Here is a 57671-nt window from a genome sequence, read left to right as displayed (position 1 = left end):
TTTTAAATAGTTCCGATGTCTCGATTACGTTTTCTTTGTCTTCCGTGGACAACCTCCAGTTGATCTCAGCGAGTGGCAAGCCGAAGCGGTCGCAGCACGTATCGCTGAGAGTGATACGATTGTTGGGAGACGGAAGCTGCTCGACCACCGCATGGACAATCAGGCGCGAGTGGGCGGGAAACAGTAGACGTTTGTTCACGAGCCTCCACCACATGGCGCGCGCAAGCCAGGGGGTATTCGCAATCAAATCGAAGATTACTCGTGGCGGCGGTGACTTACGACGCTGTACATTCCGGAATATCTCCCGTAGCACATCAAAGCCACCGGGTTTCTCAACCTTGAACCCGATGTGGCAGAAACCTGGCGGCAGATGCCGCCGCGCCTCCGCTTGTGGCGCTAGCTCGAAACGAATATTGCGCATTGAACCGGCGGCGCCGAATCGAAAGCCGACGATCTTATTTAGCAAAGCGCTTTCGGAGGCGACGATTTCCGCTACTTCTGCGGAAATATGATCCGTGAAGTTATGACCGAGCGCAGACGTAAGGGCGGAGACGGCTCCATTGTTCTGACGGTCGATTAGCAATGCAAGACGGGTTGTTTCGATCGCGCCAGCGGCGACGATGAGCTTCTTCCCCGAAATAGCTAGCCTGTCACCATTTTGCGATACCGCTTCCAGTCGGACGCCTTCAGGCTGAGTTTTGATTTTGACGACATGGGCATTCAACCAGACCTGAAGGTTGGCTGCCGCAGCGACGTCAGCGTCCAACAACGCCGCTACATTGCGCTTCCGGAATTCTGGCCACTTGGCGAGACGATTGACATGGGTCCCACCGAGCTCGAACGGAAAGGAGACGTCGGAATACGGGCCCGGTTCCAGGGAGAATAGCCGCTCGACGTCACCGATGAAAGGGGTTAGTTCATCGAGTGAGATCGGCCAGTGGGCATTGCAGAGATCAGAGTTTTGGAAGGGAATGAGGGCACCGCCCCATCGCATCGAGGTACCGCCCAGGCATCGGAATCGTCCGTGCGAGGCACCCTTGTAGCACATCCCCTGCTGAACGACTTCATTGAGCGGATGCGTGTCCTCTTCCTGGCGCAATCCGCCGGTTTCCAGGCAGATGACGGTTGCGCCTGTCTTCCGCGCCAGTAGTACGCTGATCGGTAGGCCGACGGTTCCCGCGCCGATGACTATGAAATCGGCTGCCCGCGAAATCGCGCCCTGCCCGCCCAGGTCATTGAGCATCGGCCGTTTCCTCCACGAGCCGGGCATATTGCTGCAGTCTGGCCAACTGCTTCGTGCTCACGATGATTGCGCCATTGGTATTGCGAAGTAGTGCCCGACGCAGAACCTCTGTCACGGACAGCGGCGACCCCTCCTTGCGGGACGCGGAGACATAACCGTAAGTGATCTGGAAGGGCTTGCGGTAGCAGGTCAGTACGTCAGCCTCGCGACCGGTGAGACTGTCGTGGACCTGAATGAAACGGGTCAGTTCGGAGCCGGCAGCGAGGAACGGCTCGACCTTATCCGTAGTTAGCGCGAGGCCGAAAGTACGGACCGTTCCGTCGCGTAGGAGACTCTCGAGCCATTTCAACCATTCATCAGTATTGAGCAGGGAAAGTTCAGGCTCGTGCAGCGCGTAGATGTCGATAGAGTCACGCTTCAGACGACGCAAACTGCCCTCGAGTGTTCTCTTCGCTCGGGCGACTGAAAAGTCCACCGTTGGACCCGAGATGGCCTTTATGAAGCGCCCTGTCGCCTTGCGAACAAAAACAGCGGCCCCGCTTTGCTCCTCGCCGCCGGGCGAATAGATACCGACTTTGGTGGTGACAGTGACCTCCGGTCGTGCTTTGAGAACGTTGCCAAGATCGCGCTCGGCCAAGCCAAAGCCATAGTAGGGGGCCGTGTCGAAATGGGTGAACCCGGCGTCCACCGCAGAGAATAATAGTCGTCGTCTCGCTTTTTCGGAGCCACTGTTGAAAAGACTGGCGGTGCCGAATATGAATCTCGAAAGTACGATGGGAGTCCCGGTCAACTGAACGCTTTGCACGATTAACTCCCGCTAAATGCTCGTCAAGCCCGCGCCTTGAATTGAATGACGAGAATGTTCTACCGACGATCAGCGTTACCGCGGCGATAAGACGTCAGTTTCTTAGTAAGGTCTGTGCGTAGTCCGCCAGAATAACCGTGTCAGTATCCATGGCATGGTTGTATGAGGTCTCCGTCAAAGCCGCTGTATATCGAGCACTGGATGGGTTAGCACAGCGTGTTCACGCTATCGCATGTGGCGAACTTGAATCTCGTCGACGTGAAAGGAATATAAGCGCCGCGCCCCTGATGCCCCCGGTCAAGACGGAAATTGGCAAGAAGTTGTCGGCTTTCGCCCACCGCGAGTGGAAAGAGACCGGCACCAGGCCTCCTGCGCCCACACGGCTTGCGATCATATGTCCTGGCTGGCGAAGCCCATCTAGGCGAGGCACGACAAGCATTTGTCCGACCGGGCAATTGGATATCTGCGATCTTCGAATCAGGAAGGCGAACGCGCAGCTTTGACACAACGCGAATACGAATGCGACTGCGAGCAAGCCACGGAACGATAGCCTCCATCAGAGTCCGAACGCATGGGTCGTACATTCCCGTGCCCAACGCAGACTTGATCTTCTTTTTCCCAAGATGTGGATTACTCAATGAAAGTGCTGATAATCTCGCTCAACTATGCCCCAGAGGTGACAGGGGTGGGAAAATACTCCGCGGAGCTTGCGGAGTGGCTCGCATTACAGGGGCACACGATACGCGTGATAACCGCGTCTCCATACTATCCTGAGTGGCGCATCAAGGCTGGCTATAACGCGTTGACGTACTCGACTGAGCAAATCAACAACGTTTCCGTCATACGCGTTCCCTTCTGGTGCCCCAAGCGCCCGTCGGGTCTGAAGCGCGTGCTACATCTGATGAGCTTCGCGGTCTTCGCGAGTCCGGCCGCCCTATGGCAGATCGCGTGGCGTCCGCACGCCGTGTGGCTCGTAGAGCCACCTTTGTTCGCGTCTCCCGTCGCGTTGTTCGCCGCCCGCGTCGCCAGCGCCTCATGTTGGCTTCATGTACAGGACTACGAAGTCGACGCAGCGTTTCGACTGGGCATACTGAAAGGCCATGTCGCAAGAAAGCTGGCTTTGCGCGTGGAAAGATGGTTGATGTCACGCGCCGACGTCGTCTCGACACCCTCCGCAGCGATGACACGGCTCGCCGTGCAGAAGGGGGTCTCCTCGGAAAAAGCTTTCACCTTTCCCAACTGGGTCGATACTCAACACGCGCATCCAAACAGCACGGACAACCCCTATCGCGCGCAGCTCACCATCGGCCACGGAGCGCTGGTCGTCCTCTACTCAGGCAATCTCGGACTTAAGCAAGGTCTGGAAATCATTGTCGACGCTGCAAAGCTTCTCACGTGGCGCGCGGACATCATGTTCCTGATCTGTGGCGCTGGACCAGCAAAAGATGTTCTGCTCGAAAAGGCCCGTGACGTACCGAACGTCAAGTTTCTCGGGCTGCAACCTAAAGAGCGGTTCAATGAATTGCTATCGCTTGCGGACATACACGTCCTTCCACAGCTTGCAGGCGCCGCGGATCTCGTCATGCCTTCGAAGCTTGGCCCGATGCTGTCGAGCAGCCGACCGGTAATTGCGACTGCGAATGAAGGTACCGAGTTATGGAGCGTCATCAACTCGGTTGGCGTCGCAGTCGAGCCCGGCTCTTTCACGGCGTTGTCACACGCCATCCTTCGTCTCGCCGACGACCCGTCGCTTCGTGCGCGCCTTGGCACTCTCGGACGGCAATACGCCGCATCCAATTTCTCGAAAGAAACGATTCTTCTCCAGTTTGAGGCACGGCTTCGCAGCTCAGTTCTCGGCAAACGAGACCTCGGAGACCGCGCGACGACGTAGGCTAGCGCAAATGAGCGAGATCCAGCTTGCTTCGTGGGCCTCACAAGGAATTCTAAGGAGGCAGGGATGAATTCAGAAGGGCTTAGTGCTGACCTTCCCGTAGACTGGACGGATGAGGAGTCGGAGTTCTTTATGCGTGCAGTGGAGGCGATCGCACTGGCCTACAAAGAACAGACCATCACGCTTGAAGAGGCCGGCGACCGGATTTGTATGGTTGCGGTCGCGAGACTCGGTGAAGCCATGGGCATGAATGATTCAATCAGATGTATTAGCCGGGACTAGATCTGAAGCGGCTTCGCCTTGTAGCGCTTTTTGTCCACCCAGACGTCAACACCAGCACTTTTGCAGACCTTCCCTACTAATTCACCAAGGTATGCGGCCAGTTGGACGCGCCGTAGTTTCATTAAGTCAAAACTTAGCCCTGTCCGGCCGATAAAGCCTGAAAGTAATTGGTGGGATTTTTTTTCACGCGGTAAGTTACGGCATGTAACGATATTTACGCGGCGCAACTCCTCATTCTTTCGTTAGTTTATCTTCGAAATCTACGATATGAAGAATATCCTCGAACCAGGAATGCCGATATATGAAAATCTCGCTGACTCGCATCAGGCGGAGACTCCCGATATCGCTACACGAAACGGGAAGGCGATGCTTGTTATTACTATTTTTTTCTGATTATCGGGGTTGCCTATATTGCAGTGACGCCTCCGCTATTTTGAAGCGGACACCTTGCGTCTCGACATTGAGGCAAGGCCGCTGCATTTTCCGCTGACAGTCGTTTTTATCGCGCGCCGCGACCTGGATGCCAGGCTTGCATCACCGCCCTTCGGCAACGTATTTTTCTCGCCTGAAACCTTGTCGATTAAAACGGCAAGGACAAATCTGAAAACGAGAGAATCGAAGTCCGACGACACATGGAAATCCTGTCTTCTTTCCGTGTGACGAATAGAAACCTGCCGAATTGGAGGCCGCATGACGCCGATCTTATCTGAGGCGCTAGCACCGCTTGATTGTCCGAGACAGGACATTCGGTCTGTTCAGTGTTCGACAATCGTGAAGCACGTCGCGATTATTTTGTATGACGGATTTTCGTTGCTGGACGCCGGTACGCTCGCCGAAGCTCTGCATGTTGCCAATGAATTACAATCTCAAAGTTCGAATCATTCCGTGACATATCGCGTGAACCTCATCTCGGCTGGCGGTGGAGGGGTTGCGTGCTCGTCATCGATGATGGTTTGGACAGAGCATTTTTCCACGCGCGATTTCGATCGCCTCGACAACCTCTTCATTCCCAGCGGAAGTGGTGTCGCGCACGCCTCCGTCGACGACAACCTCATTGATCTGTTGCGACTGGTTTGTGCAAGAGGCGTCCGTGTCACCGCGATCGGGAATGGGCACATGGTTTTGTCGGCTGCCGGCGTGGCGCGGTGCGATTGGCCTTCGATGAAGCATGATATCCGTCTCCGATCGTTATCCGCGAGCGCTGCGGAGCATGATCGCGATCAGGCTTTGGTGACCTCGCTCGCACTGCTCAAGATGGATCTGGGAGCGGACTTGGCCGCGCGCGTGGCGGACCGTCTCGGCGCGGATGGCGGGCGTACATTGGCCCCCGCGTTCGAAGATATGGATGGAAAGACGCTCCCCGAGAAAGCACGTGCGTCGGCGCGTTGGATCGTCCAGAACTGCGCGAAGCCCATATCGGTGGGCGATGCGGCGCGCACGTCTTCGATGAGTGAGCGCAATTTCCTGCGTCTGTTCAAACGGGAGCTCGGTGTTACGCCTTCAAAGTACCTTCTTGGTGCGCGGCTCGATCTTACGTGCAAGCTGCTCGCCAACAGCGATCTTCCGGTGGACAAGATCGCTCGTAGAACGGGTCTCAGCAACGGAGAGAGACTGTCGAAGCTTTTCCGTAAAGAGCTCTCGATGTCGCCTACTGAGTTCCGGACGCAGAGTCGACGAAAGAGTTGACGTACGAACAGCAATCCAGATGCGCAAGTGGGGAGTCACGTCAAGCGCACCGGTGAACCGCCCCGGGAATCGTGGAGGCTGGTTGGTTTAAGTTAATGCGAGTTCGGCGACCGTTGTTTCAAGTTGCCGATAGTAGTTTGTATATGAACGTCTCCCGTTTGAGCAAGCTCTCTTGTGCGTAGCCGGACAGGATGGGTTGCAGCTGTATATCCGGCCTTGCTGCAGCTGGTTCTTCCGCTGCGGGCCACTATGGAATCCGCTGACCCGCACCTCATTTTTCTCACGAGCTCGGAGCTCCTGGAGCCATTCAGGTTTAGCGAATCACGGTCCGACCTGTGTTGCCATCACTCTCGATTCCCAACGCAACCTTCTCCTTGCTTGAGTTTACCTGCTCAGCAAGGGATTCGTTTTTCGGGGGCAAGCTCAAACCTGTTCAACCACAAGAAGGCTCGCTACCGGGGCCTGGCTAAAACGGTGCGCAGTACGATACCTTGTTTGCGCTGGGCAATCTGGTGATTGCAAAGAAAGCGTTGTTGCAATCAATGGAGAACTCCGTCTGCGGGGCGGCATAAAGCGCAAAAACAGTGGTGAAAGCCCTGCAGAAATGAATATTCGCACTGGCTAGTGGGCAAATCCGCTGGCGGTTCGCGACAGAATCCGCATCGTGCGAACAGCGCTGCACGATCCTTCTTTGTTCAGCGTTTCCTTAACGTCTTTAGCGTTTTACGCCAATCATTTGGCGGAAATGGTTCATCTGGTCTTGTAGTATCGAAGCGAGATGACACGTATGATCGGTGATGCCTTCCAGGCCTTCTAGGCCATGCAGTTATACATAAATGTCGGCATCACCCTTAACGCGTAACCCACGCCGTGTTTAGACAGCAACATGAACCTCTTTGACTCCAAGTCAGATTGTTTTGACGCCAGGTTTTCCATTGCTGTTGCCGCCGAGGAATCCGCCGGGTTGGACTGCCAATCGTTCCGCAAGCATGCTCATTCGCGTGTCCAGACGCGCATCGCTGAGGCTCGTTGCTTGAATTCCGTCTCTGTCCAGTGCGTCGATGCTGGTTCCAATGCATCACCCAGAACGAGAGTAAAAGTCAAATGCCAAATTATTCAAGCGCCGCACTATGTCGCTGAATGTAAATACCTGTTCTCAAACCGAGCGTCGGCGGGAGAGATTTCGTATAACTGATATGCTGGAGGGCATATGCATCAAATTCTGAGTCCGATTGGCACTAAAATTGAAATTCCGGAAGTTGAGGCCGAGAACGGGACTACCTTCCAATTGACGGATCTGGTCGGCGCCAAGCGCTATTACGAAGAAAACGGCTACGTTGTTGTGCGCAACGTGGTCGATCCGGATATCTGCGATTCCATTCGCGGGGCTTTCGACCACACGGTCAAGCGCTATCCGGGATACATCTACCGTCAGGCCACCGCGAATCCAGAAAAGAACAGGATCAACGAGCACGGCTTCGTGATGAATCCGTTGCTCAATCTTCAGTCACTGAGTGACGCGGACTTCGCGCCGCTAAAGCGACTCGCTGTAAGTGTGTTTGCGAGCGCGCCCATTAAGTCCGTCAACCGGGAACTCTTTTCGGAAGAGGGGACGCTCGTTCAGAGCATGTATTTCGAGGGCAACTCGGAAACCTGGCCCCATCAGGACACGTATTACCTCGACAGCGAGAGCATCGGCACGATGGCTGCCTGCTGGTACGCCCTCGAGGACATTGATGCGGGCGCGGGCCGGTTCTTCGTGGTGCCGAAGAGTCATCGCATCGACATGGCGAAGAACGGGAAGAATTTTGATGTGGCGTTCAATCACGATCGCTACAAGCAACTGGTCAAGAAAATCCTGACGGAACATCGGCTTGAGTTTCGTGCGCCGTTCCTGCAAAAGGGCGACGTCCTGTTCTGGAACGCCAAGACGATTCACGGCAGTTTGCGCACGACGCGCCCGCAGTTTTCCCGCAGCTCACTGACATCGCACTTCATCCCAGCGTCTCATCGGTTCCTGCAGTTTCAGTCGAAAATCAAGCCTTTGCAGCTGCGAGAGTTCGACGGCATGGCATTTCATTGTCCCAAGGACATGGATCGTTTTTCCAGCAGAGTGGTCATGGGAGTGGAAACCACCTTTCCGAAGACGTTCCAGATGACCAAGAGATTGGCCATCAAGGTGTTGGTGAAGTGATGCACTCGGGGACGCTCGCGGGAAAAGGGAACTATGACCTTGCCCCCGTTTGACGAATCCCATAGCTGGAGGAATTACGCGGCTTCGCCTCGCTGAGTTGCGAACCAGTTCTTCTCGAATGTCATGGGGCTGACGTAGTCGAGTGTCGAGTGTAACCGGCGCGCATTGTAAAAGCCGAGCCAATCAATCACCTCATCCATTGCAGAACGCCGCGTGGCGAAGTGTCGTCCATGCATGCGTGCTACTTTCAGCGAACCCCACAGACTCTCGGTCGGCGCATTGACGCTCCTATGTCAAGCGACACGCGTCGAATCGGCCAGATCTGCCAGGATGAGCGGGTACAGCTCCCGGACGATATAGCGCTTCAGGCAGCGGTGGATTTCCTTGTTCGACATGCCTTCCTTTGTCCGGCAAGAAACGATTCTTCTCCAGTTTGAGGCACGGCTTCGCAGCTCAGTTCTCGGCAAACGAGACCTCGGAGACCGCGCGACGACGTAGGCCCACTTAACAGTCTTCCGGATCCGGTGCTAGCGCAAAGGAGCGAGATCCAGCTTGCTTCGTGGGCCTCACAAGGAATTCTAAGGAGGCAGGGATGAATTCAGAAGGGCTTAGTGCTGACCTTCCCGTAGACTGGACGGATGAGGAGTCGGAGTTCTTTATGCGTGCAGTGGAGGCGATCGCACTGGCCTACAAAGAACAGACCATCACGCTTGAAGAGGCCGGAGACCGGATTTGTATGGTTGCGGTCGCGAGACTCGGTGAAGCCATGGGCATGAATGATTCAATCAGATGTATTAGCCGGGACTAGATCTGAAGCGGCTTCGCCTTGTAGCGCTTTTTGTCCACCCAGACGTCAACACCAGCACTTTTGCAGACCTTCCCTACTAATTCACCAAGGTATGCGGCCAGTTGGACGCGCCGTAGTTTCATTAAGTCAAAACTTAGCCCTGTCCGGCCGATAAAGCCTGAAAGTAATTGGTGGGATTTTTTTTCACGCGGTAAGTTACGGCATGTAACGATATTTACGCGGCGCAACTCCTCATTCTTTCGTTAGTTTATCTTCGAAATCTACGATATGAAGAATACGCTCGAACCAGGAATACCGATATATGAAAATCTCGCTGACTCGCATCAGGCGCAGACTCCCGATATCGTTATACGAAACCGGAAACGGGAAGTCGATGCTTGTTATTACTATTTTATTTCTGATTACCGGGGTTGCTGCCCATATTGCAGTGACGCCTCCGCTATTTTGAAGCGGACACCTTGCATCTCGACATTGAGGCAAGGCCGCTGCATTTTCCGCTGACAGTCGTTTTTATCGCGCGCCGCGACCTGGATGCCAGGCTTGCATCACCGCCCTTCGGCAACGTATTTTTCTCGCCTGAAACCTTGTCGATTAAAACGGCAAGGATAAATCTGAAAACGCGAGAATCGAAGTCCGATGACACATGGAAATCCTGTCTTCTTTCCGTGTGACGAATAGAAACCTGCCGAATCGGAGGCCGCATGACGCCAATCTTATCTGACGCGCTAGCACCGCTTGATTGTCCGAGACAGGACATTCGGTCTGTTCAGTGTTCGACAATCGTGAAGCACGTGGCGATTATTTTGTATGACGGATTTTCGTTGCTGGACGCCGGTACGCTCGCCGAAGCTCTGCATGTCGCTAATGAATTACAATCTCAAGGTTCGAATCATTCCGTGACATATCGCGTGAACCTCATCTCGGCTGGCGGTGGAGGGGTTGCGTGCTCGTCATCGATGATGGTTTGGACAGAGCATTTTTCCACGCGCGATTTCGATCGTCTCGACAACCTCTTCATTCCCAGCGGAAGTGGTGTCGCGCACGCCTCCGTCGACGACAACCTCATTGATCTGTTGCGACTGGTTTGTGCAAGAGGGGTCAGTGTCACCGCGATCGGGAATGGGCACATGGTTTTGTCGGCTGCCGGCGTGGCGCGGTGCGATTGGCCTTCGGTGAAGCATGATATCAGTCTTCGATCGTTATCCGCGAGCGCTGCGGAGCATGATCGCGATCAGGCTTTGGTGACCTCGCTCGCACTGCTCAAGATGGATCTGGGAGCGGAGTTGGCCGCGCGCGTGGCGGACCGTCTCGGCTCGGATGGCGGGCGTACATTGGCCCCCGCGTTCGAAGAGATGGATGCAGGGACGCTCGCCGACAAAGCACGTGCGTCGGCGCGTTGGATCGTCCAGAACTGCGCGAAGTCCATATCGGTGGGCGATGCGGCGCGCACGTCTTCGATGAGTGAGCGCAATTTCCTGCGTCTGTTCAAACGGGAACTCGGTGTTACGCCTTCAAAGTACCTTCTTGGTGCGCGGCTCGATCTTACGTGCAAGCTGCTCGCCAACAGCGATCTTCCGGTGGACAAGATCGCTCGTAGAACCGGTCTTAGCAACGGAGAGAGACTGTCGAAGCTTTTCCGTAAAGAGCTCTCGATGTCGCCTACTGAGTTCCGGACGCAGAGTCGACGGAAGAGTTGACGTACGAACAGCAATCCAGATGCGCAAGTGTGGAGTCACGTCAAGCGCACCGGCATCGCGCGATGCCCTCTCCAAAAGGGCGAAAAGCTGCGCTCTAGAATTTACGAGAAGCTGTGGATCCGCAGCATGCGCTCCAGACCGATCGGCGGGCGGCCATTGCCGCGCTTCGGATAATGCGGCTCGATCACCGCGCACAGTTGCGCCCATGGCACGATCGCGTTCATCGTGTCGAGAAACTCGTCGCGCCGCGTGCGTTTTCGGTGCGTCTCGAAACCCGCTCCTTGATCAGCTGCCATCGCCAGCATCTGCTGCTTCATCCTGTTTCGCCTTCCTCGTTCGATCCGATCTCTGACGCTTGACGTACCGGTTCGGTGGACTTAATTAGCGTTGCCCCACACGGGGTCTGGCTTGGGTAGTCCCACATAGCATCTCTGCCTTGGCCAACGGACGGACAGCAGCGCGAGGAAGTTCTCGTGCTGCTCGCAGTTACGATGAAGCGTCTGGATGGGCGGGCACCGTGAATTGAAAGATCGCGCCGCGCGGCACGTTCGCGCTTGCCCACAATCGGCCGCCGTGTGCCTCGACGATCGAACGGCAGATCGGCAGCCCCATCCCCAAACCGGTCGGCTTCGTGGTGTAGAAAGGAGCGAAAAGGCGCTCGGCACTGTCCGCGGCAAAGCCAGGCCCCGAATCGAGCACCGTCACGAGTACACAGCCCGAGTCGGCTCTTGCCGTGCTGATGAGCAATTCCCGCACGCCATCGCTGACACCGCTCATAACCTCCATCGCGTTGATGAGCAAGTTAAGGAGCACTTGTTGCAACTGGACCCGATCTCCTTCAATTAGCGGTAATCGGTCCGCGAGATGCGTCTGCACCGAGGCGCCGTGCTTCCACGCTTCGCCACGGGTGAGCTCAATCACCTCGCGGATTGCCGTGTTGATGTCCACCGGTTCCTTCCGTGGCGGCGTCTTCCTGATCAGTTCATGGATGCGGCCGATTACGGCTTCCGCCCGATTGGCGTCGTTGACGATACGGCCGAGCGCCTGCCGGGCCTTCTCGACTTCAGGAGGCTGGCCGGCGAGCCATCGCAGCGCCGCCTGGGCGTTGGTGACCGTCGCGGCGATCGGCTGGTTGACTTCATGAGCGATCGAGGCCGTGAGTTGGCCCATGGTTGCGACACGGTTCGCGTGCGCCAGCTCCCTTTGCACCTCCCGGTAACGCCGCTCGCTCTCGCGGGCTTCGGTTTCGGCGCGCTTGCGCTCGGTCAGATCAAGCACGAATGCAACACCTTCCGTCCCGCTTGCGTCAAACGTGGCCAAACCGACCATAACGGGCACACGGCTACCGTCCCTCCTGATGTACTCCTTCTCGTAAGGCTGGGCGCGCCCCGTCTGCCCGGCCTCCACCAGGGCCCGTTCGCTGCCCGGGAGCCATTCCTGCGGCGTCAGATCCCTCCAGCCTACGCGACCGGGGCCTATATCTTCACGCTCGTATCCCACGATGCGCAGAAATGCGTCATTGGCCTCGAGAATCTCACCATCGAAATTCCAGACGATGATCCCGATGATGTTGGCATCCACGAGGCGCCGGATCTTCGACTCGCGTTCGAGCAGTGTTTGTTCGGTGCGTTTGCGCTCGGTGATATCCATGACCGCGCCCACGAAACGGAAGCGATCCGGATCAGAGCCGCTCACGCCATGCGCCACAGCTCGAACATACTTGATAGAACCATCAGCCATCAGCAGACGATGCTCGGCCGTAAATGCAATCCTTTCGTTTGCGGCGCGGTCAATGATTTGCTGCAGACGGATACGATCGTCCGGATGCGTCCGGTCGATGACGGTCTGCACGGTGGGCTTGATCGCGGCGTCGAGCTCGAATATTCGATAAGTCTCATCTGACCAATAGATCTCGCCGCTCGACAGGTTCCAGCCAAAACTCCCTGTGTGGCTCAGTCGTTGGGCTTCCGCCAGATACATCTCGCTCCGGCGTAGCGCCTGCTCGACACTTTTGCGCTCGGCTCGCTCACTTGCTTCGCGCAGCGCGCGCCGCACTGCGGGCTCGAGCCTCGACAACCGCGTCTTCAGAACAAAATCGGTAGCGCCACTCTTTAGCGCCTCTACCGCCAGTTCTTCGCCAAGCGTGCCGGAAACCAGGATGAAGGGCACCTCGGGACGTTCGCTTTGAGCGATCTCCAATGCCGAGAGACCGTCGAACGCCGGAAGTTGGTAATCCGCGAGAATCAGGTCGATTCCAACGGTTTTCAACGCAGCCTCGAAGTCCGCACGCGATTGCACGCGAACGATTTCGCAGCAGAGATGATCGGCTTGAAGGAGCTCTTGAATGAGTTCGGCGTCATTCGCGTTATCTTCCAGCAACACAATGCGAAGCCCCGACATTATTGCCCCTTCCGCATGCTGCCCGGCGGTGGCTCATTGATCAGTGCCCAGAATACGCCTAGCTCCTTGATGGCATTTATAAATTCATGAAAGTCGACCGGCTTTACTACGTACGCGTTTACCCCGAGTTTATAGCTTCGCATCATGTCTTTCTCTTCGTGCGACGATGTGAGCACCACCACGGGAATGAGCTTCAAACGTTCGTCCGACTTCACTGTGTCCAGGACTTCCAGGCCATCGACCTTGGGGAGTTTCAGATCCAGTAACATAACTGAAGGGTTCTCGTCGTAGCGATCGACAAATTCCTCCCTGCAATAGAGGTAATCCAAGGCTTGCTGTCCGTCTCTGGCAACCACTACCTCGTTTGCCAAGTTACAGTCTGACAGCGCGGCCAGAGTGAGTTCGACGTCTCTCGGGTCATCCTCGACGAGCAGAATGCGTCCTAGTTGGTCCATGGTGTCCTCGCAGTCTTTGCCGTTGCACCGTGTGCCTTAGGCACTGAGAAATAGAAAGTAGCGCCCTGATCCACCCCCCCCTCTGCACGGACCTTGCCTCCGTGGCGGACGATGATGCGTTGAACGATAGCTAGTCCGATGCCAGTACCTTCAAACTGCTCCGGGAGATGCAGACGTTGAAAAACACCGAACAGTTTATGCGCATACCGCATGTCAAAGCCTGCACCATTATCTTTCACAAACACCTCCACCACGTCTTTATTCGGGTCCACGCAACCAATCTCGATTTCGGCCCGCGTTCGCATGCGTGTGAATTTGACCGCATTGGCGACGAGATTGGCGATAACCAGTCGGAGCATGGGACGATCCCCGTAGCAGACCGGAAGAGCGTTGATTGTCCATACAATGTCTCGCCCGCTCGTTTCTTGCCCGATCTCCGCAACGACCTCCTTGACGAGCTGATCGAGGCTCACCGGCGTCTTTGTGGTCTCCACCTGTCCGACCCTGGAAAAGGCCAGCAAATCGTCGATCAGGTTATTCATTCTTTTTGCCGCCTCGACAATCGTTTGTATGTAGCGACGACTTTTATCATCGAGCGAAGAAGCCGCCTGTTTTTGTAGTAGCTCGGAGTATCCGATCACATGGCGAAGTGGCGCGCGTAGATCGTGCGAGACGGAATAGGCGAAGGATTGCAGTTCCTTGTTACTCGTTTCAAGCTGCTCAGCCCGCGCGGTCACTTCCTGATTGAGCCTGTGAATCTCGCTTTCTTTATGCTGACTCTGTTGCAATTCGGCCTGAAGGCGATCGCTGGTGTGACGAAGCTCAGTTTCGATTCGCCGTCGAGCGGCGACGAAACCGGCAAAGACCAAGGCCCATGCCGTGAAAACTAAAAAACGCGGAAAATCTTTGCTTGGGAGACCGATGGTGTACAGCGGCTCAGAAAGAAAATAATCGTAGGATGCCACCGATAGCACGACTGCCAGCACGGAAGGTCCTACCCCTGCGTACCAGCAAACAACGCCGATGGCGAAGTTAAAAGGGGACCCGTAGACGTCGTGGACTCCGAAAAACCGGAACACGAGCGCCAGCCCAAGTGCAGCCCCAACGCAGACGACGGATAAGCCGTAGCGCAGAATCGGTGAGCGACTTTGCAAGTCCAGGTGCAAGTGCGCCAAGCTTCGCCTCATTGCCAAAGGTGCGGATCCCCTGAACTAAAAATTATAGTCGTCCCAGTTCCGATCGTTGAGCAGGCGGGGACGCCCCAACGCGGATGCGTTGGCGAGCCGGCTCATGCTTGTGCCCGTTGTCCGCCTCGATCATTGCGGTGGTGCGGGTGTGGTTCACCAACGATTCGTCTGCCAAATAGACCGCCAGAAGTCTCCGTTGAACCGATCAACACCGCTTGACAAACACGGATAAGCAATTCAGCGAACGGCAGTTCAGGGGTTCAATAGCTGCCGCAGATGGGGTGCCGGGTTCAATGGGTCGGAAGTACCCATTCGGCTCTCTTGAGAGGCGGTCATTGGCAGGCTCCCAGCCTGACTTCGGCGCCGAAGAGGCGTGGCAGGCAGGAAGCCTTGCACCGTGAGGGTACGGACGCCGCGCGTCAAGACGGGCTGCAGACCACCGCGGTCAGCAACAACGGAATCACCATGCGCACGGTAGCGTTGCTGCCAGCATCGCGCACGCGCGATTCGACCGCGTCGCTGGGAGCGGACAGCACAGCGCCGTACAGCGGGCCCGCGAGCGCATTGCCGCGGCCCTTCTTGAACGTCCCGTCGTCCTGCTCGTACCCAAGCACGGCGTAGACACGAAAGCCGAAGGCCGTTATGTCGCTGCCTTGTGCTGGCCGAAACGCGTTGACCGAATTCGCCTCAACGTGCATCGGATTCGGGTTGATGTACTGGTTGTTGATGAGCTGCCCGATAAACGCGTGTGGACTCGCCCTGCAGTCGAATTGCCCATCAAGCGCGTACGCGTGCGCCGCGACTGGGCAGAAGCCTGCGCCTGACACCAGCAGTATGACGAGTACTTTTAGAAAACGGATTGCCATGGTGAACGTGCCCGAACCGCGGGGGTCGACATGCAAAACACGAGCCAGCCTGTAGTCTCGCAGATTTTCGCCGTCCGCGTATGCGTGTTATGAGCGAACGATGCAGTTGGGGTAGGAGTCGGCTGCAGCGGCTCGGCTCCGACCATGTCTGACGAATGGCCGGTGTTCGCATGCGTACGCCGCCGTGATTGGCCTCGCACGAGCGTCTGAGGTTATGTGCCATCCCTGACAGCAGCGCGCCCATTGCGCTCCGGTCGCGCCGCGGCCCGCGCCGCCGAATGCCGCGCCGGTCATCCCGACCGCGAGATGGACCTTCCTGTTCCCCCATCGGCGCGCACACGGACGTCCTTGGCGGGCACGCCGGTTTCGCCCTCCTGCCACTCGGGCGTCTTGGGAACGCCGTCGGTTTCGCCCAGAAGATAGGCCCTCCCGTAGGTTTGCGAAATAGCAGATTGCATTCGTGGCAGGCAATCAGTTTCTGATGCTCCATACGGACCGACCAGGATGAATTTTCTGGTGTCATTCGACGCGGTTGAAATGCCGGCTCATTTATGTTTTGGGTGCCTAACTAGCGCCTGGCACCACAGCTACTCTCGATGGATGGCGACCCGGTCAAGGGCCGCTCATCCCGAACTCATCGAGGGACGATCATTCTCTTGACGCAGCTACCGGCTGCCCGGCCGGCAGTTCGCCCATCGACTGGAACAGCGCCGCAGTATCGCTCATACGCTGGCTTGCTGCGCGAATCGAGTTGAGCTGTGCGCTTAGAAACCGCTGCTCGCTGGCATGCTCCGCCGTTGACGGCAGCGAACCCATGCGGCAGCGCGACGCGGTATCGTCGAATCCCGCCTGCGCTGCCTGTGCCGCTGCTTCCGTCGACGCGAGTGTCTGTGCGTCGTTATCCAGCGCGGCAAGCGAATCCGCGACATTCTGGAACGCCGACAGAACGGTGGACTTGTAGTTCAGCACCGCCGCATCGTAAGCATCGATCGACGCCTTGCGGTGCGCGAACAGCGCGCCGCCATGGAAAATCGGTTGCGTCAGGCTCGCACCAATGGCCCAGAGTCCGCCCGCGCCTGAGAGCACCGCCGGCCAGCTAAAGCCGCCGCGGCCCATCGAGCCCGTCAGTGACAGGCTCGGAAAGAGCTGCGCGGTCGCAGCGCCGACATCCGCGGCAGCGGCCTTCAGGGCGGCGTCGGCTGCCTGAACGTCGGGGCGCGAACGCAGCAGGACCGACGGCACCTCGACAGGCACGTGTTCGGGCAACGTCAGGCTGTCGAGGTCGGGAACGGCCGGGGCGTTGTCCGGCGTGCGGCCCATCAGCACCGCGAGCGCATGGATGGCTGTGGCGCGCTGCTGGCGTAATGCAGGAAGACTCGCCGCAGCCGTAGCCGCATCCTGCGTCGATGCGAGCGCCTGCGCACGGGAAACTGACCCGAGTGCGTACCGCTGCTGGTCCTCGTTCGCGACCGTCCTGGCCACGGCGACGAGCCGTTCGGTGAGCGCGATCTGGCGATCGAGTGCCGCCACGCTGATCGTCGTACCGACGATGTTTGCCGCGAGCGCGCGCCGCGCCGCCTCCAGTTGATACGCCTGCACGTCTACGCGAGCGGCGCTGGCCGCATTCGCCGAACGCGTCGCACCGAACAGGTCAAAGGTGTAGGACGCGAGAACCTGTCCGGCAAAAAAGTTATAGCGAACCTCGCTGGGGCCAATGCCGGGCACAAGCGGTGAACGCCCGCGATCGACCTGTGCGGCGGCATCGATTGAAGGCAGCGTCGATGCGCCGACCTGGGCGCGCAACTCCTGCTGCGCGGCTGCGAGGGTCCGCTGCGCAGCCCCGAGCGTGGGGCTGTTGCGCAAGCCTTCCTCGACCAGTGCACTCAGCGCGTCCGACCGGTAAAGCCGCCACCATTGCGGAACGCCCACTGCGCCGATATCGAACTGCTGCGCCACGCCGCCCGCTGCGACGGTCCTGGCCGGCTGTGCCCCGGCACCGTAGTGCGCAGGCGAAGGCATCGCCGGGGGTGCGCCGTTCGGGCCGAACGTGCAGGCCGTCAGTGCGATGGCCACAGCCACGGCCATCATGGATGTCTTGTAGTCGAAGCTCATCATCAAACCTCCGTATGCTCGTCGACGACCGGTTGCATTCCGCGCTCGTCGTGCCGGACCCTGAAGCACGCCGCGTACAGCGCGGGCAGGAAGAAGACGGTCAGTACCGTGGCGATTGTGATGCCGCCCATCAGCGCGGTCGCCATCGGGCCGAAGAAACCCGAGCGCAGCAGCGGAATCAGCGCGAGGACGGCGGCAGCGGCCGTCAGCATGATCGGCCTGAAACGCCTCACCGTCGCACCGATGATCGCGTCGAAGCGTCCATGCCCTGCCGCGATGTCCTGATCGATCTGATCGACCAGAATCACGGAGTTGCGCATGATGATGCCGAACATGGCTATCACGCCCAGCAACGCGACGAAGCCGAAGGGCTTGCCGAACAGCAGCAGCGCGGCCACGACGCCAATCAGACCGAGCGGTGCCGTCAGCACGACAATGAAGGTCCGCGCGAAGTTCTTGAGCTGGATCATCAGCAACAGCAGCACGGCGATGATCATCAACGGCATTTCGGCATTGATCGACGTCTGGCCCTTCACGCTTTCTTCGACCGCGCCGCCCACCTGAATGCGATAGCCGACCGGTAGCCTGGCGGTTTCCGCCGCGAGCGCACGTTCGATGTCGTGGGTCACGTCGATGCCCTGCGCGTCGCCGCGCACGTCCGCCTGCACCGTGATGGTCGGCTGACGGTCGCGTTGCCAGATGACGCCGTACTCTTGCGTATCGCGCACGTGTCCGAGCGAACCGAGCGGCACCGGGCCGTGGGGCGTCGGAATCGCGAGGCTCATAAGCTGCGCCGGATTGACACGTTCGCTCTTTGGCGCACGCAGATCGACGTTGATCAGCTTGTCGCGCTCGCGGTACTGCGTCACCGTGTAGCCCGATAGCGTCATCGCGAGGAAGTTCGACACGTCTTCCGACGTGACGCCAAGCTGGCGCGCGCGGTTCTGATCGATCTCGAACGAGATCGAGCGCTCCGCCGGCTCGTCCCAGTCGAACTGGACGTTGCGCGTGCGGGGATCGGCGCGGACCTTGTCCGCCACCGTCTGCGCAATCGATCGCACGGTCGCGATATCGTCGCCGCTCACGCGGAACTTGATCGGGAAGCCGACCGGCGGACCATTCTCGAGCCGGGAGACGCGCGTGCGCATGCCGGAGAAGTCCTTCTCGAGCATGCCGTCGAGCCAACGCATCAGTTCCTCGCGGTTTTCCACGCTTTTTGCGGTAATCACGAACTGCGCGAAATTCGGCTGTTGAAGCTGCTGGTCGAGCGTCAGGTAAAAACGCGGCGCGCCGGTGCCGACGAAGTCGACGAAGTGGTCGATCCCGGCTTTGCCGTCGAGCACCTTTTCCAGGCGCTTCGCTTCACGCAGCGTCGCTTCGAACGAGGCGCCTTCCGGCAACCGCAGATCGACCAGCAGTTCCGGCCGTTCCGAGTTCGGGAAGAACTGCTGCGGCACGCGCGTGAAGGCCAGCATGGAGATCGCGAAAAGCACGACGGTGACGCCGAGCACGACCCATCGACGCTCGACGCACCACGCAACCCATCCCGACAGGTGCCGGTAGAAGCCGGTGTTGCCGATTTCATGCGGATCATGGTGCGCACCGCCGGGTTCAGGCTTGCGTTCCGGCAGCAGGTGATAACCCAGCAACGGCACCAGCACGACGGCCGCGAACCACGAAACGATCAGCGCGATGGCCGACACTTCGAAGATCGAACGCGTGTATTCGCCCGTGCTCGATTTGGCGAGCGCAATCGGCAGGAAGCCGCATACGGTGACGAGCGTGCCTGTGAGCATCGGGAATGCCGTGCTGGTATACGCGAACGCTGCCGAGCGCGCCCGGCTCCAGCCTTGCTCCAGCTTCACCGCCATCATTTCCACGGCAATGATCGCGTCGTCGACGAGCAGACCCAGCGCGAGCACGAGTGTGCCGAGCGAGACCTTGTCCAGGCCGATATTGAAGATGTGCATGCACAGCGCGGTTACCGCCAGCACGATCGGAATCGTGATCACGACGACCATGCCGGTGCGCAGACCGAGCGAGACGAGGCTCACGACCAGCACGATCGCCACCGCTTCGCCAACCGATTTCACGAACTCATCCACCGAGTGCTTCACCGCGTGCGGCATGCTCGACACCGGCGCGAGTTTCAGACCCGCCGGCAGCGTGGCCTGCAGTTCGGCGGCTTTTGCGTCGAGCGCCTTGCCGAGGTCGATCACGTCGCCGCCCTTTTGCATCGTCACGCCGATGCCGAGCACCGCCTGGCCGCCGACGCGCGTCTGGGTCACCGGTGGATCGTCATAACCGCGTGTGATCTTCGCGATGTCGCCCAGCCGGAAGGTGCGCTTGTTGATGGTGATCAGCATGTCGGAGAGCGCCTGCACGTCCTTGAACGCGCCGCTCGGCCGCACGAACACGCGGTCGTCCGCGGTCGTGATGGTGCCGACGGGCGCCACGGTGTTCTGCGCGTCGATGGCCTGAGCGAGTTGCTGCGGCGTGATTGCGAGCCGCGTGAGCTGCGCATTCGATATCTCGACGAAGATGTGCTGATCGGGGTCGCCAAAATAGTCGACCTTGGCCACACCGGGTATGCGCAGCAGGACTGTGCGCAGCCTGTCAGCGTAGTCGTGCAGTTGCGCCGGCGAAAAGCCGTCGCCTTCGAGCGCATAGATGTTGGTGTAGACGTCACCGAATTCGTCATTGAAGAACGGACCGACGGTGCCCTTCGGCAGCGTCGCGGCAATGTCGCCGACTTTCTTGCGCACCTGATACCAGGTTTCCGGCACTTCCTTGACGGGCGCGGAGTCCTTCATGGCGAAGAAGATCATCGACTCGCCGGGGCGCGAGTAGCTCTTGATGTAGTCGATATACGGCGCCGCTTGCAGCTGGCGGCCGATCCGGTCCGTGATCTGTTCCTGCACCTCGCGCGCAGTCGCACCAGGCCAGTAGGTCTTGATCACCATCGTGCGGAAGGTGAACGGCGGATCTTCCGACTGCGCGAGTTGCGTATAGCCGATCACGCCGAAAAGCGTGACGAGCCCGATCAGAAAGATCACGAGCTGCTGATGACGCAGCGCCCAGGAGGAAAGATTGAAGCCACCTTCGCCAGATTTGTCTGCCCCGGAAGACGGGACGGGCGCGCTGTTGCCTGCGGATTCACTGTCGCGGGCCCTCATGACGGGAAGTCCTCGGGATGCAGCGGGGGCACCACCTGCACATGCTGGCCTGCGCTCACGGCGTGTGCGCCTTGGAGCATGACTCGGTCTCCGTCGCGGAGGCCCGATCCGATCGAGACGGTGCGCTCGTCATATCGCTGGATAGTGACTGGGCGCAGTTCGAGTGTGTCGGTGCCGGCGCGCACCACCCAGACAGCGGGGTGCTCACCCTGGTGAAAGAGCGCCGTCACCGGCAGCGCAAAAATCTGCCCCACGGGCGCGTCGCCGACGACATCGAACCCCACATTCGCCGTCATGCCGAGGCGCACGTCGCGGCTCGGGGCGGCCAGCGTCAGCTTGACGCGCCAGGTGCGGCTTTCTCGATCGGCAGCAGCCGATACCTCGCGCACGCGCGCCTCGAAGGTCTTGCCGGGTAGCGCCGGCAGCGTTACGCGCGCCTTGCTGCCAACTGTCAGCGAGTTCAGCGTCCGCTCGGGCGCGTCGCAGACGATATCCACGTCGCCCGTCCAGTCGAGGTGATAGACCGATTGGGTTCCCTGGACGTTCTGGCCCGTGTCGGCGTCCTCCGAGGCAATCACGCCGTCGTGGTCCGCTGTCAGCGTCGCATAGCGCAGATTGTCCGAGGCGAGCGCCATCTGGGCGAGCGCCGAATCACGCTGGGCGAGCGCGGAGGCGTAGGCGTCCTGCGTCTGTTCAAGTTGCGCCGGTGCGATCAGGTTCGCCTGCGCCTGCGCCTGATCGCGGTCGAGCTGCTGCTTCGCGTAGACAAGTCGATGCTCGGCGGCATCGAGCTGGGCTCGTGCGTTGGCCAGGTTATTGCGCAGGTCGGTCGGGTCGAGCAGTGCAACAACCTGTCCCGCCTTGACGGCATCGCCGAGATGAACCCGCCGTTCGATGATTTTGCCGCCCACCCGGAACGAAAGCGCCGTCGAGTAGCGCGCCTGCACCTGAGCCGGCAGCGACGCACCTACCGCGCGCCCGTCAGCGTGAACGGCCAGGGCGACCACGGGCTTCGGCTCAGGAGCGGCGGCTTCGCGCGACTGGCATGCCGACAGCAGGATTGCGCTGCAAGCCGCGACCATCACGTGCGTCCGCTTGGGCGATCGTATGAACGAAGCTAAGAAGATACGTGCAATTTTAGGCGCGACAGGAACGGAATGTTTCACGATGTTCACAAGGCAGAGGATTGATCCAGGTAAAAAATTTCCCGATGCTGTAGACCCGCGATGCAACGAAGCACGGTTCGCCGTCAGCATGGGTGCGCAAACAATCTCTATCAATACACTGGACTCCTACGTATTTACATGGCATGCCGGCAACATGTGTCCTCCCGATGGGACGCGCGCACTCAGCGTCTGACTCGCGCGCCTACATGCACACTTGCCTCGCGGGTCTTTTGCTCTCTACCCCGGCATCGACAAAACTACCGATAAATCGCCTGCGCCAGCGCGCAGGGCCCGGTCGAGTTCCTCCTCGGCTATCAGTTGCCGGTGCAGCACCGCCTCTCTTAGCATGCTGTATCTGGAATGCGCGCCGGGTATGTGAGCACTCTTGCCGCCAATATAGGGATTTGCCGCAGTCGCCATCGCGCGACTACACTCGGGCATCTCCCGAATCTGTTCAGAATTGGCCGCGATCCCCCTGATGCAATGCTCGGCCAGCGTCTTGCATGGATGCACCTGAACCGATTCAGCCGCGAACGTGACCGCGACGTCGCTCGCCAAAATCCGGAGTGCCATCTGACGGACGACATCGGAAATCACCGCATTCGGTCTGCCAGGCGTGACAAAGGAGTCGGTCCGCATCCATGCGAGATCGATTTCGGGCACGTCGAATAGTGCCCGGATGGATATCAGATGGAGGTCACCGCACGCGTTCGAAAGCTCGACGGCAAGGTCGGTCAAAATGCCGGAAATCCGCAAATACGCGGCACATTCCTGGGTTCTTTCAATCGGAGTTGACGCCATAGGCAACCCGAGCGCGGTCATTGCGTTTACTGCATCAACAGCTTCGACTTCAACCGCTTCGAGTTCATATCCGGAATGGGCGGTAGCGCCCGCGTCAATCGTCGCGCGAAGATAGATTTCACGAAGCTGCGCGGATGTCTCTCGCAACCTGGCCATCTGTTCGTCTAGCAAAAGCGCATGCGTCAAAAACTTGAAAGCCAGCGTGGTGTGAACTGCATCGTATAACTGGGTGGTTCGGTCGAATTGCAGCAAATCGCGGAATTCCTCCGCCTTTCTGACGAAGGCGGACCGCAACGCATCGCACCCGTCACATAGGTGTTCAATCGCATCGCAGATCGAGATCCTAAGTGCGGTCGAATAGACATTGCCGCCTCCGGGACACATGCACGCACCTGGATCCAGATGAACATAGTCGCCGTGCGGACGACCCAGAAGTTCAAGAGCGCGGTTGCATATCACCTCGTTGGCGTTCATGTCGGTCTCAGTGTCAGCGCGGCCCTGAGTCACGTCGACGAAGCACTGGTCACACAAGCGTCCTTTCTGCGCCTCCACGCAAGAGGCGACGATTGCGTCACCAAGTGGGGGTTCAAGTAGATGCAACTCGGCATGCACTTCTGCGACAGCCTGCTTGACTGCCGCCAGCGCATTCAGCCGGTCTGGGTATGCGCCTACCGGGGTCCCCGATATGGGACAGTTCTCGACGGCGCCAGGCGTGTGAATGCCATATCGCGCTTCCTCGGGTGTTTCCCGCTTGCCCGGCGAATCGTATTCGACCCGGAAGCCTGGTCTGCCGATCTCCATATTCACTCCTGCCAAGGATGAGTGCTTGCATAACACACGCAATAGCCAATAGCGGTCGCTCTGCTTATCAAAGGCAGAGCTGGTTCGGACAGGGTTCGTCGGTATGCATTCCGGTCGAACGAGGCGAGAAGCTATATTCGCGGTAGGCATTGGTGCCTACATAGAGCCAGTTGCGCAAAATGTTTGACATGTCACTTCCTTAGCAGCCGTTGGTGAGACCACGATCTCGTGAAGCGGGTGTATAGCCGCATGTTGATTTCCGGCGCCCATTGCGGGTAACTTCTGACGGCTAATCGGAGTGCACCGACCCGGCGCAGAAACGGGCCGAGGAAATACCCCGGTTTCGCAGTCGATGACTACCGCGAAGCCAAGGCGCGCGGACGCTAAAACGCCATTGGGGTCGATGGGGCAACGCAAAAAAGACTCATCGCGCACAGGAAAGAGAAAACTTTAGCGGCATGGCGAGCGCCGAATAGCGCGGCAATGCCTGGGCCAACAACACAGGTCTCGTCGACACCGCCGAGGTGAACGCAGCGTCACCGATGTTCAACAGGAAGTCAGATACTGTCTGGATGAGCATTCGCCAGGAGACGACATGCGTCGCAGCGGTGACAGCGAATCCGGTATTTCGCCGTTTGACGTCCCGACGCCAAGGATGTGCTTGCGCAAACTGCAATGCCTTCACTCGTGCTCGTTCGTCAAACATCGATTACTTCTCCAGGAGGGTGTGACGGGATCTTCATTATCAGTATGCGTATCGAGGTCTGGCTCGCACGCTACCGTGCATCCGAGCCGCGCGAATGCCACTGGACGATCACGTTTCGGACGCCGCCGGATGAATCAGACTCCGTCGATCGCCCCATGCAAAGGCGCTGTCCACATTTCCTACGATAGACGCCAGCGACCCAGGAAGATATCGTACCGTCGGTTATCGCGCGTCTACCTGCCCGTCCAAAGCCTATACGGCGGTATAGCGCACGCGGCGACAGGGATAAGACCAATCCGCTCAGGTGTGGGGTCCGATAACCTCGTTCAGCAGCGTGCGGAAAGCCGGCGTGTACCCATGCGTGTTGTTCCGGTGGCCGCGATAAAGCGATTCGTTTTTTTCGCCATCTCATTCGCTCGCGCCTGCACCGCAGCAGCTATCGTTTTACCGAGATATCGGCGACGAGCCAAACGTTTGGCGCGTCCGTCGAGGTATCAACATATACCGTGACCAATACACTGGAGCGAAGCGGCCGCGACTGCCTCCTGGAAGTGCGCGACGACGGTCGCGGCGAAATTGCTGTCGACAGTTTGCGTGGCAATGGCACCGCCATCACGGTTACGCTTTCCAGTCGACCAGCGGTCGGCAACGTAGTGCAGTCGAGAAACTGCATTATTGAGTCGTTCTGCAACAGATCAAATGAATCCGTCAGAAGGCGGCTGACTACGGCCGGTCGTCGTCGGGCCATCGGAGACGGTCGGACGTCGGTTTTCCTCGCAAACGACGGAATCTGGTCGCGGCGCACGCTTCACTATCCTGTGGCTGATCAATCAGCATGCTACCGGCCGCTACGACTCGCGGACCCTCGCATCGCCAATGCGCGATCAATTATTCGTTTTGCGTGTCAGACGAACCCGTACCGCTTACCGAGAGCGGCGAGAAGATCTGGCCACTGATCGACGCTGGCGCCATCGTGAATCTCCTCAAGTTCGCACAGCAGATCGACAATGCCCGGATCGTAGGCATTGACGTTGGATGCATACAGCGCCTGCAGTAGCTTGCCGTCCCGGGCGTGCCGATAGTACGAAATGCCGATCCCTTCGATGTCCGGGTGATAGAACTCGTCGCTAACGAGCGATCCGACTGCGCACTCGCGGTCGTTGTCGCCGCGCAGCCGGCATGAGCCGTTCTCGTCCTCCGAGACGGCCCCTTGGTTAAGCAGATGAGCGCTGACGCGCTCGTATATCTTTCTTGCGCACTGCATCACGACACCTGCGACCCTCAAGCAGCGGCTTTCAGAAACGTGGCCGACAGGGCAAATTGTCGAGCAATTGATGCCAGCCGCTCACTCCATTCCCATGTGCCAAATACATCGTGGACGTTCTGCAGACAACTAAGCAATTCGACAGTCACCGGATCGGACACATCGATGCGCGAGCGAAGTAGCGCGCGCTTGAGCGCCGCGACACCGATATCCATGTAAGCCGGCACGTCCTTTGGCGGTTTTGCGACGTAGCGGATGGGCACGCCTTCCATTGCCGTCATATAGTCGCGCGGCTTAATGAAGCTGCCGACCGGACAGCTGCCGCAGTAGCCTCGATAGGCGCCGCCGCCGCGAGGCAGCAGGGAGGCTCGCGCCTGGCCGAATAAATGCTCTACAGCGTGGTTGAAAATCTCCTGATGTGTCAGGAAGCTCCGGCTTTTCATGTCCACCTCTTTGCGTCTTTCGCATCGGCCAGTCGTTGACAACGGGCAGCCTGCGCTCAAAGTATCAAACGTCGCCGCCGGGCCAAAGGGGCTGCTGCGAATACAAGCGACGCGAAGTTTTGACGGAATCTCGATTTGGCTCGAAGCCGCCTGCGCTAGTCAGACCGGAGGCCGTTGCAGGCGCAAAGCGCGGCTGCATCGGGCATGGGCTTACGGTACAGCCGCGACCGAAATTGGGCTATCACACGGAAGGAAGGAACGCCTCTACGTTGGGATGCACCGGCACAGTGTTCAGTGTTGCGTGAATATACGGGCGTATAGGCTCTGCCTCCGAGATTTCGATAACGATTGAGTACGCGATGCGAGTGGGCGACTGTGGGGCCGTAGCCGCATGCTACGTCGCGCGCGGGATGCACAGGCCGATCATGAGAGCGGGCGGCGAAAGGCGCTCAAATCGGCGCTCTACCGTGCTCGCAGCGCGCTTGTCGACCGCATGGACCTGTCAGGCGCGCAGCGCCGCGAGCAGCGCCGCGAGCAGCTGTCCGCGACACGGGTTGCGCGCCTTGAGGCAGAGGCCGCGCTGCGTGTGCAGATCGCGAAAGAGCGTGACGCGCTGAAGGGAGACCGCGCCAAAGCGGGGGCTCTACGCCGCGATATGGTGAGCGTGATTGTTGCCCGCGAGCGCCGGATACCATCGCTCGAAGCATGATCGCAGTTGCGCATTCAGGACGGCCGTCCTCACCTGCAGAAGGCCATGCGCGTGAGCCGGCCGCCACGCCATTTGCTGCCGCTTCACAAAACGCTTGCTGACCACTTGTTCAATAAAGCTTGAGGTGATCGGCTCGCCGTGGCGGTACCGGTCCCCATAGTTCACGATAAAGTTCTGGTTGTTCTCGAGGTGGCCGATGAACTCCTCCAGTCTGGCGAGCAGCCTGGCCTCCTCGGGACGGGACTGCACGCCGCGTCGAGCGCCCAACCCAGGCTTTCAAGCCGCCGCAGTGCCGGCTAGGAACAGCCGTGCCACAGGTGCCATTTGGCCCGATGCAGCGTATCGATCAGCGCGTCGGCACACCGCCGTTCGTCGCGTTCCGGAAGCCCTTTGATCACCTGTCCGAGATTGCGATGGGCGTCGACGGCCAAGGGCACGCCATCATAGAGGCTCGAGACACCGGCGTGGGGCTGCGCAACAGAGAGCTGGAACACCTTTTTGAATCGTTTTATACGACGAAAGCGGGAGGCAAGGGCATGGACCTTGCCATTTGCAGGTCCATTGCCGAGACTCATGGCGAGCGTATCGGCGCAGGCGCCGAACAAGCCTGGCAGTGCGGTGTTTCGCTTCGCCATCCCTGTCGAACGGCACGATTGTCCGCGTTAAAGCCCGCGGCGGCAGGGGCGGTTTGCGGCTGCGTTTGTGCTGCCGGGGCATGCAGCGGCCAACAGCAGCTGTTTTCCGGTATCTCCTGCTTTTGTGCTGCCCGCGCGTCAAGCGGGGCCGGGTGGCTGCGCTTGCCAAGGCGCGCAGAGGTAAATCTGCACCACGCCTCTGGCATCGACGACATAGTAAGCTCCGAACAGAGGGTGTATCCCTCGCTCCATGCCGCGGTTCATGTTCTAGCCGCTTCGTGCGATGCATTGCAGACGTAGATGCAAGGGTAGCGGGCCGCTTGGGCGGCGGCAAACCTCCATTCGGACATTTACCCTACTCTCGTTTTACCGTGTCATACTTGAAACGCGTCTTACGGGCGCAAAACGGCGCGGATGCGTCTCTGTCAAGCGGGCGAAAATGTCTCATCAGTCCGCCGCATTGTTGGCGTGTTGAGGACTCGTTTATGGCTACCGATAGGCATATACCGTCGTCCACGGGTGGAATCCGCGGCTCGACAGTCTTCGTCGTCGACGACGAAGAGTCCATCCGCCTCGCGCTGTGCGATCTACTGGAGTCCGTCGGGTATTCCGTCAAGACGTTCTGTTCCGTGCAGGAATTCGTGACGTTTCGCAAACCCGCCGGCCCGAGCTGTCTCATCCTCGATGTCAGGCTCAAAGGCGAAAGCGGTCTGGCGTTCCAGCAGGCGATGGCACGCGAGGGACTGCAAATGCCGGTTCTCTTCATGACGGGGCATGGCGACATGGAAATGTCGGTGCGAGCAATGAGAGCTGGTGCATTCCATTTTTTCCCGAAGCCGTTTCGTGACCAGGATATGCTCGACGCGATTTCCGAGGCAATTTCGAAAGACTCGCAACGCCTCGAAAAGGAACACAGCCTCGCGGCTGTACGCGCCGCGTACGCCTCGCTGACGCCGCGCGAACGCGAGATCCTGGCGCTGGTGGTCAGCGGAATGCTCAACAAGCAGATCGCCGCCCAACTCAACCTGAGCGAAATCACGGTGAAAATCCATCGCGGCCAGTTGATGAAAAAAATGGACGCGCGCTCACTCCCGGATCTCGTCTTCAAGGCCGCCGCACTCGAAATTGGGCGGCAACAAACAAAGCCGCGCCCTTAGGCTCGCGCCAGCCGCCATTGACGGAAAGAGGTCCGAAAACGGTGTTTTGAGCGCCCCTGCCTAAATCCCGACGTTGCCGAGTGCTCGCTTCAGGAGCGCCGCATCCACGGGCTTGTCGAGCAGCGTGATGGCTGTGCTGGACTGCACCTGCACTCGCAGCGCGTCGCTGGGAAACGCGCTCACGAAGATCGTCGGCGGCGCGGCGCCCAGTGCGACAAGACGGTCAAGCAACTCCAGTCCTGACATGCCGGGCATGCGGACGTCGGAAAGCAGGACTCCGTTTTCGGTGCGAAGGTGCGACGCCCGCGCCGCCAGATAGTCCGAAGGCAGCGAGTAAGTTTCGGTCGAATAGCCGAGCGATTGCACCAGGCTTTCGAGCGCCAGGCGGGATGATTCGTCGTCGTCGACAATCCAGACGATCCCGGAAACGGAAGCCCGCGCCTGTCGTTGCGAGGGGCTTCGGGAGGACATAAGGTCGCTTGCCAATGATTGCTTATTCAATCTAGCCCCTGGAGCGTCGACTTGTCCATCATACCGACGTATGTCTGACTATCCCTTCCGGAATGATGAGACGCAGTGCGTCGGCCCCGCATCGAGACTTGCCGGGCGCGCCCTCGCTCAAGGTTTCATCGTACGAACACCGTCCAAGGAACCTTGAGTACACCTCTCGTGGCTAATCTTACCGCCGCGGTGCTGCCTCGGAATGTTGCCCCGAACCTCTTCTGACTGTCCCCATATCCTTTCCTTACGGTTGCCTGGAGTCTTCTGCAGAGCGAGACGCGCAGTCCGGCAAGTTCCCTTACCGATTATCGCGACTGAACTGCTCCACGGCGGCCCGCGTCGACGTTGTCTTCAAACGAAAAAACCTACGCTTCGGATCTTTCAGACCGACGGTAAGTCGAGCCATACCGACGTATGAGTTCGACAAACAACGGTGGGCGAAAGTCCAAACGCTCGCAGAATGGATTCGATACCACCCGGCCGTCTATCTTGGCAATCATAGGCGGTGCTGCTTACAAGTCGACTCCCTTTAAAGGCACAACAGGTCCCGCCCCCGCCTATCGGTGAGCGTTGACCTGCAAGTCGTTCTGTGCGTCGACAGGCTCAGATGCGTTACGTGTTGGAGACACACGTTTTCGTCTCGGCATGCCCGTCAAAGGTTAACCATGTTCAGCAAACGCACAGGTCATCGCTGTTTTCCGCGGGCGGAAACAAAGGCGTCCAACGGCAACAGCATCGGCCGACCGGCCGGCCTCGCAGTCACCATTTCGGCGCTTGCTGTCTGCTGGTGGGAATTGATCAAGATATCTTTGGACTTCGCATTGACCGACAGCGACGCGGCACTCGGCGCGACAGTAGGCACAAGACTGATCGTGGTGGCGTCTGGACTCGCGGTCGTAGGCGACGCCCCCTTCGCACGGCCCGTTTTCTGTTTTCTGTGCGCGATGAGCGTGCTTGCAGTCGGTCCGGCCATCCCGCTTGAGCTCACAGACTCGCTCCTGGTACCAGCCGTCTCGTTCATCGACTGCGTAACGAAAACATTGTTTCTCGCTTGCGCGTTCTCCTCGTCCAGCAGGAATGGTCGTGACAAGCGCAACCACAGTCACGTTTTTGAAGTAGCCGTACTGCCGCCACGCGACTGACGCGCCGACAACGCTTTTTCCCCAACCTTCATTTTGAGGTGACTTTCATGTCCAACTGTTTGCATAACTGGATCTACGTCGGCGCGAACGCTTACGACGAATACACCTTTGTCCCATGGCTTAATCGGAGCGTCTACCGGAGAACCGTCGACCTTTGCAAAATTTGCATCCAATAGTAGTCCATACATTTCTATCCGACTTCCCTCATTTCACCGGTAGCACTCGACGTCAAGTCGGCCTTTCTGAGGTCCGAGTGCTCGTCTTGTTCAGTTTGCGCAGGAGTGTTTAGTTCCCGATAAACGACTTGGTGGGAACTAAAGTGGACGAGATATTGAGTCGTAGCCCGAAGAGCAAACAACCGAACTTTCCTGTCGAAACGACGCGGCACTTGGTCGAGCAGACCTTCTAACGGGGAGCTTCGGTATCGCTGATTGCCCGCCCTAACAGCACAAATCTGCTGTTCAGGTGGCGACGCCGGGCCGCAGAATTTACCGGAGCGCCTTATTGCGACACAGCATCGCCAAGGGGCAGATGAAAGACGCAGGCAAACCAAGCCATCAGGTGTCCAGCAATTTCTACACGCTGGCGACGTAGGCGATCCTTATCGTATCGCTATCGTCCGCATTGCCTTAGCGCGACAGAAGCGTATCTCGCGCCGCGAGCCACCACGATCGGGGCGTATCATGACCGGCAAGTGCAGGCGGCTGCCTGCAAAAGGCCATTTAGTCGACCGGTTTCCTCCGCGCAACAGGAGCGGATCATGTCCATCATTCCTCGTCTGCTGGTTTGTCTACTGCTTGCGTGGCATGGGGTGGCCACCGGTAACGAAGTCGTTCGCTTTCCGCAGCCCGAGTTCGAAGGCGATCACCGCTCTGACTACGCGCTGCAATTGCTGCAGCTCGCGCTTTCAAAAACCAGCTCCGCATATCGGATCCAGGCCGCCGCGTTTCCCATGACCCAGGAGCGCGAGGTGCGGGAGCTCGAGGCCGGTCGAACGATCGATGTCGCCCCGATTCCCAGCTCCATCGAACGCGAGGCGAGATTGCTACCGATTCGGATCCCCATCAACAAAGGCATGCTGGGATGGCGCCTGGGGCTGATCCGCAAAGGTGACCAGGGCTTGTTCGCGGGCGTCAACACATTGGAGGACCTGAAACGTGTGCGGCTCGCGCAGGGGGGGGACTGGCCGGATACACAGATCCTGCGGGCTAACGGCCTCAATGTGATCACCGCTTTAAACTACGAAGGCCTCTTCAAAATGCTCATAGTCAGGCGCTTCGACTACTTTCCGAGAAGCGTCATGGAAATCTGGGACGAGCAAGCGAACAACGCGGATACCCTGGAGGTAGAGCCCCACCTCGCCCTGCACTACTTCTACGACGCCTACTTCATGGTGAACCGCAAGAACACCCGGCTCGCGCAGGATATCCGCGAGGGGCTCGAAAAGGCCATTGCCGACGGCTCGTTGGACAAGCTCTTCCAGCAATACAATGGCGATCGGCTACGCAAGGCGCACCTGGAAACGCGTACGGTGATCGAGCTGAAAAACCCGTTGCTGACGCCCGGCACGCCTTCCGATCGACCGGAACTCTGGTACGACTTCAGGCGGAAACCCACGAATCCGAAGTGAACCCGGGCCGTATCACGACCGCCGATAACGGTCCCTTGCCGCAATGCCGGTGAGCCCGTTCGCGGGATGCGTGCGCGTTCCGTCGCCTGCGGACCTAGGCAGTTCCTCAAGTCTGACAATCGCCGGGCGGATCCAGTGGGCGAGCGTGGCGAACAGCTTCTTCAGCTGATCCGCTTGGCGACGTGGCCGTTCATCGCGGCGGCGAGCACCTTGTCGCGATCGCCGACCATCGTGTGGGCGGTCATCGCGATCACCGGCAGGGCCACGCCGCTGCGGCTGCTGGCGCAGCGGCGGGGTCGCCGCGCAGCCATCCATGACGGGCATCTGGCTCTGGCAGCCCTCAAGACGCCGTCGAAGCGCTGCTGACCCAGCAGTCGAAGGCCTCCTGGCCGTCGCAGGCGACCCTGACGACGATGCCGGCGCCGCGCAGCACCGTCAACGCGATTTCGCGGTTGCGCGGCACTCCGTCGCGGTGCAGCGCGAGCGCTTCACACGGGTTCATGATCGCGTATCCCATACACAACTACTCGCGCGGACATCACGCAGTACATGATGCAGACCGCCGTGCGTGCGGTGAAACGCACGGCGGGTCCCAACGATGTCGGAGCACAGCGCAACAGTGACTACTTCTTGCCGTAGGCGGTGTCCTGATCCGGCTTCCTGGCGAGGAACCGGAGCACGGCACCGTCAGGGTAGGCGGCCGCGCGTACCAAAACCACAGGGGCGGTCGTCGCGCTTGCGTCGCAATCACGATGAAAAATCCGGATGTACGGGCACCGTGAAGTAGAACACGGCTCCGCGGGGCGGGTTCGCGCTTGCCCACAATCGTCCGCCATGTGCTTCGATGATCGAACGGGAGATCGACAGCCCCATCCCCAAGCCGGTGGACTTCGTCGTGTAGAAGGGGGCGAAAAGGCGCTCGGCGCTTTCCGGGGAAAAGCCTGGCCCCGAATCGCACACTGCCACAAGCACGCAGCCAGCGTCGGCCTTCCCCGTGCTGACCAGCACTTCCCGCGCGCCGTCGCTAGCGCCGCTGATGGCCTCGATCGCGTTGATGACCAGGTTAAGGAGGACCTGTTGCAATTCGATACGGTTTCCCTCGATGAAGGGCAAGCCGTCGGCCAGTTGTGTCTTTACCAGAGCACCCCGCTTCATTGCTTCCCCTCGGGTGATCTCGATCACCTCGCGGATTGCCTCGTTAATGTCCAACGTTTCGTTACGTGGCGTCGTCTTCCTGAGTAGTTCCCGGATCCGGCCGATCACGTCCGCCGCCCGATTGCCGTCCTTGACGATCCGGCGCAGCCCCTGTGCAACCTTCTCCATTTCAGGCGGCTGGGCGCTCAACCACCGAAGCCCAGCCTGGGCGTGAGTGACCGTCGCGGCGATCGGCTGGTTGACCTCATGGGCGATCGAGGCCGCGAGTTGTCCCATTGTCGCAACGCGGTTTGCGTGTGCCAATTCCATCTGCGTCTCACGCAAGGTTTCCGCGGCACGCCTGCGTTCGGTGACATCGCGCGCAATCCCGACAGTACCGGCCACGTGCCCTTGCCCGTCATGCAACGCTGTCTTTATCGTCTCGATCCACCTCATGCTGCCATCCGCATCGACATGAGGCTCCTCGATCCGCTTGCGCCCGTGCGATTCCATCACTTCGACGTCGTCACGAAGATAAGTCCGGGCGAGTTCTGGCGGATGAACATCGAAATCGGTCTTGCCTATCATGTCGTGAGGCTCCGCAAACCCATTCGCGGCGGCAACGGCGCGATTGACTGCGATGAAACGGCCATTTGCGTCCTTAACCCACGCAAGGTCCGGTATGTTATCCAGGATTGCCGCCATGCGTGCATTCGCGTTTCCCAGCTCGATCGCGTGCTGCCGCAGCCTCTCGCGCATTGCGTTGAGGGCATCCACCAGCAGATCGAGCTCATCGCCTTCGACCCGCAAACGCCGCAAGCGCAACGGCGGCAGTTCGGCGCCCGGCGTGACGCTGGCCGCCGATGCGGCGATGTCCAGCAGGTGTCGAGTCGCCAGGTGGTCCACGATGAACAGGATGAAGAACGCGACCAGGAATGTCTTGGCGGCGTTGCTCAGGAGGATGACGATGGCCTGCGCGGCCAGGTCGCGATAGATGTCCGCGAGGGTCGCCTTGATGCGGAGCACGCCGATGTGCTGCGGATGTGTACCGCAGCAAAACAACGGGAATTCCTTCACCACGGCGGCGCTGGTTTGTCGCTCGCCGCGAAAGATCGCGAAGGCAGGGCTAGGCGAAGGCGTCTCTCGCACCTCCACCGCGCGTATGGACGGCAGACGCAATATGCCATCGAGCTGCTCCTCGAGTTGCTTCGAGTCCATCGCCCATAAGCTCTCACCCAAGCTGCGCGACGTGGCTTGATCGATCTCGCCGAATCGGCTCTCGAGACTCGCCCGCTCGCTGCGGTAGCTCAAGGTCAACTGCAGGACAGTCAGGATCAACGTGACCACGGAGCTGAAAAGCACCACACGCAACAGCAGTGCCATCGCGATGCCACCTCGAGGGATTTGCGCAATGGATGCCAACCAGCCGCGGTGCGGCGACTGTAGTTCGAGCTGTTGTTCCTTGGGCGGCATCCGTGGGCTCGCCGGTCGCGATGAAACCTGATCGTATCCCTTAGCCAGCCGTTGGGGAAGTCCGTCGGACCCGGAGTAACCCGGTTTTCAGGGCCAGCTCTTTGATCGCATGATGAAAGGCAAGACCCGGCGCCGCTAGCAGGCGTTCGCCCGACTGGACGCAGCATGCGAGTGGTGCCATTGACGTTTCGCTGACTTTACCTCACCCCAAACATACCCGTTCTAACGCCTGCACCGAAAGCCCGCCGTCCAGCGACTATGCAGTCTGCGCTTATTTCAGGCGGTACCTGATTGATTGGCTTATGAAATTCAAACCATGGAGAACGCAAAATCCCGCTATCACGGTCAGCGATTCTTCGTCGTCGTCAGTTGCGCGGCGCGTTGGTACTATCGACTCCAGTTAAGCCTGCGCGACATCGAGGAGTTGCGGTTCTGTTGCAATAGCGGAGGCCGGTATGCTGCGGGACCCCGTTTTGCCAGGGTTATCCCCCTTCATTGCCGGCCTGCGATAAGCATCATCGATGCGTCACGTGTGGCAGACTTGTCTTCATGACTGGCGGCCTTTGCGCCGGAAAGCGCCAGCGACTCGGCTATCCCTGCATCGGCAGATGGTCCGCGGTCGTCAATGCACTGCACAAGTGGTAATACGCCACTGCGGGGGCTCCTTGCGGCGACCCGCAAGTCCGCTGCCCCAGCGCGGCGATGACTCGCGGCGGCCAGGGCTGTATCTTGTTTGGATGGCACTCCGAGCGGCATTTGGGTACGTCTTCAATTGGGTCGATCGACCCCGAGCGGACCGTTAGGGAGCAACATGAGGGCGTTGATTCTGGCATGCGTATGCATGCCGTCGGTTATCGCGGCGCAGGGTTTGTTGACTCCCCCCGTGTCCACCGCCTCTTCCGCCTCGGTCACCGCGATTGTCGCCGCCGCGAGTAACTACCTGGCGGAAGCGAAGCGTGTGGTCGATGCGGCGGCGCAACCCGCTGCACCCTGGAACGGGCCGCGCAACGGGCCGCGCGCGCAACCCGGGAAACGCGTCGCCATCGTCGCCGAGGATTTGCGCAACGGCGGCATCGTCGGCGTGGTCGACGGTGTACTGGAGGCGGCCAAGGTCATCGGCTGGAGCGTACAGATATTCGACTCCAGCGGCACGCCGGACCTGCGGCTGAAGATGCTTGCGAATGCGCTGGCAAGTGATCCAGACGGCCTGATCATCGTCGGTGGCGACGCACGCGCCCTGCTGCCCGGGCTACGGCCGTTTGCCGAGCGGAGCATTCCGATCGTCGGCTGGCATGTCGCGGCCCGGGCCGGACCGGTGCCCGGCACGCCCGTGGCGATGAACGTGGCGACGGATCCGCTCGAGGTCGCGCGCGTGACCGCGCTGGCGGCCATCGTGCAGTCCGGCGGGCATGCGGGAGTCGTCATCTTCACCGATTCCAATTTCCGGATTGCGCAAGGCAAGGCGGATGAAATGGCTGCCGTCGTGCGCGCGTGCAGCGGCTGCACCTTGCTCGATGTGCGCGACGTGGCGATCTCGCGCAGCCAGGAACTGATGCCGGGCGCGACACGCGCCTTGCTCGCGCGATATGGCAAGCGCTGGACCTATGCGCTGGCCGTCAACGACATCTACTTCGACTACGCCGCCCCGGTGCTGACCCAGGCCGGAATGCCGAACGCCGCCATGGCCATGCTGTCGGCAGGCGACGGCAGCGAGTCCGCCTTCCTGCGTATCCGGACGGGCACGTTCCAGACCGGCACCGTGGCCGAACCCCTTAATCTGCACGGCTGGCAGTTGGTCGACGAGATGAACCGGCTCTTCGCAGGCCGAGGTGTCACGGGTTACGTGTTTCCTGTGCATCTCGTGACGGCGGACAACATCGCCGCGGACGGTGGTGATCGTCTGATTTACGACCCCGCCAACGGCTACCGCGATATTTATCGCCGCATCTGGCAACGCCCATGAAACTACCGCGCCCCCAGTCGCTCACCGCTCAGTTTGCGCTCGTCGCTTCGTGCCTGGCCGCCCTGGTGGTCGCGGTCGGTGTCACGACCATTTACTCGTTGACCGGTTCGGCCCACGCGATCCGTCAGTTGGCCGAAGAGCGGCTGGCGCGCCAGGAAGATGCACAGGATCTGGCGCAGCGCACGCTGATGATCGAACGCCTGGCATTACAGTTGTCCAGTGACGATACGGTGGACGCTGTGCGCGAGACGCATCGGCATGTCATCGAACAGCTGGCATCCTTTGACCGCCTGGTAGACCGTCTGGCATCCGCGGCGAGCGACGCCGTCACTGTCGATGCGCTGGCGCTGCATCGGTCCAGCCAGCGCTTCCGCAACACAGTCAACATCGAGGCGCAGGTGCGCGAAACCGCGCTGCGCGCCGCACCCGCGCCGGCGTCCTCGCCGCGGCCCGGCGCGTCATTGGCCAGCCTGGACGACGATCTGCGCCGCCAGGCCGACGCCTTGGCGGCAGCGGCGCGCCAGCAGTCGGATTATTTCACGCGCGCCTACCGCAAAGCGGTCCAGTCTCTGGCCGAAGACTCGGACCGCACGCGCAGGTGGGTCATCGGCGAAGTTGCGGTGAGCCTGCTGCTTGCCTGGCTGATCGCCCGCGCATTCCTCGGTCGCCACGTCGTGGCACGGCTGCGCCGAGTCAGTCACTTCCTGCGGCACGGTGACGTCGACAGCGTGCAAGCCGGCGTCCCCGTTCACGGCGGCGACGAGATTGCCGATATGGCGCGCGCAGTCGAGCAGTTCCTCGAAGACCGGCGCCAGCGCAGGCAGGCCGAGGATGCGCTGAAGGAGCTCAACGCCGAACTCGAGGCACGCGTCACGCAGCGCACGGCCGAACTCAGCACGGCACTTGCGGGCCGGACGGCCGAGATCGCCGAACGACAGCGCGCCGAAGAGGCAGCGCAAGCGAGCGAGCATTTCCTGGACAGCATCATCGAAAACATCCCGGATGTAGTCTTCGTCAAGGATGCAGTGACCCTGCAATTCGTGCGCTTTAACAAGGCAGGAGAGCAACTGCTCGGCTACCGCCGCGAGGAACTCATCGGCAAATCCGTCCATGACCTGTTTCCGGTCCAGGAGGCCGATTTCTTTGCGCTGAAGGATCGTGCCGTGCTGGAGTCGCGGCGGATGGTCGAGGTGCCGGAGGAACGGGTTCTAACGCGTAATGGGCCGCGCCTCGTACACACGATGAAGATCCCGATCCTCGATGCGCGCGGCGAGCCACAGTTCCTGCTCGGCATCTCACGCGACATCACGGAGCAAAAGCGCGCGGAAGCCGAGCTACGGGAGAGCGAGCGGCGCTACCGCGAAGTTCAGACGGTGCTGGCGCAGGCGAATCGCGTGACGACGATGGAGCACCTCGCGGCCTCGATCAGCCATGAAATCAAGCAGCCGGTCGCGGCGACCGTCGCCAATGCTCAGGCCGGGCTGCTTTGGTTAGGTGCCAATCCGCCCGTCCTCGAGCAAGCCCGGCAAGCGTTCGATCGAATCATCAAGGACGCGAAGCGCGCCAGCGAGGTCACGAACCGGGTTCACGGTCTCGTCCGGAACGTCCCGCCGTCCAGGCAAAGCCTGCAGATGAACGAGGCGATCCATGAGGTCATCGCCCTCACGTCCAGTGAGCTTGCGAAAAGCGGCGTATCCACGCGGATGCAGCTTGCGGAGGACTTGCCGCCCGTTGAAGGCGATCGCGTCGAACTCCAACAGGTCATGCTGAACCTCATCATCAACGCCGTGGAGGCGATGAGCGTCGTTGAACACGGGCGGCGGGAAATGATCATCAGCACCGCCAACGACAAATCGGGCCGCGTCCTCGTTTCCGTGCGCGATTCGGGACCGGGGTTGGCGGTCGACAACGTGGAGCGTCTCTTTGAGCCGTTCTACACGACGAAGGCTGGCGGCATGGGGATGGGGCTCTCGATTTGTCGTTCGATTATAGAAGCGCACGGAGGACGTCTGTCGGCGAGCTCGAACGAGCCCCGCGGCGCCGTGTTTCAGTTCACCCTGGCCGTGTCGCCATGCCCGTCCGGTGTCACGACGAGTGCAGACGTTCGTTCACGCGGTGCCATCGACTGAAATGGGTGTGCGCCGTGGAAAGGCGGCGCTTTCTAGCGGGCGCAAGCGCCACCCGACAACGGCTCCAGCCGGAAGCAAACGGCGCAGCGATGGAGGCAAAGAAGTCCTTCGCGACCATCACCCACAGCATGCGGGCATGCTTGTCGGCAATGGCGATCAGCGTTTTGTGATAGCCGTTGCGTTCATGGAGCTGCCTGATCCACCGTTGCAGGCGGCTGGTATGCGTGGCGTCGGCACGCAGCGCCGACTCCAACGTATTTCGGGCGCCCTGAACCAGCAGCGTGCGCGGATAGACGCTGCCGCGCAGGTGATATGTCCACGCCGCGTTCTGTCACCGGAGCTATGCTGGCCCCGGGTCAGGCCAAGCCAGGCACCGCATTGCCGGCCATTGCGGAAAACCTTCGCGTCTGGAACGATCGCAGCCAGCGCACCTGGGGTCAAGTGGATGCGGATCCTCTACCGTTGCTGGCAAACGCGGACACGTACGACGAAAGCGTCCGTCTGAACGCATTGAGGAAGCGCGGCTCGCCTTTCCTCGGAAGCCTCGCGCTTCCCCTCGAAATACTTGACGGACGGACTCAGGGCGTGATTCTGCCGGTCGACCTGACATTACTCAAGGTCCGCTTCCAACAACATACAACTGCCGTTGCTATCAGTGCCGCGGTCGTCGGAACCTTCGTCCGTGACAGGTTGTTCGCCTAATTCCGTCCGCGCAGGAAGCGGTGCTCAATGTTATTCCGGCCGATACTTATCAGCGAGTAAATATCTGCGGACAGACGGGTATCCGCCACTAACCATCGCTGCACATCCGCATATTCGCCCGTGCCTCCAAGGAGGTTTGCATGGTTCATAACAACTTGCCAAAGTTTATTCGGCGGTTTGCCGACCAGCATCCGTGTGTCTTCAGATACCTGTGCGCTGTGCTAATCCTACGGCGCGGCATCACCGTGTTGTATGGGACGCATAAAGCGGCGACGCTGAATTCCTTTTCGATGCGTTGCGCGGCTTTCATACCGGGCTCAGCATGAGCCATTGAAAGTTGGCCGCAGTGACACCGGCCTCAGTTGTGGAGCGCGCTTGTGATGCTCAAATGCGGCGCTCGTCGCTCCTTATCCACTGCTCGTGCCGGGGCACCTTCGATCGTTGAGAAAGAGCAACTAGCAATGTCTCCACGCGGTTGCCGGCAGGATGATCTTCCATATGCCGGGATGATTTTCTATGCGCCGGGATGATTTTCCATACACCGGGATGATGGACAAGCCAACCGCTGGGAAGCTATTTTGATAAATGAAGCGCGGTTATCGCAGCGATTGGCTGCGTGAACATGAGCAACTGATGCGGTCATTGGCGACGATCTCGGGCTACGCGGTCGTTGCATCTGGAATTATCTGCGGCTCCCCACTGGGCGGGAGACATTCACCCCAACTGCGAGCAAACCGTCATGCTGTCACCCGAACATCGCGCAATCGTCAAGGCAACTGTCCCGCTTCTGGAAACGGGCGGCGAAGCACTCACCACGCACTTCTACCAGACGCTGCTGTCGGAGTATCCGACTGTGCGCCCGCTCTTTAATCAGGCTCACCAGCAGTCGGGCGATCAACCGCGCGCGCTCGCAAACACGGTGCTAATGTACGCGCGTCATATCGATCAGCTCGAACTCCTGGGCGGCCTGGTGTCGCAAATCGTCAACAAGCACGTCGCGCTCAATATCCTGCCCGAGCATTATCCGATCGTGGGTGCATGTTTGCTGCGGGCAATCCGTGAAGTACTTGGGCCGCAGATCGCAACGGATGCTGTGATCGAAGCGTGGCGCGCTGCCTATCATCAGCTGGCCATCGTGCTGATGGGCCTTGAGGAGAACGTCTACGTCGAGAAGGAAATGGCGAACGGCGGCTGGCGCGGCACGCGCCCGTTCGTGGTCGCTCGCAAGGTCTGTGAGAGCGACGAGATCACCTCGTTTTATTTATGTCCCGTCGACGGCGGCGAAATGCTCGAGTTCCAGCCGGGCCAGTACATCGGCCTGCGCCTGATCGTCGACGGCGAAGAAATTCGCCGCAACTACTCGCTGTCGGCTGCGCCAAACGGCCGCGAATATCGGATCAGCGTGAAGCGTGAGCCGAATGGCAAGGCCTCGAACTTCCTGCACGATTGCGTGACCGAGGGCGCGACGCTGGATCTATTCCCGCCGTCAGGCGAGTTCACGCTGAAACATAGCGACAAGCCGCTCGTGCTGATTAGCGGCGGCGTTGGCATCACGCCGATGCTCGCGATGCTGGATGCCGGGCTGCAAACGTCGCGTCCGATTCACTTCATCCATGCCGCGCGTCACGGCGGCGTACATGCGTTCCGCCAACTCATCGACGATCTCGCGAACCGTCATGCGCAACTCAAACGCTTTTACGTCTACGAAAGGCCCCGTCAGCAAGACGATGCATATCAAGCGAACGGCTATCTCGATGAAGCTCGGCTGGTCGAATGGATGCCTGCGACGCGGGACGTCGACGCATATTTTGTAGGGCCGATGCTGTTCATGAAGGCGGTCAAGCGACACCTCATGGCGATTGGTGTGCCAGAGAAGCAGAGCCGTTATGAGTTCTTCGGACCCGCCGCGGCGCTCGACTGATGTAGCGTGTTTTTAGTGGTTGTATTCGGTCAAGGCTAGCGTTTTTGAGACTGACGGCGACGACGCGCACTATACGAAAGTATCAGGTGCACAAACGGATGTGGGTGAATGGGGAGACCAGCGCAGGATGGATTCGAGACTAGCCGCCCGTCTATCATGGCAGCGATGAGTAGTACCGCTTCAAACGACGCATCTTCGGATGCCCGGCATCTCCAGCCAACGTGCACCGCGAACGGCGAGTCGCTGGTCATCTGCCTATCGACGTTGATGCGTTACCTGTTGGAGGCAAGTATGCTGGTCTCGGCATACTTGTCAAAGGTTAGGCCATGTTCATCAAACGCGTAGGTCATCGCTACTTCCTGCGGGCAGAGCTAAAGGCGTCCGACGAGAATGACATCGACCGGTTGGCGGGGCGGGCACGGACCATTCTGGTGCTTGCTATCTGCTGGTGGGCACTGATAGAGACGACTCTGGACTTCGTATTGACAGACGGCGATGCTGCACTTGCGGCGACGATAGCTACGAGACCAATCGTGGTGGTGACCGGACTCGCGGTGATAGTTGACGCTCCTTTCGCGCGACCAACGTTTTGCTTTCTTTGCGCGATGAGCGTGCTGGCTGTCGGCCCCGCCATCCCGCTCGAATTCAGAGACTCACGGCTTGCACCAGCGCAGCAGGCCTTCGCTTGACACGTATGTGTTATGCCTTATTTACAAACTGGAGCCAACGAACATGTTCTGGGAGGAAAAGCTGGCGCAGTGGGTGGAAGAAGTAAAAACCAAGGCGAACCTGCCAGCACGCCTTGTGCTCTGGGACGGCCAGCAACACGACTTCGGGCGATTCGCCGCGCCGCAGGTCACGCTGCATGTCAAGAGCGCGACGGCGCTGCCTTACCTGCTCGAACCGAGCCTCGACAATCTCGGCGAGGCGTACGTCAAGGGCAAAATCGACATCGACGGCAAGCTGTCGGACATCATCAACATCGGCTACTCGCTCGCCCGCAGCACGGTGACGAGTGCCAGCAGGCTCGCGCGGGTACGGCGTTACTTCAATCACTCGAAAGCGTCGGACAGGAAGGCAATCCAGTATCACTACGACGTCTCGAACGAGTTCTACAAGCTGTGGCTCGACGAGAACATGGTGTATTCGTGCGCGTACTTCGAGAATGGCAACGAGGACCTCGCGACGGCGCAGGTCAAGAAGATCGACCACATCCTGACGAAGATCCAGGTCCAGCCGGGTCAGCGCCTGCTCGACATCGGCTGCGGCTGGGGCGCGCTCGTGCTGCGCGCGGCGCAGAAGTTCGGCGCGCAGTGCGTCGGCGTCACGCTGTCGCAGAACCAGTTCGACCTCGCGACCGAGCGCGTGAAGGCGGCGGGCCTTGAAGGCAGGATCGAGATTCGCCTGCAGGATTACCGCGACGTGCCAGGCCAGTTCGACCGGATCACGAGCGTCGGCATGTTCGAGCACGTCGGCCGCAAGACCCTGCCGGGCTACTTCCAGAAAATTCACGACCTGCTCGCCGACGACGGCGTCGCGATGAACCACGGCATCACGTCAGCCGACTACAACAGCGGCGAAACGGCGCTCGGGGGCGGCGAATTCATCGACCGCTATGTGTTCCCCGACGGCGAGTTGCCGCACATCAGCCTCGCGCTCGAAGCGATGCAGCGCGGCGGACTCGAAGCGATTGACGTCGAAAGCCTGCGACGTCCTATGCGCGCACGCTAGACATCTGGACTGAGAATTTCGAAGCGAAGGCGGACGAAGCGCGTGAACTCGTCGACGACGAGAAATTCCGCATCTGGCGCGTGTATCTGGCGGGCTGCGCGTACGCGTTCGAAAACGACGACGTGTCGATCTTCCAGGTGGTGTGCCGCAAGGCCGGCCGCAGCGCGAAAACCTTGCCGTGGTCGCGCCGCTATATGTATGGCGGCCCCGATTGGAAGTAAGGCCTCGCAATGCGCACGTTGCTTGTCATCGGGAGGCCGACGAGCGGGCGCTGAATCATACCAGTGTCTCGCTCGGATCAACGTCGTGCTGAGCGTTTGCGAAGTCCGCGCTGTGGGCCCGGAAACGACGCTCGACAAAGTCGAGGTACGACATGAAAGAGGCGTCGCGGCGGTTACCTGTCGCACCAGACCTGCTGCAACGTGACTTCTCTCCCGCGCGTCCCGACCAGACCTGGACTACGGACATCACCTATATCTGGGCGGGCGAAGGCTGGCTGTATCTGGCCGTCATCCTCATGCGGCGAGTCAATCCGACTTTCGACCGAATTGTGGTTGTTCAGCATGACCCTGTCCGACTGCGATCAAGCCCGTTTCTGGCTTCATGCCAACGTCCTGTTATTCACTAAACCATATCGAAGTCGCCACTCTCGATATATTGGTCTTTAGCCCGCATCGTCAGATACTGCTCCCACCGTCCCTGACAACAGGCAAGAATCAACTTATCCGATGACCACATTCCCCACACTCGACGCGTGGCTCACGCACCTCGAATCCGCGCATACGGTCGGCATCGACTTGGGTTTGCAGCGGATCAGCCAGGTGCGCGACGCACTGCAAGTTTCCTTTGACTGTCCGGTGATTACGGTTGGCGGCACCAACGGCAAGGGTTCGACCTGCGCGATCCTCGAAGCGATCCTGCTGCGCGCGGGTTACCGGGTTGGCTGCCATACCTCCCCGCATTTGCTGGCGTTCAATGAGCGAGCGCGGGTGAACGGCGCGATCGCGAGCGACGCCGACCTGCTGCCGCATTTTGAGGCGGTCGAAGCGGCGCGCCTGAGCCTCTCTGAACCCGTTTCGCTGACGTACTTCGAATTCACGACGCTGGCGATCATGCATCTGTTCGCCTCGCGCGGGCTGGACGCGGTCATTCTCGAGGTAGGCTTCGGCGGGCGTCTCGACGCCGTCAATATCCTTGACATCGACTGTGCGATTATCACGAGCATCGACATCGATCACACCGAGTACCTCGGCGACACGCGCGAGAAGATCGGCTTCGAGAAGGCCCGCATCTTCCGCGCGGCCAAGCCGGCGATCTGCGCCGACCCGGTGCCGCCGCAGACGCTGATCGATCACGCCGGGCAGATTGGCGCCGATCTGTGGCTATTCGGCCGCGATTTCCGCTACGAAGGGCAGGCGGGCAGCGAGCGTCAGCAATGGAGCTATGTAGGCCGCACGCTGCGGCGCTCGGCGCTGGCGTACCCGGCGCTGCGCGGCGCGAACCAGCTGATCAATACGTCGGCCGCGCTCGCGGCCCTCGAGGCACTGCGGGACCGTCTGCCGGTCTCCGCGCAGGACATCCGCCTCGGTCTGGCGAACGTCGAACTCCCGGGCCGTTTCCAGGTGCTGCCGGGCAAGCCTTCGATCGTGCTCGACGTCGGCCATAACCCGCACGCAGCCGCGGTGCTCAAGCAGAACCTCGGCAACATGGGCTATTTCCCGTACACGTATGCGGTATTTGGCTCGATGCAGGACAAGGACATCGCTGGCGTGATCAAGCACATGAAGGCCGAAGTCGACCACTGGTGCGTGACCGATCTGCCGACGCCGCGCGGGGCCTCCGCTCAGACAGTGGAGGCTGCGCTGCGCGAGGCTGGTTTGACCGACGGCGCCGACAGCAGCGTCACGCGCTTCGCGTCACCGGCAGACGCCTATCAAGACGCGCTGAAACGAGCGTCGGAGAATGATCGAATCGTGGTTTTCGGCAGTTTCCATACGGTAGCCGGCGTGATGGCGTATCGTAAATCGCAGCAACACTGAACAGGCGGCAGGCATGAGCATCATCGACATCTCTGAAGTAAAACCCGGCTCGCACGTCACGCTCCATTACCGGCTTTCGCTTGCCGACGGCACTGAAGTCATCAACACCTTTACCGACAAGCCAGCCACACTGCTGCTGGGTGCGGGCCAACTGGCGCCGCCGCTGGAAGATATTCTGCTGGGATCGAAGGTCGGCCACCATTCGACCTTTCAGCTAGTCCCGGGGCAGGCATTCGGCCCGCGCAATCCCGATCTGATCCAGCGGGTGTCGCTTGCCACGCTGCGCGAAAACAGCATGATCGGTGAGGATTTTTCGCCGGGCGATCTCCTCGAATTCAACGCACCGGGTGGCGAACGCTACGCGGGCGTACTGAAGGAAGTCAACGAAACGTCCGCCCTGTTCGATTTTAATCATCCGCTCGCCGGCCAGGCACTGGCGTTCGAAGTGAAAATCATCGGAATTTTGTAATCGTTAGCATGAAGGATACGGCTCTCGCCGAAGCCGGGATCCTGCTCGCGCTACTGCGCGGTTTCTGCGCAGGCGTCGATCGTGCGGTATTGTCAAATCAAGGACTCACCCTTTCCCAAGCCTCGAAGGCTTGGGTGCGCAGCTCGCGCTTGTGCTGCGCATTCGTATAGCTGCGGAACGACTCGGTATGGGGCAGCCGCCGTCGAGCCTGCAGATCCAGCGATCTGGAGCGCGAGACCGGCGCACAGCGCCGCCACAACGAAACAGGTGTTGCACTTCAGATTTGAGGCCGCCCTGCTGCTGAACACCCGACGCTGGATGCCCTCGTCGGTAAGCGCGTGGCGCAGCCGTCAGCCGGTGGCATTCGGTGCCGCTTGGCGGCCTGATCATCGCCGTCATCGGCGTGGCGTCCGCCGGGCATACATTCGGCAGTGGCTCTGCGCAAGTGCGCAATGCTGGAAGGACGCACACAACTTGGTATTGCCTATCCGCTGCTCAAGATGGCTTCCACGGTCGGATCATATCTGCCGGGGGCGCCGGGCGGCCTGTTCGCTCCTTCGCTCGCGATCGGTGCTGGCATGGTGGGGTATCTGGCAGCGATTACGCAAAGCCGCATCACGGCGTTCGTGATCGAGACGTGTGCCCTTTTTGCCCGCGCTTGGGCCTGCCACGGCCGAGCGCGGACACCTTTACGCCTTGGCTTGCTGCAAGATTGCAAGCCGAGTGACGGATTGCCAGGCCGTCGATCCTGACTCGCAGGCCTCACCGTTGCACTTTGCGCCAGTCCTTTGCCATCCGCCGGGCGACCGCCAGAAAGCGGCGCACCACTTGCGAAGGATCGTGGCGCCGCCACGCAAGACTGATCGGCGCCTTGGGCGCGTCGCCGGCAATCGGCAGATAGACCACTTCGTCAGTCCGGATCTGGCTGGTCGAGCGCGGCACGATCGAAACGCCGAAGCCGGCTCCTACCATCGGCACGATCGAGGTAATTTGTGGCGCCTCCTGGCCAAGTCTCGGAATGAAACCGGCACGCTGACAGGCGCCCGTGACCGCGTCGTAAAGCCCCGCGCCGATCGAACGCGGGAACAGGATGAAGGTCTCCCCTGCGAGTGCGGACAGCGATACCGCCGCGCCGGACTGCGCCAGTGGATGGGTATGCGGTAGAGCCACGACCATATCCTCTTTGACCAGCAACTCCACCTCCAGTGCGTCGGCGCTCATGATCGGCGGCCGGATGAACGCCACGTCGACGCGGCCTTCGAGCAGGCCATCCACCAACGATGGCGTATTGCTCTGCTCCGGCGACACCGTGACGTCGGGATGCTGGCCGCGGTATTCGCGAATGATGGCGGGCACCAGCGACTGGAAGTAAGTGGCTCCCGCAAACCCCACTCGCAGGTGTCCCAGCTCGCCACGGGAGAGGCGCTGCACGTCCGCGCACGTGCGATCGACCTGAGCGAGGATCTGACGCGCGTTGTCGAACAACAGCTCGCCTGCCTCGGTCAGTTCGACGCCTCGCGACAGACGGCGGAATAGCTGTGCGCCGATATCGCGCTCGAGTCGCTGGATCTGCAGGCTCAACGGTGGCTGCCCGATACCGAGTCGCTCCGCAGCCCGCGTGAAGTGCCGTTCCTCGGCCACTACAACGAAATAGCGTAGATGTCGAAGCTCCATGCCAGCATCCATCCCGTTATGTACTGAAAGATATCGAAATCACCGCGCTTAATATATTGGACTTTATCCCAGATCGCCAGATACTGCTCGCATCGTCCCCGACAACCGGTAAGCATGGCGAAGCTCTCCGACGCGTCGTCAGGGCGTTCTGTTTTACTTGAAATCAAATCCCCGACGTCTGAAACCTCCTGTAACGCCGGGGCGCTGAAAACTTCCCGTGATGCCAACGCCCGGCGAATGGACTACAACGGACGACCAGATCGGAATATGGACATTGAACCAGCGACAAGGCATTCGAACGTAGCGATCCTGTTGACGTTGTTCGGCCCGGAGCAGACAACTTGACATCCGGACCGCGCCGAACTCCGCGTCGAGGTGCTCTGACCTGTTGCTCAGATCAGATAGTCCGACCTCAACGGCTCCATCAGCTTCGGGTTGTCCGAGTAATCGACCGGGATCGCAACGACGGCCGGGCCATCGACAGACATCGCCTTGTGCAAGGTCGAGCGCAGTTCGTCAGCCGACTCAACGGCAAAACCCGCCGCTCCGAACGATTGCGCGTAGGCCTTGAAGTCGATCGGCCCAAATTCGACGCCCGAACGCCGCTTGTACTTCTGGACCTCCTGAATCCCGACCATGTTGTACATGTTATCGACCCAGATCACATGGACGAGGTTGGCTTTGAGGCGCACGGCGGTCTCCAGTTCCATGCTGGACTGCATGAAGCTCCCGTCGCCCGACACCGAGATGACCTTTTCGCCCGGACGTACGAGCGATGCCGCGATCGCCCACGGCAGCGCCACGCCCATCGTCTGCTGACCATTCGTAATCAGCAGCTGCCGCGCACGGAAACTGTGCAGGTACCGCGCAATCCAGATGTGGAAGCTGCCCATATCGACACACATCGTCGTATCGTCGCCTACGACGTTCTGCAATTCATGGACGATGCGCAACGGGTGGACCGGCGAGCCTCCCAATGCCGCGGACCACTTGGCCAACGCCAGGCGCGCACTGGTATGTGTTACGAGAATGGCGTTTGTTTCCGGCGAGCGGCTCAAGGTACCCGCTTCCGGGGCAAGCACGTCGAGCGTCTTCGCAATGCTACCGACGAGTTCTACGGCGGGCCGATAGTATCGATCGACATCGGCCGGCACCACATCGATGTGAATCAGCGTGCGCCGCGCATTCTTGTTCCACTTGGGCGGCTCGTATTCAACGGGGTTGTAACCGACCGTCACTACGACATCGGCCTGATCGAGCAACCGATCGCCGGGCTGGTTGTTCCACAGACCGACGCGTCCGGCGAAATTCGCGAATTGCGGCGAGCCCAGGGCCCCCGCTGCCTGAAAGGTGCCAACGACGGCCACGCCCGTTTTCTCGATAAAACTGCGGACCGCCGCTGCATTCTCCGGGGTGCTGGCGAGCATGCCGAGCAGCAGGACGGGGTTTCGCGCCTCCCCGAGCAGTTCGGCAGCCGCGCGGATGCTGTCCGCCGCTGCGGGCCCCAGTTCGGGAGAAAGAAGATCGGTCAATGCATCGCCTGTGGCCGGGGCGTTGACGAGGTCCATCGGCAGGCTGACGAATGCTGCACCAGGACGGGGACGCTCGGCAGCCCGAAACGCATTGCACAGCACCTCCGAAATGGTTGATGACGTGACGACTTCCGCGCTGAACTTCGTAATCGGCTTGAACAGGCTCACGGTATCCATCGTCTGGTGGACCTGCTTGAGTCGGTCGTCAAGCGGCACCGCGCCACCGATCGCCACCATCGCGTCGCCTTCCGAATTCGCTGTCGCAAGACCCGTGGTGAGATTCGAGACGCCTGGGCCAGAGGTAACGAGCGCAACGCCCGCCTTGCCCGTCAGCCGGCCCACGGCCGCCGCCATAAAGGCCGCATTCGCCTCGTGCCGGACCACCACAGTCTCGATCGACGAGTCGACCAATGAATCGAACACACGATCGACCTTGGCGCCCGGAATGCCAAACACATGCTTCACGCCTTGTGTTTCGAGGTTGCGGACCACCAGATCAGCGCCACATTTCCACGACGTTTCGACGTCGCTTTCACTCTTCAACATGTTCAACTCCAGTAATTTTCAACAGTTCATGAAGCAACGCCTGTGTCGACCGGCTGATTCATCAGCCGGTCATTCAACCTTCAGCTGCCTCGATTGCCTTGCTCATTTCCTCCGAGTGCAACGTGGCTTGCTGAAAGCTCTCGGTCTGCGGAAGATCGATGCGCAGCTTCGAGATCTTCGCGATCTCGAGCTTGCCTTCGAGCAGGCGATAGTCGAGGACATGGCCGCCGCCGCGTCGATCGTCGGTGATGTAGTGGACGTGAAAGCCCGCCACGTTGATGCCCTGCACGTACGGGGGGCAACGAAATCCGATCAGCGTGCCCGCTGTTTCTTCAAACTTGAAGACCGGCTGCCGCTCGATTGCCTGAAGCATGGGCCGGTATGGTTTGGTCTGGCGTGGCACCGTGCGCGTCTCGACGCGCTCGAAACGGCCGTCGATACGAAAAGCGCAAAAAAGATTCGGCGACCCGACCAGTTTGTCGATAATGTCCTGCACTTCGAGCTTGTCAAGCGCGGTCATGAGTTCCCCACTGATCGTAGGGCGAAAGTGCGTCATCACCGCGAACGGCGTCTTCTGGTCCATCGCTGCGACACGCGCGCTTCCATCCTCACGCAACTGGTGAACTTCGCTGTCGAACGCGACGAGCTCCCCATCGAGGTCATTGAACGTGCCGAGACCGAAGTCGCCGTGTTCGAGCAATTCCGCGATCGTCACGCTTCCGTCATACACGCCGTCGATGAGCGCACTCATCAACGAGGTTTGATAAATCTCGCTCAGTTCGAGATCAGCTTCCTTTTCTCTTAGATATGCCAATGATTTTGAAATCTCATGGGCACAAGAACACGCGACTGTGGTTTCCATAACTCCAGTTTCCTGCAAAGGTGTTGGCATGACCACAGTATGGTGCGCAGCAATGCATGCGTCTAATACAGAAAGCAGTCTTCTTTAAGACGAGATAAATATGGAATTTCGCTACCTCAAGTATTTCGTGGTCGTTGCCGAAGAACGGCATTTCACTCGCGCCGCGGAGCGGCTTGGGATGGCGCAGCCCCCGCTAAGCCAACAGATACGCAAGCTGGAGCGTGAAATCGGCGCACAGTTGTTCCGGCGCCTGACGCGCGGCGTCGAACTGACGGATGCCGGCCGCGTCCTCTACGAGGACGCAAGGCGCATCCTCGATCAGGTCGAGCAGGCGATAAGCCGCGTACAGAGCGCAGCCCGTGGACAAACCGGTCATATCCGCGTCGGCTTCGCAAGCTCAGTCGTCTTTCATCCCGTTATTCCCGAAATCGTTCGCGCATATCGTGAATTGCACCCTGATGTCAGACTGTCGCCATCCGAGAGCAATGTCGCGGCGTTGATTGACGATTTGCTGGCCGAACGCATTGACCTGGCGATCATTCGCCAAACTTCGCAGGACTCGGAACGCGTGAAGATCGAGGCGCTCTTCGATGAAGAGATGCTGCTGGTACTGCCACCGCAACACCGGTTGACCGCGTCTGCAAGCATCAGCCTGCGCTCGATTGCCGAGGAGACGTTGATCATGTTCCCCCGGGAAATTGCGCCCGTTCTGTATGACGAAGTGATATCCGCGTGCCAACGCGCCGGCTTCAGCCCGCTGCTTGGGCAGGAGTCCACCCAGGTCGCATCCGCCGTCAGCATGGTTGCAGCGGGCTTCGGCGTCTCGATCGTCCCCCACTCGATCCGCCAGCTGTTGGCGACCGGGGTGACCTACCGTGCGATCCAGGGAGCTCAGCCCAAGGCGCAAATCGTCATTGCGTATCGGTCCACCGAGTTTTCTAAAGTCGTTCGCGATTTCCTGGAGGTCGCGAGGCGCCTGAGCAGGAACCGTCCCGCGCACCCACTCGAAACTCACTTCCTGGATGCCATGAGGTATCCAAACGTATGAGTGCGCTATGCCAACGGAGGATCGCAGCGACCGTTCGTAGAATGGTTTTCTTTGGGTCGTCCATCTATCTTGATTCCATGGACTTTGCGATTTTATTCGAGGGGCGCCATGTCAAACGTTCTGCATAACTGGATTCATATCGGTAGCAACGCGTACGACGAGTACACGTTCGTCCCCTGGCTGAACAAGAACGTGTATCGCCGGACTGTTGACCTTAGCCACATCTGTATCCAGTGAGGGCCACGATGAGCACGAACGCAAGAGATTTACTCGAGCTGCGCCGAGATGATCCAACGTCGGCAGAACTGCGGAAGATGGCCGCGAACATCATCGCCGTCGGCGTCGCAGATCGACGCGAGGGCTGCTGACATGAACGCGCTCGAACGGTGGCGCTCCCGACCGCTGCAGGTCAGTGTCCTGGATCGCTGCGATGAATGCGGCGAGATGAAGGAAGACGTCCAGAAGCGCGTGAACTATTGGCCAAATATTACTGCCGTCTGCTGTGGGAAGTGCTTCACCGAAATGAACGGTGAATACAGCGGATCTTCAGCCCTATCAGGAGTCAGCGATGGCCGGAATGATCCTGACTTCGCGCCTGTTCGCATCGGGCATTCCCAGGATCATGCGGGTCACTCCTTCGGTGATCTTCGTGTGGGCATTGCATTTGGACGCTGAAATTTAATAAAGCGTTCTTCTTCTACCAGTTGAGACGCGCCCTTGCCGGGCGTGCCTCATCGTCAACCATCTGGTAAATGAAATGTCTGTCGAAGCTTTAAGTCTGGCGCGCGGCCAGTTTGCGATGACCGCAATTTTCCACATACTCTGGCCAATCCTGACGATCAGCCTCTCCGCGTTTTTGCTCGTTGTTGAAATCCTGTGGATCAGGACGAGCGATGTGCTCTGGTACCGTCACGCGCGCTTCTGGAGCAAGCTCCTGATCCTCAATTTCGCTGTCGGCGTTGTAAGTGGTATCCCAATGGAGTTTCAGTTCGGCACCAACTGGGGACCGTTTTCGCAGTACACCGGGCAGTTCTTCGGCAATATCCTGGGCTTTGAGGGCGCGATGGCCTTCATGCTTGAGGCCGGTTTTATCGGCATCATGATGCTCGGCTGGGGGCGTGTTCCCAAGGGGGTGCACCTGTTCGCCACCGCGATGGTCGCGCTGGGCTCATCGATTTCCGCGTTCTGGATCATGGTCGCGAATTCGTGGCTGCAAACACCGGCGGGCGTCGCTGTGGTGGATGGCAAACTCGTGGTGACCGACTACGTAAAAGCGATCTTCAACCCCGATATGCCCTGGGGTGTTTCCCATATGTGGTTCGCCGCGCTGGAAACCGGTCTGGTCGTGGTCGCCGGCATCTCGGCCTACTATCTGCTCAAGCGCCGCCATCCGGAGTTTTTCGTCCGCTCGTTCAAGCTCGCGCTGCTGATGCTTTGCTTCGTCGCTCCCGTACAGATCTGGCTGGGGGACTCCAGCGGCGGCGACGTCTTCGCAACCCAGCCAGCCAAGGGTGCGGCGATCGAAGGCCACTGGCGAACAAACGCACCGGGCACTGGTGCAAGCTGGTCGCTGATTGCATGGCCTGACGCTGCCAGGCAGGCCAATGACTGGTCGCTCGAGATTCCCGGCATGCTCAGCATCCTCGGTACCCACAGTCTTCACGGTCAGGTGAAGGGACTAAGGGACATTCCGGTCGCCGACCAGCCGCCGATGATCCCGCTGCTCTACTACGCATTCCGGGCGATGGCCGGTATCGGCTTCCTGTTCATGGTGCTCGCCTTCTGGACCATCTACGCAATCGGTCGAGCGCGCGGTCGCGTGGACGCACTTGTCGCACAGCGCAAGCTGCTCCTCGCCTGGGTGTTGGCCATTCCGCTGCCGTACATCGCGGTGGAATGCGGTTGGATTGTCCGCGAAGTGGGTCGTCAACCGTGGGTTGTATATGGGCTCATGCGCACGCAGCACGCAGCCTCGGCCATCTCGCCGACGGCGATCACCGGCAGCATGGTGATGTTCGCAACCTTCTATGTGATCCTGATCGTTTCGTTTTTCATCTTCGCACGTCGCTGGTTGAAGAACGGCCCGGATCTGACGCTGATGCCGCCGCCGGCTGAGCCGATCCGCACCGTCGGTTCGCGTGCCATCGACTACTAGCCATAGCATGCACCCTTACCGCACAGTCTTAAACCTATAGGCAAGCAAAATGAATCCCTCATCAACTCAGAACCTTCTGAGCCATGCGTGGTTTGGTCTTATTGGCCTGATGCTCGTGCTCTATGTCGTGACCGACGGTTTCGATCTCGGTGTCGGCGTGCTTACCCTGTTCCGGCGTCGGGCCAACGACCGGGACCTCATGATTCAGTCCATTGGCCACGTATGGGATGCCAACGAGACCTGGTTGGTAGTGTTAGGGGGTGCGCTGTTCGGCGCCTTCCCCCCCGCTTATGCAATGATTCTCTCGGATCTTTATGTTCCCGTGATGATGCTTATCGCAAGCCTCATCATGCGGGGCGCGGCAATCGAGTTCCGGCATGCAGCGCATACCAGCAAGGTAGCCTGGGACCGAGTGTTTGGTATTGGTAGCCTGCTCGCCGCAGTCGCGCAAGGCATCATCCTTGGGAGGATCATTACCGGGTTCACCCCCGGCGGCGCGAGCCTCGGCTTGATCGCGGTGACCGCAATCGGTGTTGTATCGGGTTACTGCCTGCTCGGTGCGACATGGCTCGTGAAGAAGACCACTGGCGCGATCGCAAGCGCGGCGCGTGGGTATTCGGTGATCACCCTCTTCACGACCGTCATCGCGGCAATCGCAGTTTCGCTCGGCACGTTGAAGGTGAGCCCAATCGGCATCACCCGCTGGCAGGATCATGGCGTATTGCATGTGTTGATTGCTCTCGCCATTCTGGCGGCGCTGGCGTCCGTGTATGTTCTGTATTCGGTTTTCATGCGCGGAGAACATGGCCCGTTCGTGGGTTCGACAATCCTGTTCATCGTGTCGTTCGCAGGTCTGGCTATCAGCTTGTTCCCCTACGTAGTTCCGGGTCAACTGACGGTTGCGTCCGCAGCCTCGGACAGTACGACGTTGACGTTCATGCTCTTCGGCATTGGAATGCTGTTCCCGGTCATGATCGGCTACAACCTGTATCAGTACTACCTTTTCCGGGGCAAGGTTGTCCCGGTCAAGCATTAAGCTACTCCGTCGAGCCCGAAAGAAAGCGAGAACGTCAGCTCCGTCAGATCGGATCGGATATGGAATTTCGTTACCTCAAGTATTTCGTGGTCGTTGCCGAAGAACGGCATTTCACTCGCGCCGCGGAGCGGCTTGGGATGGCGCAGCCCCCGCTAAGTCAACAGATACGCAAGCTGGAGCGTGAAATCGGCGCACAGTTGTTCCGGCGCCTGACGCGCGGCGTCGAACTGACGGATGCCGGCCGCGTCCTCTACGAGGACGCAAGGCGCATCCTCGATCAGGTCGAGCAGGCGATAAGCCGCGTACAGAGCGCAGCCCGTGGACAAACCGGTCATATCCGCGTCGGCTTCGCAAGCTCAGTCGTCTTTCATCCCGTTATTCCCGAAATCGTTCGCGCATATCGTGAATTGCACCCTGATGTCAGACTGTCGCCATCCGAGAGCAATGTCGCGGCGTTGATTGACGATTTGCTGGCCGAACGCATTGACCTGGCGATCATTCGCCAAACTTCGCAGGACTCGGAACGCGTGAAGATCGAGGCGCTCTTCGATGAAGAGATGCTGCTGGTACTGCCACCGCAACACCGGTTGACCGCGTCTGCAAGCATCAGCCTGCGCTCGATTGCCGAGGAGACGTTGATCATGTTCCCCCGGGAAATTGCGCCCGTTCTGTATGACGAAGTGATATCCGCGTGCCAACGCGCCGGCTTCAGCCCGCTGCTTGGGCAGGAGTCCACCCAGGTCGCATCCGCCGTCAGCATGGTTGCAGCGGGCTTCGGCGTCTCGATCGTCCCCCACTCGATCCGCCAGCTGTTGGCGACCGGGGTGACCTACCGTGCGATCCAGGGAGCTCAGCCCAAGGCGCAAATCGTCATTGCGTATCGGTCCACCGAGTTTTCTAAAGTCGTTCGCGATTTCCTGGAGGTTGCGAGGCGCCTGAGCAGGAACCGTCCCGCACCTTGTTTGAACCGAATCGTGGCCTGAGGTTGACAGCGTCTTATTCACTAAACCATATCGAAATAACCACTTTCAATATATTGGACGCTAGCCTGCACTGCGACATACTGTCATCAACGTCAGTCGGCTACAGGCAAGCATCATGGCTCAGACTACCGTAGTGGAACCATTCTCAAGGCACCTTCGTCTGGACTCCAAAGGACTAACATCATGACCTCTCTTTTGCCGCAAGCTTCTACCAATCTATCTGCCGGTCGCACGGTCGAGAATCTGCGAGGTGCAGCGCTGCTGCACAATCCGCATGCCAATAAATCCACCGCTTTCAACTCCGCCGAGCGCGAACAGTTGGGGCTGATTGGCCTGTTACCCGAAAAGGTTGAAACCGAGGATGCGCAGATTCAGCGAGTCCTGAAGCAGATCGAATTGAAGACCAGCGATATTGAACGCTACATCTATCTCTCATCACTGCTCGACACCAACGAGACGCTGTATTACCGGGTATTGATGTCGGATCCAGCGCGCTTTATTCCATTGGTCTATACGCCGACCGTCGGTGAGGCCTGTGAGAACTTCGGCCACATCCTCCGCCGCCCGCGTGGCATGTATTTGCCCATTAGTCGCAAAGGTCAGCTCAAGGAGATCCTGCGCAACTGGCCAGAAAAGGATGTGCGCTTCATCGTCGTTACTGACGGCGAACGCATTCTGGGCCTGGGGGATCTCGGCGTGAATGGCATGGGAATCCCTATCGGCAAGCTGGCGTTGTACACCAGTTGCGCTGGCGTGCCTCCTCAGGTCACGCTGCCGATTACTCTTGACGTGGGAACCAACAACGAAAGTCTGCTGGCAGATGGGCTCTATCTTGGGCTGCGTCAGCGCCGGCTCACTGGCGCCGGGTACGACGAGTTCATCGAAGAATTTGTCATGGCGGTTCAGGAAGTATTCCCGCGTGCCTGCATCCAGTTCGAGGACTTTGCGTTTACCCATGCTGAACCGATCCTGACGCGTTATCGCGATCGCGTTTGCTGCTTCAACGACGACATCCAGGGTACCGCGGGGGTCGCACTTGCCGGCATTCTGGCTGCGCTGCGCGTAACAGGCGGAACGCTTGCGAACCAGCGCTTTCTGTTCCTTGGCGGCGGAACTGCAGGAAGCGGGATTGCCAGCCTGCTGGCCAAGGCCATGATGGAAGCCGGCGTGTCACAGGAGGACGCCTTCGGCGCATGCTGGCTCTACGACAAGACGGGGTTGATCCATGCCGGGCGCACCGATCTGGCCGAGTTCCAGATGCCATTTGCTCACGACCATGAGCCGATCGGCGACTTCGTCACCGCAATCGAAACACTGCGCCCAACGGCCATTATCGGTGTAAGCACGGCGGCCAAAGCGTTCAGCCAACCCGTGATCGAGGCGATGGCACGCATCAACGAACGCCCGATCATTTTCCCTTACTCCAACCCGACCTCACGTTCGGAATGCACTGCGGAGGAAGCCTACACCTGGTCTGAAGGGCGTGCCGTGTTCGCCAGCGGCAGCCCGTTCGCGCCAGTGCAGTACAACGGGCGGACCTTCGTCCCCGGACAGGGCAACAACGTCTACATCTTTCCGGCGCTTGGCATGGCCATCTACGCCACAGAGGCCCGACGCGTGACCGACCAGATGCTCATTACCGCCGCCCGCGCGCTCGCCGCCCAGGTCACGCAGGACGATCTGGACGCGGGACTGATCTACCCACCGCAATCGCGCATTTTCCAAACCTCGTTGGTAGTCGCGCGCGAGGTCGCAAGGTTCATTTTTGACCAGGGACTTGCGGGCGTACCACTGCCCGATGATCTCGACGCCTTCATCGACGGGAAAGTTTACCAACCCTCCTATCAGTTGGCTTAGCCGTACGCAGATCATGCATTGACGGTTTATGTGACGGTGTCCGCGCTACTCCATCTATCTGTTCGGTCGTTTGGTAGTTAAACGGCATCCATGGATGCCGTAGCGCAAGATGGGCCCGTCACGACCGGCTTCACTCGAATACGTCCGCTGCATTGCGGGTTGGTGCAACTACAACTGGAGGTCCCCATGGACGAAGCCGTAAACAAGCCGAGACCGGAATTCCGGAATATCGGTATCGGTCAAATACTGACGGCATACCGTCTCCCGCTGGCGGGGCGCGTGTCGATCCTGCATCGCGTGAGCGGCGCGCTGCTTTTCGTGTCCCTTCCGTTCCTGCTTTACCTGTTTGATCGGAGCCTGACTTCCGAACTCAGTTTCGAAGTCTTCAAGGGTGTCCTTTCCAACGTGATCGTGAAGGTCATCACGCTCGTGCTGGCGTGGGCTTTCCTCCTCCACTTCTGCGCCGGCATCCGCTATCTGCGGATGGACACGAGCCACAGCGCGGTCTCGAAGCAAGGTGGCAAGCAGACGGCGGTCGTCGTGGTGGTCGTCTCGTCTGTCCTGACGATTGCTTTCGCGCTCAAACTGTTCGGAGCTTTCTAAACATGGCAACCCATAACCAAATCGGGCCGAAGCGTCTCGTCGTCGGCGCTCATTACG

The 57671-nt window shown here is 59.6% G+C and carries 50 protein-coding genes and 10 pseudogenes (2 of these 60 only partly in view); 33 read left to right on the top strand and 27 right to left on the bottom strand.

The window, feature by feature from the left end; all coding sequences use genetic code 11:
• Nucleotides 1–1243 carry the 5' portion of a GMC oxidoreductase gene (locus OKW28_RS13285; protein ID WP_429446141.1) on the bottom strand. The gene continues 308 nt to the left of window position 1, outside the view, so 1243 of the gene's 1551 nt are visible here — the first part of the coding sequence; it begins with the start codon at nt 1241–1243; the stop codon falls past the left edge of the window.
• Nucleotides 1233–2048 (bottom strand): aldo/keto reductase, encoded by an 816-nt coding sequence (locus OKW28_RS13280; protein WP_429446138.1) that lies wholly within the window; start codon nt 2046–2048, stop codon nt 1233–1235. The genes OKW28_RS13285 and OKW28_RS13280 overlap by 11 nt, the downstream gene beginning before the upstream one ends.
• A 637-nt stretch (nt 2049–2685) precedes the next feature.
• Here OKW28_RS13280 and OKW28_RS13275 point away from each other — a divergent pair.
• The 6 genes and pseudogenes from OKW28_RS13275 to OKW28_RS13250 all read left to right on the top strand — a co-directional run bounded on the left by OKW28_RS13275 (nt 2686) and on the right by OKW28_RS13250 (nt 8101).
• Entirely contained in the window at nt 2686–3939 is a 1254-nt protein-coding gene (locus OKW28_RS13275) for a glycosyltransferase WbuB (RefSeq protein WP_429446135.1), read from the top strand.
• 66 nt (nt 3940–4005) lie between these two features.
• Nucleotides 4006–4221 carry a hypothetical protein gene (locus OKW28_RS13270; protein WP_018424979.1) on the top strand — a complete coding sequence of 72 codons (216 nt, stop codon included), beginning with the start codon at nt 4006–4008 and terminating at the stop codon, nt 4219–4221.
• Between the two features lie 447 nt (nt 4222–4668).
• On the top strand, nt 4669–4881 hold the full coding sequence (locus OKW28_RS13265; RefSeq protein WP_429446132.1) for a hypothetical protein: 213 nt from the start codon (nt 4669–4671) through the stop codon (nt 4879–4881).
• A gap of 111 nt (nt 4882–4992) precedes the next feature.
• Nucleotides 4993–5907: a GlxA family transcriptional regulator gene (locus tag OKW28_RS13260; RefSeq protein WP_429446130.1), complete on the top strand. Its 915-nt coding sequence runs from the start codon at nt 4993–4995 to the stop codon at nt 5905–5907.
• A 426-nt stretch (nt 5908–6333) separates the two neighbouring features.
• A pseudogene (locus tag OKW28_RS13255) lies at nt 6334–6479 on the top strand (IS5/IS1182 family transposase); the annotation flags it as partial.
• A gap of 638 nt (nt 6480–7117) precedes the next feature.
• Complete coding sequence (locus OKW28_RS13250; protein WP_018424982.1) at nt 7118–8101, top strand: phytanoyl-CoA dioxygenase family protein; 984 nt, start codon at nt 7118–7120, stop codon at nt 8099–8101.
• Between the two features lie 74 nt (nt 8102–8175).
• Here the strand turns inward: OKW28_RS13250 and OKW28_RS13245 are convergent.
• Nucleotides 8176–8382: pseudogene (locus OKW28_RS13245) on the bottom strand (IS3 family transposase); the annotation flags it as partial.
• A gap of 12 nt (nt 8383–8394) precedes the next feature.
• Nucleotides 8395–8529 (bottom strand): annotated as a pseudogene (locus OKW28_RS13240) (IS110 family transposase); the annotation flags it as partial.
• 164 nt (nt 8530–8693) lie between these two features.
• On the opposite strand from OKW28_RS13240, the gene OKW28_RS13235 reads away from it, so the two are divergent.
• The 3 genes from OKW28_RS13235 (at nt 8694) to OKW28_RS13225 (ending at nt 10606) form a co-directional block, all read left to right on the top strand.
• The gene (locus OKW28_RS13235; RefSeq protein WP_018424979.1) at nt 8694–8909 is read left to right on the top strand and encodes a hypothetical protein; all 216 of its coding nucleotides are present in this window, start codon (nt 8694–8696) and stop codon (nt 8907–8909) included.
• Between the two features lie 458 nt (nt 8910–9367).
• A complete protein-coding gene (locus OKW28_RS13230; RefSeq protein ID WP_429446127.1) occupies nt 9368–9580 on the top strand; it encodes a hypothetical protein in 213 nt (70 codons plus the stop codon).
• Between the two features lie 120 nt (nt 9581–9700).
• Nucleotides 9701–10606: a GlxA family transcriptional regulator gene (locus tag OKW28_RS13225; protein WP_429446124.1), complete on the top strand. Its 906-nt coding sequence runs from the start codon at nt 9701–9703 to the stop codon at nt 10604–10606.
• A 113-nt stretch (nt 10607–10719) separates the two neighbouring features.
• Here OKW28_RS13225 and OKW28_RS13220 read toward each other — a convergent pair.
• From OKW28_RS13220 to OKW28_RS13155, 14 genes and pseudogenes are all read right to left on the bottom strand, one after another.
• Nucleotides 10720–10923, bottom strand: a pseudogene (locus tag OKW28_RS13220) (IS5/IS1182 family transposase); the annotation flags it as partial.
• 169 nt (nt 10924–11092) lie between these two features.
• Entirely contained in the window at nt 11093–13006 is a 1914-nt protein-coding gene (locus OKW28_RS13215) for a PAS domain S-box protein (RefSeq protein WP_429446121.1), read from the bottom strand.
• The gene (locus OKW28_RS13210) at nt 13006–13461 is read right to left on the bottom strand and encodes a response regulator (protein ID WP_429446120.1); all 456 of its coding nucleotides are present in this window, start codon (nt 13459–13461) and stop codon (nt 13006–13008) included. Before OKW28_RS13210 ends, OKW28_RS13215 begins: the two co-directional genes overlap by 1 nt.
• The gene (locus OKW28_RS13205) at nt 13449–14636 is read right to left on the bottom strand and encodes an ATP-binding protein (RefSeq protein WP_429446117.1); all 1188 of its coding nucleotides are present in this window, start codon (nt 14634–14636) and stop codon (nt 13449–13451) included. The genes OKW28_RS13210 and OKW28_RS13205 overlap by 13 nt, the downstream gene beginning before the upstream one ends.
• Nucleotides 14637–15067: 431 nt before the next feature.
• Nucleotides 15068–15514: a hypothetical protein gene (locus OKW28_RS13200; protein WP_429446114.1), complete on the bottom strand. Its 447-nt coding sequence runs from the start codon at nt 15512–15514 to the stop codon at nt 15068–15070.
• Between the two features lie 219 nt (nt 15515–15733).
• Nucleotides 15734–15942: pseudogene (locus tag OKW28_RS13195) on the bottom strand (hypothetical protein); the annotation flags it as partial.
• A gap of 220 nt (nt 15943–16162) precedes the next feature.
• Nucleotides 16163–17626 (bottom strand): efflux transporter outer membrane subunit, encoded by a 1464-nt coding sequence (locus OKW28_RS13190; protein ID WP_429446955.1) that lies wholly within the window; start codon nt 17624–17626, stop codon nt 16163–16165.
• A gap of 2 nt (nt 17627–17628) precedes the next feature.
• Nucleotides 17629–20802: an efflux RND transporter permease subunit gene (locus tag OKW28_RS13185; RefSeq protein WP_429446111.1), complete on the bottom strand. Its 3174-nt coding sequence runs from the start codon at nt 20800–20802 to the stop codon at nt 17629–17631.
• Complete coding sequence (locus tag OKW28_RS13180) at nt 20799–21884, bottom strand: efflux RND transporter periplasmic adaptor subunit (RefSeq protein WP_429446953.1); 1086 nt, start codon at nt 21882–21884, stop codon at nt 20799–20801. Before OKW28_RS13180 ends, OKW28_RS13185 begins: the two co-directional genes overlap by 4 nt.
• Nucleotides 21885–22205: 321 nt before the next feature.
• The gene (locus tag OKW28_RS13175) at nt 22206–23570 is read right to left on the bottom strand and encodes a lyase family protein (RefSeq protein ID WP_429446108.1); all 1365 of its coding nucleotides are present in this window, start codon (nt 23568–23570) and stop codon (nt 22206–22208) included.
• Between the two features lie 424 nt (nt 23571–23994).
• Complete coding sequence (locus OKW28_RS13170) at nt 23995–24276, bottom strand: hypothetical protein (protein ID WP_429446105.1); 282 nt, start codon at nt 24274–24276, stop codon at nt 23995–23997.
• 904 nt (nt 24277–25180) lie between these two features.
• Nucleotides 25181–25540, bottom strand: coding sequence for a hypothetical protein (locus OKW28_RS13165; RefSeq protein ID WP_429446951.1), 360 nt, complete (start codon nt 25538–25540; stop codon nt 25181–25183).
• 17 nt (nt 25541–25557) lie between these two features.
• Entirely contained in the window at nt 25558–25983 is a 426-nt protein-coding gene (locus OKW28_RS13160; protein WP_184072442.1) for a hypothetical protein, read from the bottom strand.
• Between the two features lie 643 nt (nt 25984–26626).
• Nucleotides 26627–27105, bottom strand: a pseudogene (locus OKW28_RS13155) (ISKra4-like element ISBte1 family transposase); the annotation flags it as partial.
• Between OKW28_RS13155 and OKW28_RS13150 the strand changes: the two are divergent.
• A complete protein-coding gene (locus OKW28_RS13150) occupies nt 27025–27627 on the top strand; it encodes an ATP-binding protein (RefSeq protein WP_429446102.1) in 603 nt (200 codons plus the stop codon). The pseudogene OKW28_RS13155 and the gene OKW28_RS13150 overlap by 81 nt on opposite strands.
• A 185-nt stretch (nt 27628–27812) precedes the next feature.
• Nucleotides 27813–28484: a response regulator transcription factor gene (locus tag OKW28_RS13145; RefSeq protein ID WP_429446949.1), complete on the top strand. Its 672-nt coding sequence runs from the start codon at nt 27813–27815 to the stop codon at nt 28482–28484.
• Nucleotides 28485–28544: 60 nt separating this feature from the next.
• On the opposite strand, the gene OKW28_RS13140 is transcribed toward OKW28_RS13145, so the two are convergent.
• On the bottom strand, nt 28545–28985 hold the full coding sequence (locus OKW28_RS13140; RefSeq protein ID WP_429446100.1) for a response regulator transcription factor: 441 nt from the start codon (nt 28983–28985) through the stop codon (nt 28545–28547).
• Nucleotides 28986–29650: 665 nt separating this feature from the next.
• On the opposite strand from OKW28_RS13140, the gene OKW28_RS13135 reads away from it, so the two are divergent.
• On the top strand, nt 29651–30127 hold the full coding sequence (locus tag OKW28_RS13135; protein WP_429446097.1) for a hypothetical protein: 477 nt from the start codon (nt 29651–29653) through the stop codon (nt 30125–30127).
• A 760-nt stretch (nt 30128–30887) separates the two neighbouring features.
• On the top strand, nt 30888–31757 hold the full coding sequence (locus tag OKW28_RS13130; RefSeq protein ID WP_429446094.1) for a substrate-binding periplasmic protein: 870 nt from the start codon (nt 30888–30890) through the stop codon (nt 31755–31757).
• A 340-nt stretch (nt 31758–32097) separates the two neighbouring features.
• Here OKW28_RS13130 and OKW28_RS13125 read toward each other — a convergent pair whose 3' ends face one another.
• Nucleotides 32098–32259, bottom strand: coding sequence for a hypothetical protein (locus OKW28_RS13125; protein WP_429446091.1), 162 nt, complete (start codon nt 32257–32259; stop codon nt 32098–32100).
• Nucleotides 32260–32504: 245 nt separating this feature from the next.
• Complete coding sequence (locus OKW28_RS13120) at nt 32505–34364, bottom strand: ATP-binding protein (RefSeq protein ID WP_429446088.1); 1860 nt, start codon at nt 34362–34364, stop codon at nt 32505–32507.
• Between the two features lie 316 nt (nt 34365–34680).
• Here OKW28_RS13120 and OKW28_RS13115 point away from each other — a divergent pair.
• From OKW28_RS13115 to OKW28_RS13105, 3 genes and pseudogenes are all read left to right on the top strand, one after another.
• Nucleotides 34681–34797 (top strand): annotated as a pseudogene (locus tag OKW28_RS13115) (IS6 family transposase); the annotation flags it as partial.
• A gap of 378 nt (nt 34798–35175) precedes the next feature.
• Entirely contained in the window at nt 35176–36327 is a 1152-nt protein-coding gene (locus tag OKW28_RS13110) for a substrate-binding domain-containing protein (RefSeq protein ID WP_429446085.1), read from the top strand.
• The gene (locus tag OKW28_RS13105; RefSeq protein ID WP_429446082.1) at nt 36324–38456 is read left to right on the top strand and encodes an ATP-binding protein; all 2133 of its coding nucleotides are present in this window, start codon (nt 36324–36326) and stop codon (nt 38454–38456) included. The genes OKW28_RS13110 and OKW28_RS13105 overlap by 4 nt, the downstream gene beginning before the upstream one ends.
• Here OKW28_RS13105 and OKW28_RS13100 read toward each other — a convergent pair.
• Both OKW28_RS13100 and OKW28_RS13095 read right to left on the bottom strand, forming a co-directional pair.
• Nucleotides 38413–38709 (bottom strand): hypothetical protein, encoded by a 297-nt coding sequence (locus tag OKW28_RS13100; RefSeq protein ID WP_429447014.1) that lies wholly within the window; start codon nt 38707–38709, stop codon nt 38413–38415. The genes OKW28_RS13105 and OKW28_RS13100 overlap by 44 nt on opposite strands.
• A complete protein-coding gene (locus tag OKW28_RS13095; RefSeq protein WP_429446947.1) occupies nt 38613–38873 on the bottom strand; it encodes a transposase in 261 nt (86 codons plus the stop codon). Before OKW28_RS13095 ends, OKW28_RS13100 begins: the two co-directional genes overlap by 97 nt.
• Between OKW28_RS13095 and OKW28_RS13090 the strand changes: the two genes are divergently transcribed.
• A complete protein-coding gene (locus OKW28_RS13090; protein ID WP_429447012.1) occupies nt 38769–39158 on the top strand; it encodes a hypothetical protein in 390 nt (129 codons plus the stop codon). The two genes, OKW28_RS13095 and OKW28_RS13090, sit on opposite strands and share 105 nt — an antisense overlap.
• On the opposite strand, the gene OKW28_RS13085 is transcribed toward OKW28_RS13090, so the two are convergent.
• A complete protein-coding gene (locus tag OKW28_RS13085) occupies nt 39155–39349 on the bottom strand; it encodes a hypothetical protein (protein ID WP_429446079.1) in 195 nt (64 codons plus the stop codon). The two genes, OKW28_RS13090 and OKW28_RS13085, sit on opposite strands and share 4 nt — an antisense overlap.
• Before the next feature lie 548 nt (nt 39350–39897).
• On the opposite strand from OKW28_RS13085, the gene hmpA reads away from it, so the two are divergent.
• The 7 genes and pseudogenes from hmpA to OKW28_RS13050 all read left to right on the top strand — a co-directional run.
• The gene (hmpA, locus tag OKW28_RS13080; RefSeq protein WP_429446076.1) at nt 39898–41079 is read left to right on the top strand and encodes an NO-inducible flavohemoprotein; all 1182 of its coding nucleotides are present in this window, start codon (nt 39898–39900) and stop codon (nt 41077–41079) included.
• A 326-nt stretch (nt 41080–41405) separates the two neighbouring features.
• Complete coding sequence (locus OKW28_RS13075; RefSeq protein WP_429446073.1) at nt 41406–41768, top strand: hypothetical protein; 363 nt, start codon at nt 41406–41408, stop codon at nt 41766–41768.
• A 43-nt stretch (nt 41769–41811) separates the two neighbouring features.
• A pseudogene (locus OKW28_RS13070) lies at nt 41812–43031 on the top strand (class I SAM-dependent methyltransferase).
• 170 nt (nt 43032–43201) lie between these two features.
• Nucleotides 43202–43327, top strand: a pseudogene (locus OKW28_RS13065) (IS3 family transposase); the annotation flags it as partial.
• Nucleotides 43328–43538: 211 nt separating this feature from the next.
• Nucleotides 43539–44849, top strand: coding sequence for a bifunctional tetrahydrofolate synthase/dihydrofolate synthase (folC, locus tag OKW28_RS13060; RefSeq protein ID WP_429446071.1), 1311 nt, complete (start codon nt 43539–43541; stop codon nt 44847–44849).
• A 13-nt stretch (nt 44850–44862) separates the two neighbouring features.
• Nucleotides 44863–45318 carry an FKBP-type peptidyl-prolyl cis-trans isomerase gene (locus OKW28_RS13055; protein ID WP_429446068.1) on the top strand — a complete coding sequence of 152 codons (456 nt, stop codon included), beginning with the start codon at nt 44863–44865 and terminating at the stop codon, nt 45316–45318.
• Between the two features lie 294 nt (nt 45319–45612).
• Nucleotides 45613–45950: pseudogene (locus OKW28_RS13050) on the top strand (chloride channel protein); the annotation flags it as partial.
• A 130-nt stretch (nt 45951–46080) separates the two neighbouring features.
• Here the strand turns inward: OKW28_RS13050 and OKW28_RS13045 are convergent.
• The 3 genes from OKW28_RS13045 to budA all read right to left on the bottom strand — a co-directional run bounded on the left by OKW28_RS13045 (nt 46081) and on the right by budA (nt 49932).
• Nucleotides 46081–46992, bottom strand: coding sequence for a LysR substrate-binding domain-containing protein (locus tag OKW28_RS13045; RefSeq protein WP_429446065.1), 912 nt, complete (start codon nt 46990–46992; stop codon nt 46081–46083).
• A 392-nt stretch (nt 46993–47384) separates the two neighbouring features.
• The gene (alsS, locus tag OKW28_RS13040) at nt 47385–49070 is read right to left on the bottom strand and encodes an acetolactate synthase AlsS (RefSeq protein WP_429446063.1); all 1686 of its coding nucleotides are present in this window, start codon (nt 49068–49070) and stop codon (nt 47385–47387) included.
• A 73-nt stretch (nt 49071–49143) separates the two neighbouring features.
• Nucleotides 49144–49932 carry an acetolactate decarboxylase gene (gene budA, locus OKW28_RS13035; protein ID WP_429446060.1) on the bottom strand — a complete coding sequence of 263 codons (789 nt, stop codon included), beginning with the start codon at nt 49930–49932 and terminating at the stop codon, nt 49144–49146.
• 100 nt (nt 49933–50032) lie between these two features.
• Between budA and OKW28_RS13030 the strand changes: the two genes are divergently transcribed.
• The 9 genes from OKW28_RS13030 to sdhD all read left to right on the top strand — a co-directional run.
• Nucleotides 50033–50980: a LysR family transcriptional regulator gene (locus tag OKW28_RS13030; RefSeq protein ID WP_429446057.1), complete on the top strand. Its 948-nt coding sequence runs from the start codon at nt 50033–50035 to the stop codon at nt 50978–50980.
• Between the two features lie 108 nt (nt 50981–51088).
• On the top strand, nt 51089–51217 hold the full coding sequence (locus OKW28_RS13025) for a hypothetical protein (protein WP_429290830.1): 129 nt from the start codon (nt 51089–51091) through the stop codon (nt 51215–51217).
• Nucleotides 51218–51349: 132 nt separating this feature from the next.
• Entirely contained in the window at nt 51350–51655 is a 306-nt protein-coding gene (locus tag OKW28_RS13020; protein ID WP_429446054.1) for a hypothetical protein, read from the top strand.
• 82 nt (nt 51656–51737) lie between these two features.
• Nucleotides 51738–53135 (top strand): cytochrome ubiquinol oxidase subunit I, encoded by a 1398-nt coding sequence (locus tag OKW28_RS13015; RefSeq protein ID WP_429446052.1) that lies wholly within the window; start codon nt 51738–51740, stop codon nt 53133–53135.
• Between the two features lie 49 nt (nt 53136–53184).
• Nucleotides 53185–54171 carry a cytochrome d ubiquinol oxidase subunit II gene (locus tag OKW28_RS13010; protein ID WP_429446049.1) on the top strand — a complete coding sequence of 329 codons (987 nt, stop codon included), beginning with the start codon at nt 53185–53187 and terminating at the stop codon, nt 54169–54171.
• A 59-nt stretch (nt 54172–54230) separates the two neighbouring features.
• A complete protein-coding gene (locus OKW28_RS13005) occupies nt 54231–55154 on the top strand; it encodes a LysR family transcriptional regulator (protein WP_429446046.1) in 924 nt (307 codons plus the stop codon).
• Nucleotides 55155–55337: 183 nt separating this feature from the next.
• Entirely contained in the window at nt 55338–57011 is a 1674-nt protein-coding gene (locus OKW28_RS13000; RefSeq protein WP_429446043.1) for an NAD-dependent malic enzyme, read from the top strand.
• A gap of 186 nt (nt 57012–57197) precedes the next feature.
• Nucleotides 57198–57614, top strand: coding sequence for a succinate dehydrogenase, cytochrome b556 subunit (sdhC, locus tag OKW28_RS12995; RefSeq protein WP_429446945.1), 417 nt, complete (start codon nt 57198–57200; stop codon nt 57612–57614).
• A 2-nt stretch (nt 57615–57616) separates the two neighbouring features.
• Nucleotides 57617–57671: the start of a succinate dehydrogenase, hydrophobic membrane anchor protein gene (gene sdhD, locus OKW28_RS12990; RefSeq protein WP_429446040.1), read on the top strand. 314 nt of this gene lie beyond the right edge of the window; the window shows 55 of its 369 coding nt (coding positions 1–55); its start codon is at nt 57617–57619; its stop codon lies beyond the right edge, outside the window.

It is taken from the genome of Paraburkholderia sp. 40, from assembly GCF_050434105.1.
In the GTDB taxonomy this organism is placed as follows: domain Bacteria; phylum Pseudomonadota; class Gammaproteobacteria; order Burkholderiales; family Burkholderiaceae; genus Paraburkholderia; species Paraburkholderia tuberum.
The sequence above is the reverse complement of the archived record's forward strand: the minus strand, read 5'-3'. Positions and strand labels throughout refer to the sequence as shown.

What these genes read in the sequence shown, in the direction of transcription:
- OKW28_RS13275 (WP_429446135.1), top strand. Translation starts at nt 2,686, where the DNA reads ATGAAAGTGCTGATAATCTCGCTCAACTATGCCCCAGAGGTGACAGGG.
- OKW28_RS13270 (WP_018424979.1), top strand. Translation starts at nt 4,006, where the DNA reads ATGAATTCAGAAGGGCTTAGTGCTGACCTTCCCGTAGACTGGACGGAT.
- OKW28_RS13250 (WP_018424982.1), top strand. Translation starts at nt 7,118, where the DNA reads ATGCATCAAATTCTGAGTCCGATTGGCACTAAAATTGAAATTCCGGAA.
- OKW28_RS13235 (WP_018424979.1), top strand. Translation starts at nt 8,694, where the DNA reads ATGAATTCAGAAGGGCTTAGTGCTGACCTTCCCGTAGACTGGACGGAT.
- OKW28_RS13215 (WP_429446121.1), bottom strand. Translation starts at nt 13,006, where the DNA reads ATGTCGGGGCTTCGCATTGTGTTGCTGGAAGATAACGCGAATGACGCC.
- OKW28_RS13210 (WP_429446120.1), bottom strand. Translation starts at nt 13,461, where the DNA reads ATGGACCAACTAGGACGCATTCTGCTCGTCGAGGATGACCCGAGAGAC.
- OKW28_RS13200 (WP_429446114.1), bottom strand. Translation starts at nt 15,514, where the DNA reads ATGGCAATCCGTTTTCTAAAAGTACTCGTCATACTGCTGGTGTCAGGC.
- OKW28_RS13190 (WP_429446955.1), bottom strand. Translation starts at nt 17,626, where the DNA reads ATGAGCTTCGACTACAAGACATCCATGATGGCCGTGGCTGTGGCCATC.
- OKW28_RS13185 (WP_429446111.1), bottom strand. Translation starts at nt 20,802, where the DNA reads ATGAGGGCCCGCGACAGTGAATCCGCAGGCAACAGCGCGCCCGTCCCG.
- OKW28_RS13180 (WP_429446953.1), bottom strand. Translation starts at nt 21,884, where the DNA reads ATGGTCGCGGCTTGCAGCGCAATCCTGCTGTCGGCATGCCAGTCGCGC.
- OKW28_RS13175 (WP_429446108.1), bottom strand. Translation starts at nt 23,570, where the DNA reads ATGGAGATCGGCAGACCAGGCTTCCGGGTCGAATACGATTCGCCGGGC.
- OKW28_RS13170 (WP_429446105.1), bottom strand. Translation starts at nt 24,276, where the DNA reads ATGTTTGACGAACGAGCACGAGTGAAGGCATTGCAGTTTGCGCAAGCA.
- OKW28_RS13165 (WP_429446951.1), bottom strand. Translation starts at nt 25,540, where the DNA reads ATGCAGTGCGCAAGAAAGATATACGAGCGCGTCAGCGCTCATCTGCTT.
- OKW28_RS13160 (WP_184072442.1), bottom strand. Translation starts at nt 25,983, where the DNA reads ATGAAAAGCCGGAGCTTCCTGACACATCAGGAGATTTTCAACCACGCT.
- OKW28_RS13150 (WP_429446102.1), top strand. Translation starts at nt 27,025, where the DNA reads ATGCAGCGTATCGATCAGCGCGTCGGCACACCGCCGTTCGTCGCGTTC.
- OKW28_RS13145 (WP_429446949.1), top strand. Translation starts at nt 27,813, where the DNA reads ATGGCTACCGATAGGCATATACCGTCGTCCACGGGTGGAATCCGCGGC.
- OKW28_RS13135 (WP_429446097.1), top strand. Translation starts at nt 29,651, where the DNA reads ATGTTCAGCAAACGCACAGGTCATCGCTGTTTTCCGCGGGCGGAAACA.
- OKW28_RS13130 (WP_429446094.1), top strand. Translation starts at nt 30,888, where the DNA reads ATGTCCATCATTCCTCGTCTGCTGGTTTGTCTACTGCTTGCGTGGCAT.
- OKW28_RS13125 (WP_429446091.1), bottom strand. Translation starts at nt 32,259, where the DNA reads ATGAACCCGTGTGAAGCGCTCGCGCTGCACCGCGACGGAGTGCCGCGC.
- OKW28_RS13120 (WP_429446088.1), bottom strand. Translation starts at nt 34,364, where the DNA reads ATGCCGCCCAAGGAACAACAGCTCGAACTACAGTCGCCGCACCGCGGC.
- OKW28_RS13110 (WP_429446085.1), top strand. Translation starts at nt 35,176, where the DNA reads ATGAGGGCGTTGATTCTGGCATGCGTATGCATGCCGTCGGTTATCGCG.
- OKW28_RS13105 (WP_429446082.1), top strand. Translation starts at nt 36,324, where the DNA reads ATGAAACTACCGCGCCCCCAGTCGCTCACCGCTCAGTTTGCGCTCGTC.
- OKW28_RS13090 (WP_429447012.1), top strand. Translation starts at nt 38,769, where the DNA reads ATGTCCACGCCGCGTTCTGTCACCGGAGCTATGCTGGCCCCGGGTCAG.
- OKW28_RS13085 (WP_429446079.1), bottom strand. Translation starts at nt 39,349, where the DNA reads ATGCTGGTCGGCAAACCGCCGAATAAACTTTGGCAAGTTGTTATGAAC.
- hmpA (WP_429446076.1), top strand. Translation starts at nt 39,898, where the DNA reads ATGCTGTCACCCGAACATCGCGCAATCGTCAAGGCAACTGTCCCGCTT.
- OKW28_RS13075 (WP_429446073.1), top strand. Translation starts at nt 41,406, where the DNA reads ATGTTCATCAAACGCGTAGGTCATCGCTACTTCCTGCGGGCAGAGCTA.
- folC (WP_429446071.1), top strand. Translation starts at nt 43,539, where the DNA reads ATGACCACATTCCCCACACTCGACGCGTGGCTCACGCACCTCGAATCC.
- OKW28_RS13055 (WP_429446068.1), top strand. Translation starts at nt 44,863, where the DNA reads ATGAGCATCATCGACATCTCTGAAGTAAAACCCGGCTCGCACGTCACG.
- OKW28_RS13045 (WP_429446065.1), bottom strand. Translation starts at nt 46,992, where the DNA reads ATGGAGCTTCGACATCTACGCTATTTCGTTGTAGTGGCCGAGGAACGG.
- alsS (WP_429446063.1), bottom strand. Translation starts at nt 49,070, where the DNA reads ATGTTGAAGAGTGAAAGCGACGTCGAAACGTCGTGGAAATGTGGCGCT.
- budA (WP_429446060.1), bottom strand. Translation starts at nt 49,932, where the DNA reads ATGGAAACCACAGTCGCGTGTTCTTGTGCCCATGAGATTTCAAAATCA.
- OKW28_RS13030 (WP_429446057.1), top strand. Translation starts at nt 50,033, where the DNA reads ATGGAATTTCGCTACCTCAAGTATTTCGTGGTCGTTGCCGAAGAACGG.
- OKW28_RS13025 (WP_429290830.1), top strand. Translation starts at nt 51,089, where the DNA reads ATGTCAAACGTTCTGCATAACTGGATTCATATCGGTAGCAACGCGTAC.
- OKW28_RS13020 (WP_429446054.1), top strand. Translation starts at nt 51,350, where the DNA reads ATGAACGCGCTCGAACGGTGGCGCTCCCGACCGCTGCAGGTCAGTGTC.
- OKW28_RS13015 (WP_429446052.1), top strand. Translation starts at nt 51,738, where the DNA reads ATGTCTGTCGAAGCTTTAAGTCTGGCGCGCGGCCAGTTTGCGATGACC.
- OKW28_RS13010 (WP_429446049.1), top strand. Translation starts at nt 53,185, where the DNA reads ATGAATCCCTCATCAACTCAGAACCTTCTGAGCCATGCGTGGTTTGGT.
- OKW28_RS13005 (WP_429446046.1), top strand. Translation starts at nt 54,231, where the DNA reads ATGGAATTTCGTTACCTCAAGTATTTCGTGGTCGTTGCCGAAGAACGG.
- OKW28_RS13000 (WP_429446043.1), top strand. Translation starts at nt 55,338, where the DNA reads ATGACCTCTCTTTTGCCGCAAGCTTCTACCAATCTATCTGCCGGTCGC.
- sdhC (WP_429446945.1), top strand. Translation starts at nt 57,198, where the DNA reads ATGGACGAAGCCGTAAACAAGCCGAGACCGGAATTCCGGAATATCGGT.